Origin of the sequence: Xanthobacter cornucopiae (assembly GCF_043195065.2) — a bacterium.
In the GTDB taxonomy this organism is placed as follows: Bacteria; Pseudomonadota; Alphaproteobacteria; order Rhizobiales; family Xanthobacteraceae; genus Xanthobacter.
On record NZ_CM195531.1, the window covers coordinates 3,249,014 to 3,304,972 of the forward strand.

At 70.0% G+C, this 55,959-nt stretch carries 50 protein-coding genes and 1 tRNA gene (2 of these 51 only partly in view); 17 read left to right on the forward strand and 34 right to left on the reverse strand.

Annotated features, from left to right (window positions below):
* The 8 genes from V5F53_RS14375 to V5F53_RS14410 all read right to left on the reverse strand — a co-directional run.
* Positions 1 to 102, reverse strand: partial view of a molybdopterin dinucleotide binding domain-containing protein gene (locus V5F53_RS14375; RefSeq protein WP_509212394.1) — the beginning only. It extends 318 nt beyond the left edge of the window; the window shows 102 of its 420 coding nt (coding positions 1-102); the start codon lies at positions 100 to 102; its stop codon lies off the left edge, out of view.
* Positions 54 to 551: a hypothetical protein gene (locus V5F53_RS14380; protein ID WP_393995174.1), complete on the reverse strand. Its 498-nt coding sequence runs from the start codon at positions 549 to 551 to the stop codon at positions 54 to 56. The genes V5F53_RS14375 and V5F53_RS14380 overlap by 49 nt, the downstream gene beginning before the upstream one ends.
* 243 nt (positions 552 to 794) lie before the next feature.
* On the reverse strand, positions 795 to 2,126 hold the full coding sequence (locus V5F53_RS14385; RefSeq protein WP_393995173.1) for a protoglobin domain-containing protein: 1,332 nt from the start codon (positions 2,124 to 2,126) through the stop codon (positions 795 to 797).
* A gap of 789 nt (positions 2,127 to 2,915) precedes the next feature.
* A complete protein-coding gene (locus V5F53_RS14390; protein WP_393995172.1) occupies positions 2,916 to 3,116 on the reverse strand; it encodes a hypothetical protein in 201 nt (66 codons plus the stop codon).
* Between the two features lie 209 nt (positions 3,117 to 3,325).
* Positions 3,326 to 5,665, reverse strand: coding sequence for a carbamoyltransferase HypF (gene hypF / locus V5F53_RS14395; RefSeq protein ID WP_393995171.1), 2,340 nt, complete (start codon positions 5,663 to 5,665; stop codon positions 3,326 to 3,328).
* 4 nt (positions 5,666 to 5,669) lie between these two features.
* The gene (locus V5F53_RS14400) at positions 5,670 to 7,124 is read right to left on the reverse strand and encodes a nickel-dependent hydrogenase large subunit (protein ID WP_393995170.1); all 1,455 of its coding nucleotides are present in this window, start codon (positions 7,122 to 7,124) and stop codon (positions 5,670 to 5,672) included.
* A complete protein-coding gene (locus V5F53_RS14405; RefSeq protein ID WP_393995169.1) occupies positions 7,121 to 8,131 on the reverse strand; it encodes an NADH-quinone oxidoreductase subunit B family protein in 1,011 nt (336 codons plus the stop codon). The genes V5F53_RS14400 and V5F53_RS14405 overlap by 4 nt, the downstream gene beginning before the upstream one ends.
* Positions 8,128 to 9,498: a sensor histidine kinase gene (locus V5F53_RS14410; RefSeq protein WP_393995168.1), complete on the reverse strand. Its 1,371-nt coding sequence runs from the start codon at positions 9,496 to 9,498 to the stop codon at positions 8,128 to 8,130. Before V5F53_RS14410 ends, V5F53_RS14405 begins: the two co-directional genes overlap by 4 nt.
* 176 nt (positions 9,499 to 9,674) lie before the next feature.
* Here V5F53_RS14410 and rsmI point away from each other — a divergent pair, with 176 nt between their 5' ends.
* From rsmI to V5F53_RS14430, 4 genes are all read left to right on the forward strand, one after another.
* Positions 9,675 to 10,673 (forward strand): 16S rRNA (cytidine(1402)-2'-O)-methyltransferase, encoded by a 999-nt coding sequence (gene rsmI / locus V5F53_RS14415; protein ID WP_393995167.1) that lies wholly within the window; start codon positions 9,675 to 9,677, stop codon positions 10,671 to 10,673.
* A complete protein-coding gene (locus tag V5F53_RS14420; protein WP_393995166.1) occupies positions 10,651 to 11,067 on the forward strand; it encodes a YraN family protein in 417 nt (138 codons plus the stop codon). Before rsmI ends, V5F53_RS14420 begins: the two co-directional genes overlap by 23 nt.
* Positions 11,068 to 11,253: 186 nt before the next feature.
* Positions 11,254 to 12,198 (forward strand): glutathione synthase, encoded by a 945-nt coding sequence (gene gshB, locus V5F53_RS14425; RefSeq protein WP_393995165.1) that lies wholly within the window; start codon positions 11,254 to 11,256, stop codon positions 12,196 to 12,198.
* A 35-nt stretch (positions 12,199 to 12,233) separates the two neighbouring features.
* Positions 12,234 to 12,689, forward strand: a complete 456-nt coding sequence (locus V5F53_RS14430) for a PepSY domain-containing protein (RefSeq protein WP_393995164.1) — start codon at positions 12,234 to 12,236, stop codon at positions 12,687 to 12,689.
* 21 nt (positions 12,690 to 12,710) lie between these two features.
* Here V5F53_RS14430 and V5F53_RS14435 read toward each other — a convergent pair whose 3' ends face one another.
* A complete protein-coding gene (locus V5F53_RS14435) occupies positions 12,711 to 13,508 on the reverse strand; it encodes a class I SAM-dependent methyltransferase (RefSeq protein ID WP_393995163.1) in 798 nt (265 codons plus the stop codon).
* 99 nt (positions 13,509 to 13,607) lie between these two features.
* Between V5F53_RS14435 and V5F53_RS14440 the strand changes: the two genes are divergently transcribed.
* Positions 13,608 to 14,402, forward strand: a complete 795-nt coding sequence (locus tag V5F53_RS14440) for a helix-turn-helix transcriptional regulator (RefSeq protein ID WP_393995162.1) — start codon at positions 13,608 to 13,610, stop codon at positions 14,400 to 14,402.
* A gap of 91 nt (positions 14,403 to 14,493) precedes the next feature.
* Positions 14,494 to 16,026: a YifB family Mg chelatase-like AAA ATPase gene (locus V5F53_RS14445; protein WP_393995161.1), complete on the forward strand. Its 1,533-nt coding sequence runs from the start codon at positions 14,494 to 14,496 to the stop codon at positions 16,024 to 16,026.
* 58 nt (positions 16,027 to 16,084) lie between these two features.
* Here the strand turns inward: V5F53_RS14445 and V5F53_RS14450 are convergent, their stop codons facing one another.
* Complete coding sequence (locus V5F53_RS14450; RefSeq protein WP_393995160.1) at positions 16,085 to 16,678, reverse strand: hypothetical protein; 594 nt, start codon at positions 16,676 to 16,678, stop codon at positions 16,085 to 16,087.
* 365 nt (positions 16,679 to 17,043) lie between these two features.
* Between V5F53_RS14450 and olsB the strand changes: the two genes are divergently transcribed.
* Complete coding sequence (gene olsB, locus V5F53_RS14455; RefSeq protein ID WP_393995159.1) at positions 17,044 to 18,144, forward strand: l-ornithine N(alpha)-acyltransferase; 1,101 nt, start codon at positions 17,044 to 17,046, stop codon at positions 18,142 to 18,144.
* A gap of 291 nt (positions 18,145 to 18,435) precedes the next feature.
* On the forward strand, positions 18,436 to 18,858 hold the full coding sequence (gene arfB / locus V5F53_RS14460) for an alternative ribosome rescue aminoacyl-tRNA hydrolase ArfB (protein WP_393995158.1): 423 nt from the start codon (positions 18,436 to 18,438) through the stop codon (positions 18,856 to 18,858).
* A 167-nt stretch (positions 18,859 to 19,025) separates the two neighbouring features.
* Here arfB and recN read toward each other — a convergent pair whose 3' ends face one another.
* From recN to def, 5 genes are all read right to left on the reverse strand, one after another.
* Positions 19,026 to 20,723, reverse strand: coding sequence for a DNA repair protein RecN (recN, locus tag V5F53_RS14465; protein WP_393995157.1), 1,698 nt, complete (start codon positions 20,721 to 20,723; stop codon positions 19,026 to 19,028).
* Between the two features lie 6 nt (positions 20,724 to 20,729).
* A complete protein-coding gene (locus V5F53_RS14470) occupies positions 20,730 to 21,596 on the reverse strand; it encodes an outer membrane protein assembly factor BamD (protein WP_393995156.1) in 867 nt (288 codons plus the stop codon).
* 375 nt (positions 21,597 to 21,971) lie between these two features.
* The gene (gene truA, locus V5F53_RS14475) at positions 21,972 to 22,748 is read right to left on the reverse strand and encodes a tRNA pseudouridine(38-40) synthase TruA (protein WP_393995155.1); all 777 of its coding nucleotides are present in this window, start codon (positions 22,746 to 22,748) and stop codon (positions 21,972 to 21,974) included.
* Between the two features lie 17 nt (positions 22,749 to 22,765).
* Positions 22,766 to 23,689 carry a methionyl-tRNA formyltransferase gene (fmt, locus tag V5F53_RS14480; RefSeq protein WP_393995154.1) on the reverse strand — a complete coding sequence of 308 codons (924 nt, stop codon included), beginning with the start codon at positions 23,687 to 23,689 and terminating at the stop codon, positions 22,766 to 22,768.
* Between the two features lie 26 nt (positions 23,690 to 23,715).
* Positions 23,716 to 24,234: a peptide deformylase gene (gene def, locus V5F53_RS14485; protein ID WP_393995153.1), complete on the reverse strand. Its 519-nt coding sequence runs from the start codon at positions 24,232 to 24,234 to the stop codon at positions 23,716 to 23,718.
* Positions 24,235 to 24,314: 80 nt separating this feature from the next.
* On the opposite strand from def, the gene V5F53_RS14490 reads away from it, so the two are divergent.
* The 4 genes from V5F53_RS14490 to V5F53_RS14505 all read left to right on the forward strand — a co-directional run bounded on the left by V5F53_RS14490 (position 24,315) and on the right by V5F53_RS14505 (position 27,639).
* Positions 24,315 to 25,469, forward strand: a complete 1,155-nt coding sequence (locus tag V5F53_RS14490) for a DNA recombination protein RmuC (protein WP_393995152.1) — start codon at positions 24,315 to 24,317, stop codon at positions 25,467 to 25,469.
* A gap of 91 nt (positions 25,470 to 25,560) precedes the next feature.
* Complete coding sequence (gene mutM, locus V5F53_RS14495) at positions 25,561 to 26,442, forward strand: bifunctional DNA-formamidopyrimidine glycosylase/DNA-(apurinic or apyrimidinic site) lyase (protein WP_393995151.1); 882 nt, start codon at positions 25,561 to 25,563, stop codon at positions 26,440 to 26,442.
* Positions 26,443 to 26,608: 166 nt separating this feature from the next.
* Positions 26,609 to 27,379 carry an enoyl-CoA hydratase gene (locus V5F53_RS14500; protein WP_393995150.1) on the forward strand — a complete coding sequence of 257 codons (771 nt, stop codon included), beginning with the start codon at positions 26,609 to 26,611 and terminating at the stop codon, positions 27,377 to 27,379.
* A 175-nt stretch (positions 27,380 to 27,554) separates the two neighbouring features.
* A tRNA-Leu gene (locus tag V5F53_RS14505) sits at positions 27,555 to 27,639 on the forward strand.
* A 731-nt stretch (positions 27,640 to 28,370) separates the two neighbouring features.
* Here V5F53_RS14505 and V5F53_RS14510 read toward each other — a convergent pair.
* From V5F53_RS14510 to V5F53_RS14520, 3 genes are all read right to left on the reverse strand, one after another.
* On the reverse strand, positions 28,371 to 29,798 hold the full coding sequence (locus V5F53_RS14510; protein ID WP_393995149.1) for a multicopper oxidase family protein: 1,428 nt from the start codon (positions 29,796 to 29,798) through the stop codon (positions 28,371 to 28,373).
* Between the two features lie 179 nt (positions 29,799 to 29,977).
* A complete protein-coding gene (locus tag V5F53_RS14515; RefSeq protein WP_393995148.1) occupies positions 29,978 to 31,414 on the reverse strand; it encodes an ATP-binding protein in 1,437 nt (478 codons plus the stop codon).
* Complete coding sequence (locus tag V5F53_RS14520) at positions 31,411 to 32,133, reverse strand: response regulator (RefSeq protein ID WP_393995147.1); 723 nt, start codon at positions 32,131 to 32,133, stop codon at positions 31,411 to 31,413. The genes V5F53_RS14515 and V5F53_RS14520 overlap by 4 nt, the downstream gene beginning before the upstream one ends.
* Before the next feature lie 219 nt (positions 32,134 to 32,352).
* On the opposite strand from V5F53_RS14520, the gene V5F53_RS14525 reads away from it, so the two are divergent.
* Positions 32,353 to 34,608, forward strand: coding sequence for a PepSY domain-containing protein (locus V5F53_RS14525; RefSeq protein ID WP_393995146.1), 2,256 nt, complete (start codon positions 32,353 to 32,355; stop codon positions 34,606 to 34,608).
* Between the two features lie 78 nt (positions 34,609 to 34,686).
* Here V5F53_RS14525 and V5F53_RS14530 read toward each other — a convergent pair whose 3' ends face one another.
* The 6 genes from V5F53_RS14530 to V5F53_RS14555 form a co-directional block, all read right to left on the reverse strand.
* A complete protein-coding gene (locus tag V5F53_RS14530; RefSeq protein WP_393995145.1) occupies positions 34,687 to 35,796 on the reverse strand; it encodes an alpha-hydroxy acid oxidase in 1,110 nt (369 codons plus the stop codon).
* A 2-nt stretch (positions 35,797 to 35,798) separates the two neighbouring features.
* The gene (locus V5F53_RS14535) at positions 35,799 to 36,473 is read right to left on the reverse strand and encodes a tetratricopeptide repeat protein (RefSeq protein WP_393995144.1); all 675 of its coding nucleotides are present in this window, start codon (positions 36,471 to 36,473) and stop codon (positions 35,799 to 35,801) included.
* Positions 36,470 to 37,150: a Fe2+-dependent dioxygenase gene (locus tag V5F53_RS14540; protein WP_393995143.1), complete on the reverse strand. Its 681-nt coding sequence runs from the start codon at positions 37,148 to 37,150 to the stop codon at positions 36,470 to 36,472. The genes V5F53_RS14535 and V5F53_RS14540 overlap by 4 nt, the downstream gene beginning before the upstream one ends.
* Before the next feature lie 78 nt (positions 37,151 to 37,228).
* Positions 37,229 to 39,454, reverse strand: a complete 2,226-nt coding sequence (locus V5F53_RS14545; RefSeq protein WP_393995142.1) for a TonB-dependent receptor — start codon at positions 39,452 to 39,454, stop codon at positions 37,229 to 37,231.
* A gap of 420 nt (positions 39,455 to 39,874) precedes the next feature.
* On the reverse strand, positions 39,875 to 41,392 hold the full coding sequence (locus tag V5F53_RS14550; protein WP_393995141.1) for a glycosyl transferase family protein: 1,518 nt from the start codon (positions 41,390 to 41,392) through the stop codon (positions 39,875 to 39,877).
* Positions 41,393 to 41,496: 104 nt separating this feature from the next.
* Positions 41,497 to 42,300 (reverse strand): DeoR/GlpR family DNA-binding transcription regulator, encoded by an 804-nt coding sequence (locus V5F53_RS14555; protein ID WP_393995140.1) that lies wholly within the window; start codon positions 42,298 to 42,300, stop codon positions 41,497 to 41,499.
* A gap of 526 nt (positions 42,301 to 42,826) precedes the next feature.
* On the opposite strand from V5F53_RS14555, the gene V5F53_RS14560 reads away from it, so the two are divergent.
* Complete coding sequence (locus V5F53_RS14560) at positions 42,827 to 43,189, forward strand: cupin domain-containing protein (protein WP_393995139.1); 363 nt, start codon at positions 42,827 to 42,829, stop codon at positions 43,187 to 43,189.
* 52 nt (positions 43,190 to 43,241) lie between these two features.
* Here V5F53_RS14560 and V5F53_RS14565 read toward each other — a convergent pair whose 3' ends face one another.
* Together V5F53_RS14565 and V5F53_RS14570 are read right to left on the reverse strand one after the other, a co-directional pair.
* Positions 43,242 to 43,853, reverse strand: coding sequence for a copper chaperone PCu(A)C (locus V5F53_RS14565; RefSeq protein ID WP_393995138.1), 612 nt, complete (start codon positions 43,851 to 43,853; stop codon positions 43,242 to 43,244).
* A 122-nt stretch (positions 43,854 to 43,975) separates the two neighbouring features.
* Positions 43,976 to 44,371, reverse strand: coding sequence for a hypothetical protein (locus V5F53_RS14570; RefSeq protein WP_509212403.1), 396 nt, complete (start codon positions 44,369 to 44,371; stop codon positions 43,976 to 43,978).
* A 199-nt stretch (positions 44,372 to 44,570) separates the two neighbouring features.
* Between V5F53_RS14570 and V5F53_RS14575 the strand changes: the two genes are divergently transcribed.
* The 3 genes from V5F53_RS14575 (at position 44,571) to V5F53_RS14585 (ending at position 48,905) form a co-directional block, all read left to right on the forward strand.
* Positions 44,571 to 44,954, forward strand: a complete 384-nt coding sequence (locus V5F53_RS14575; protein ID WP_509212405.1) for a DUF2946 family protein — start codon at positions 44,571 to 44,573, stop codon at positions 44,952 to 44,954.
* Between the two features lie 183 nt (positions 44,955 to 45,137).
* The gene (locus V5F53_RS14580) at positions 45,138 to 47,369 is read left to right on the forward strand and encodes a TonB-dependent receptor (protein ID WP_393995136.1); all 2,232 of its coding nucleotides are present in this window, start codon (positions 45,138 to 45,140) and stop codon (positions 47,367 to 47,369) included.
* Between the two features lie 264 nt (positions 47,370 to 47,633).
* Complete coding sequence (locus V5F53_RS14585; protein WP_393995135.1) at positions 47,634 to 48,905, forward strand: dicarboxylate/amino acid:cation symporter; 1,272 nt, start codon at positions 47,634 to 47,636, stop codon at positions 48,903 to 48,905.
* Positions 48,906 to 49,114: 209 nt separating this feature from the next.
* Here V5F53_RS14585 and V5F53_RS14590 read toward each other — a convergent pair whose 3' ends face one another.
* From V5F53_RS14590 to nifE, 8 genes are all read right to left on the reverse strand, one after another.
* Positions 49,115 to 50,470 carry an MFS transporter gene (locus V5F53_RS14590; protein WP_393995134.1) on the reverse strand — a complete coding sequence of 452 codons (1,356 nt, stop codon included), beginning with the start codon at positions 50,468 to 50,470 and terminating at the stop codon, positions 49,115 to 49,117.
* Positions 50,471 to 51,327: 857 nt separating this feature from the next.
* A complete protein-coding gene (locus tag V5F53_RS14595; RefSeq protein ID WP_393995133.1) occupies positions 51,328 to 51,984 on the reverse strand; it encodes a nitrogen fixation protein NifQ in 657 nt (218 codons plus the stop codon).
* Between the two features lie 14 nt (positions 51,985 to 51,998).
* The gene (gene fdxB, locus V5F53_RS14600) at positions 51,999 to 52,295 is read right to left on the reverse strand and encodes a ferredoxin III, nif-specific (protein ID WP_393995132.1); all 297 of its coding nucleotides are present in this window, start codon (positions 52,293 to 52,295) and stop codon (positions 51,999 to 52,001) included.
* A gap of 16 nt (positions 52,296 to 52,311) precedes the next feature.
* Positions 52,312 to 52,512, reverse strand: a complete 201-nt coding sequence (locus V5F53_RS14605) for a CCE_0567 family metalloprotein (protein ID WP_393995131.1) — start codon at positions 52,510 to 52,512, stop codon at positions 52,312 to 52,314.
* Between the two features lie 9 nt (positions 52,513 to 52,521).
* Positions 52,522 to 52,995 carry a NifX-associated nitrogen fixation protein gene (locus V5F53_RS14610; RefSeq protein ID WP_393995130.1) on the reverse strand — a complete coding sequence of 158 codons (474 nt, stop codon included), beginning with the start codon at positions 52,993 to 52,995 and terminating at the stop codon, positions 52,522 to 52,524.
* Between the two features lie 9 nt (positions 52,996 to 53,004).
* Positions 53,005 to 53,400 carry a nitrogen fixation protein NifX gene (gene nifX / locus V5F53_RS14615; protein WP_393995129.1) on the reverse strand — a complete coding sequence of 132 codons (396 nt, stop codon included), beginning with the start codon at positions 53,398 to 53,400 and terminating at the stop codon, positions 53,005 to 53,007.
* A 24-nt stretch (positions 53,401 to 53,424) separates the two neighbouring features.
* Positions 53,425 to 54,840, reverse strand: a complete 1,416-nt coding sequence (gene nifN / locus V5F53_RS14620) for a nitrogenase iron-molybdenum cofactor biosynthesis protein NifN (RefSeq protein WP_393995128.1) — start codon at positions 54,838 to 54,840, stop codon at positions 53,425 to 53,427.
* A 10-nt stretch (positions 54,841 to 54,850) separates the two neighbouring features.
* A protein-coding gene (gene nifE, locus V5F53_RS14625; RefSeq protein WP_393995127.1) for a nitrogenase iron-molybdenum cofactor biosynthesis protein NifE crosses the window boundary here: on the reverse strand, positions 54,851 to 55,959 show its 3' portion. 793 nt of this gene lie beyond the right edge of the window; 1,109 of the gene's 1,902 nt are visible here — the last part of the coding sequence; its start codon lies beyond the right edge, outside the window; its stop codon occupies positions 54,851 to 54,853.

Sequence of the window (55,959 nt, forward strand, 5' to 3'; positions counted from 1 at the left end):
CTGCGGCATGGCATCGAGGTGCCCATGCTTGGTCCAGTGGCGGAACAGCTCGGTCACCGCATAGGTCGTGGCCACATAGGGAAAGTCGTGGCGGTTGCCCATGCGCTCGCGGTCGCTCTGGAAGATGCGCGCGGTGGGGTTGTGGGTGACCGCGCTGTGCCGTTGGCCTCGTTGGCGACCTCCTCCGCATGCAAATCGTAGGGATCGTGACAGGTATGCTCGTCCCAGGTCATGCGCAGCAGTTGCTCGGGGCAGGCGCCGCCTTCCGCCCCATAGAGGCGCCGCAGCTCCATCATGATGCTGCGGAGGATGCGGCCGTCGTGACGCGCCTCGAACGACGGCTCCTGGCCGGCATAGTGCCACTGCATCCGGCGGCCGGAATTGACGATGGCGCCGTTCTCCTCGGCGCAGCAGGACGACGGCAGGCGGAACACCTCCGCCTGGGCGGCAGTTGGCGCAAAGCCCAATGCCGTGCCCGAAATCCCCGCGGCGCCACCGGCCATGACCTTCAGAAACTGCCGGCGTCCCAATGTGGCGGCGGCACCGTCCATATGACCTGTCCGCGCCTTCAATAACTTGAAAACATTATGATATCTTCCGCATAAGGCGGTATGAAAATACACGTTTAAAGCCAGCCTCATACCGGCGACGCCTGCCGCTTGCAATTGCCCCGATGGTCGGAGGTCGACCGCGCGGGCCGCCGCGACGCCCGCAGCGACGACGGACACACACTGCGGCCAGGCGAGGCCCGCCGCCCTCACCCCCTCGCCTGGGCTGCGCTGGCTGATCCGGGATCACGCCGCCTTGATGTCCGTGAGGAATTTCCTCACCTCGTCGTTCAGCGCGTCCAGCTGCCGGGCGAGATCCGACGCCGCGGTGAAGACGCTGGTCGCCGCGGTGCTGGAATCCGTCATCGCCTTGGTCACGCGGTAGATGCTGGACGACACCTCGGTGGTGCCCTGCGAGGCGTCGTGGATGTTGCGGGCGATCTCGCGGGTCGCGTTCTCCTGCTCCTGCACCGCGGCAGCGATGGAATTGGCTACCGCGTTGATGGAGCCGATGGTGCCGGAGATGCCCTCGATGGTGACCAGCGTCTCCTCGGTATCCACTTGGATCGTCTCGATCTGCGATCGGATCTCGGCGGTGGCCTTGCCGGTCTGCTCGGCCAGCTGCTTCACCTCGTCGGCGACCACCGCGAACCCCTTGCCCGCCGCCCCGGCATGGGCCGCCTCGATGGTGGCGTTCAGCGCCAGGAGGTTGGTCTTGCCGGCGATCTGGCTGATGAGGCCGATGATGCTGCCGATCCGGTCGGTGGCCTCGGACAGGGTCTTCACCCGGTCGCTCGCCTGCCCCGCGTCCACCACCGCGCGCGCCGTGATGTCGGCCGATTGCGCCACCTGGCGGCTGATCTCCCGCACCGACGCCGACAGTTCCTCGGTGGCCGCCGCCACGGTCGCGACATTGCTGGAGGCCTGCTCCGACGCCGCCGCCACCGACCGGGACTGCACGGTGGTTTCCTCGGCGAAATTGGTCATGCCGCTGGCGGTGGCGTGCAGGTCGGCGACCGAGGACGACACCAGCGCGACCACCGAGCCCACGGAGGCCTCGAACGATTGCGCCAGCCGGTCGAGCGTGGCCCGCCGGTCCCGCCGTCCCGCCTGGAGGTAGACGTGGATGGCAAGGTCCATGTCGAGGATCGCCACGCGCACCACCGCCATCTGCAGCTTCACCGCCTGCTCGGCCTTGCGGCGGCCGAACAAGGCGCCGAAGGACTCCTCGCCGACGGCGGCCACCAGGTGGCTGATGAGGAAGCTGTAGCCGCCGATGTACCAGTGGGGGTCCAGGCCCAGCGTGTTGTGCATCTCGCCGATGCGCGTGACGGAGGCCTCGTACTCCTCGTCGAAACGCGCGTCGAGGATCACGCCCCAATGCTTGAGCTGCATGCGCTTGGCGCGCGCCATGTGCTCGCTGTCGCCGAAAAAGCGCAGCGTCTCGGGCACCCGGGCGACGTGCTCGTAGAAACGGTCCAGAACCTTGTCCAATATGTCCAGGACCTCCGCCTTGGACTCCCTCAGCAGGGCGGTCGTCTCACCATCGATCAGGTTAAAATTAAGCCTGTCACGCATATTGAGATCGGACGACATTTCAACTCCCCACCTGAATCCATTCCTCATGGACACAAACGACTGACTGCTTCCAGATTTTCCAGGTCAAAAATCCAACTGCATGGCCGGAACCCATCAACAATACGTCATGACGCACGATGCCATGGCGGCGCTCGCGCCAGACAGGCGCCTCGCTCCCCTGAAACCGGACACCCCGCGTGACGCACCTTTCAACCCGCGCCCGGAACGACACGACCGGCTCACTGAAACGAAGATCGCAAGCTTACGAAATGAAACCGAACCGAAGTCATCCAAGACGCGCGGCGCCGGCACACGAGGCGAACGCACGCCGCGGCCGGGCGACCGCAGACACGATAAGGATGGACTGCCCGGAAAATGCGAATAACGCACATCCCCCGAACCCTCAAGCCCACCTCCGGGGTAGACACATGAAGTTATCCCGGGCCTGAAGACCCCTCGCAGCTTCAATTCGCCACACCAAAACACATCGGCTCCAGACGATATTTAATTGCATACATTCGAAAGCTCCCAGGGCGCCCAGTCAATTGCATACAAAGTGCATGGAAATCTCTCGACCGACCTGTCACTCCCGCCCTCCTCCGTGCGGCGACGGCAACCTATGCCTGGCATGGCTTCATCCCGGCCCGGGTGGCGCCGCCTCGACACTTCGCAATTTTCAAGCCAGTTGATGGCGACCTCGCCGCCAGCGATCACGTCAAGGGCAGTGAAGGCGACAGCAGAGACACAATGTCGCCTCTCACCTAGGGGAATATCGCTATATATTATTCTTTATAAATCAATATATTTAGTCGGATCATTTAAAAAATGACTGGCATTCAGGACCGGAAATCCCACCACAACGAAAGTCGAAAACCATGGATGACCAAATGAACGGAAGCCAGCCGTAAGACACACCGGCGCGCCGCGGATCATCCCGCGCGTCCTGCCCAGCGCCACACCACGACCGAACGACGCGGGCAAGGCGCTCACTCCAGCCTCATGTCCGGAATGTGGGGTTCGCGTGTCCCTGGCGCTCAGGAGATCTATGTCCCGAATGCAACATCGCGCGTCCGGGAGCCCGCATGCCGCGCCGGCCGACCGCGGCCCTCCGCCGTCCACGGCGGGACACGGGCGTGCCTTCCGCGCCGCGGCGGCTGCCGTTAAAATCGGCACCACGACGACACGGCAACGGCCCGCCCTCACCCGCCGGCGCCCTCCAGATGCCGGGCGGCGGCGACCACGGCCTGCCCGAGCGCGAGGCCGCCGTCATTGGCCGGCACCGCGGCAGGAACGAGCGCCCCCAGCCCGTGACCGGCCAGCCGCCGCGTCATGTCATCGAGCAGCCGCGCGTTCTGGAACACGCCGCCGGACAGCGCCACCGCCCCGCAGCCATGGCTCAGCGCCACCCGGGCGGCGCCATCGGCGAAGGCCTGGGCCAGGCCGGCGTGGAAGGCTCCCGCCACCGCGCCGCGCGGTCGGCCGGCGGCGCGGTCGGCCACCATCTGGCGCCACATGGCCCCGGGGTCGATCTCCAGCAGCCCGCCGGTCTCAGTGAGGCCGAAGGGATAGGGCGCGGCCGGCATGGCGCAGGCCTCCAGCGCCATGGCCGCCTCGCCCTCGTGGCTAAGTCGCTCCGGCGCCAGCCCCAGCAGCGCCGCCGCCGCATCGAACAGGCGGCCGGCGGAACTGGCCGAGGGTGCGTTCAGGCCCCGGTCGATCATGGCCCGCAGCGTGGCCACCGGCCGGCCGGCGAACAGCTCCGCGAGCGCCGGATCGCCATCCACCGCCGCCCGGCCCAGCGCCCGGTCGAGATGGGCCAGCAACACCCGCCAGGGCTCGCGGCTCGCCGCGTCGCCGCCGGCCAGCGGAATGGGCGAGAGCCGCCCGACCCGCCGGGCGGCGGCATAATCGCCCACCAGGATCTCGCCACCCCACACCGTGCCGTCCGCACCAAGGCCGATGCCGTCCAGCACCACGCCCACCACCGGCCCGTCGCCGCGCCGCCAGCCGGCCTCGGCCATGGCCGCGGCCATGTGGGCATGGTGGTGCTGCACCCGCACCACCGGCAGGTCTCGCGCACCGGCGAGCGCAAGCCCGCGCGCCGTGGCGTGGTAGCCCGGGTGGAGGTCCACCGCGATCACCGCCGGCACATGGGCGAACAGGGCCGCGTAATCGGCGATGGCGGCATCGAACGCATCGATGCTGCCCGGCTCGTCCAGGTCGCCAAGGTGATGCGACACCAGCGCCTTGCCCCCTTGGGTGAGGCAAATGGCGCTCTTCAGCTCCCCGCCCAGCGCCAGCACCGGCGGCGCGGCGGCGAAATCCGGCGGCAGCGCCATGGGCATGGGGGCCTGCCCCCGGCCCCGCCGCAGCACCCGCGCCCGCCCGGCGGCCACGCGCACCACCCCGTCGTCGAGCCGGCGGGCGATGGGCCGGTCGTGCATCAGGAAGGCATCGACGATCCCCGCAAGCGCAACGCGCGCGGCGGCGTTGTCGATCACCTGCGGCGCGCCGGAGCGGTTGCCCGAGGTCATCACCAGCGGCCGCCCCACCGCCGCGATCACCAGCTGGTGCAAGGGCGTGTAGGGCAGCATGACCCCCACCTGAGCCTGGCCGGGCGCGATGCCAGGCGCCAGCGCCGCACGGTCCGGCAGGTCGAGCAGCACGATGGGCGCAGCCGGCGACTCCAGCGCCCGCGCCTGCTCCGGCCCGATCGCGAACAGGCGCCCGGCGCCAGCGAGGTCCATCATCACCGCCAGCGGCTTGGTGGGCCGCAGCTTGCGCCGGCGCAGTTCGGCGACGGCGGCGGCATCGGTGGCGTCGCAGGCGATGTGGAAGCCGCCGATGCCCTTCACCGCGACGATGCCGCCCGCGCGCAGCAGCGCGGCAGCGGCGCGGATCGGGTCTTCATCCTCCGCGCCGGCGGCGGGCCCCGGGCTGCCCGCCGGCTCCAGCCACAGGCGCGGCCCGCACGCCGGGCAGGCGATGGGCTGGGCATGGAAGCGGCGGTCGGCGGGGTCCCCATATTCCGCCGCGCACGCGGAACACATGGCGAAGCCGGCCATGGTCGTGGCCGGCCGGTCGTAGGGCAGGCCGGCGACGATGGAGAAGCGCGGCCCGCAATCGGTGCAGTTGGTGAAGGCGTAGCGGAACCGCCGGGCGGCAGGATCGGCCACCTCGGCGCGACAGGCGGGACAGGTGGCGACATCCGGCGCCACCCCCACCGACACGGCGCCGGGACCGCTTTCGACGATGCGGAAGCCCGCCCCCTCCGGCGCGGGGGCGGCGACGCACGTCACGTGGTCGATGCGCGCCAGGGGCGGCGCCTCGGCCACCAGATCGCGGGCGAAGGCGTCGAGCCCCGCCGCCAGGCCGGCGACGCGGATCACCACCCGGTCGCCCTGGTTGCACACCGTCCCGCGCAACGCCAGGCGCCGCGCCAGGCGATAGACGAACGGCCGGAACCCGACCCCCTGGACGATGCCGGAGACGGTGATCTCCTCCGCGTGTTCTTGCTCCCGATCCCCCGCCTCGCCCATGGCCTCAGTGCACCGTGCACACCATGCAGGGGTCGAACGCCCGCACGATGTGCTGAACGCTCACCGGCGTCGTCTCCCCTGGGCGCACTGGCGCGCCCACCAGCGCCGTCTCCAGCGGCCCCGGCTGGCCCGCGGCGTCGCGCGGCGAGAAGTTCCAGGTGGTGGGAGCGATGATCTGGTAGCGGGCAATGCGCCCCTTCTCCACCACCAGCCAATGGCCGAGCGCCCCGCGCGCCGCCTCGGTGAGGCCGAAGGCGCGGCCGGATGGCGGAAGCGCCCCCTGTGCGCACCAGGGCGCGGTCGGCGCCAGCTCGCGCACCCAGCCGGCCATGGCGATGAGGGTGCGCGCGATCTCCAGCAGCCGGCCCACGACCCGCGCCCGCACGCTGGCGCCCTCGCGCGCCACCAGGTCGCGCGCCAGCGGATGGCCTGCCACGACCTGGCGCGCCAGCGCCCCGGTCTCGAACGACAGGCCGGCGAGACGGGGCGCCTTGCACCACGTGTAGCCGGCCTCGTCCGCCGCGTCGGGAAAGGTGGAGCCCTCGAACGGCGGGTGCGGCGCCTCCCGCCCCTCCATGCGGGCGAAGCTGTGGTCCTCGGTGATGGCCTCGGGGTCCAGCGGCCCCGGGCGCCCGCCGGCGAAGATGCCGGCGGGGTAGAGCCGGCCCTCGGCCTGCGGATAGGCGCCATAGGACAGGAAGCGGTCATGGGCGCGGCCGAGGCGGTCGAGCTCCAGGTCAGCGGCGATGGCGAGGAACAACGACAGGTCGCCGTCGCGCCCGCGCGCCCAGGCCTCCAGCTCGGCGACGCCGGCGAGCCCCGCCACCTCGTCGAGCGGACCGGCGAACAGGTGGGTCTCCAGCGCCGTACGCACCGCCGACAAGGTGGCGAGCAACCGCATCTGGTCGCGGGGGTCGGCGCTGCGGCTCACTCCGCCGGGCTGGAGCGCCAGGGTGTGCGGCCAGCGACCGGCGAGCAGGCCCATCACGTGCAGCAAGGTGGCGCGGGTGGCCAGCGCCCGGCTCACGCTTTCGCCCCGCGCCGCCTTGAAGCGCCGCTCGGCGCGCGCGAACCACGGGCGTGCGCCATAGATGGGGCGGGCGAAGTCCGGCATGAAGAAGACGTGGAAATGGGTCAGGTGGTCGGCGACGTTCTCGGTGGCGACCATGAGATTGGCGGCGATGCGCCCGTTGGCGGTGGGCGAGAGGCCCGACAGCGCCGCCAGCGCCAGCGCCGCCGCGTGGGATTGCGACACCGAGCAGATGCCGCAGATGCGCGGGGCGATCACCAGGGCGTCGCCCGGGTCGCGGCCTTCGAGGATGCGCTCGAAGCCCCGGAACAGCGGCGACGACACCTGCGCCGCGCGCACCGCGCCGTCGGCCACATCCAGGCGCACTTCCAGGTCGCCTTCCACCCGGTTGAAGGGACCGACGATGAGGCGGGTCGCAGTGTCGCTCATCGCTTTTTGATGTCCCGCACCGCGGGGGGCGTCAGCACATGATCGGCGGTGGCGTTGCGGCGCAGGCGCTCGGGCGTCGCCGCCTTGGCCAGGGACGACAAAGCGATGAACCAGGCCTTGGGCATGTCGGTGGGCAGGCCCACCGGAATGCCGCCGATCTTGGGCGTGTCCAGGAAGGCATGGCCCGGCTCCTCGAATTCCGGCGCGGTGCAGTTGATGCAGGCATAGCCGCCGCGCGTGCAGGAGCCTTCGCCATTCCACAGGCGGGTGTTGCAATCCGCGTGGGCCTGGGTGCCCAGGCAGCCCAGGTGCTCCATCATGCAGCCGAGATCGCTCATCTTCTCGGCGCTCGCCTTGTATTCATAATATTCGTTGCGCGGACAGCCGTGGTGCACCAGATGATCGGCATAGAAACGCGGCCGGCCGTAGCTGTCGAGATCCTCGGCGGCGAGCAGGCCGGCCGACAGCAGCATCAAGGTCTCGGTGACCCAGTTGGGATGGGTCGGGCAGCCCGCCACGTTGATGACCGGCAGCCCGCCGCGGGCGCGGAACGCCGCCCCCAGCGCGCCGCCCTTCTGGCGGCCGTCATACTGCAGGCCGCAGGCGTCCGCCGGATTGACCCCGGCGGCGGTGACCCCACCATAGGCGGCGCAGGTGCCCACCGCCACCACATGCCGCGCCACGGCGGCGAGCCGGCGCGCCCAGTCGAGGGTCGGCAGGCCGGTGCCGGCGAGGATGTGGAAGCGCCCGGTGCCGTTGGGCCCGCGCAGCAGCGCCCCTTCCACGCACAGGGCGTCGAGCGCGATCTCGCCGGCCAGGATGCGCTCGAACAGGGCCACCGCCTCGGCCCCGGTCTCCTCGGACAGGGTCGGATGCCAGAGGATGCGGATGCCGGCGCTGTCCAGGGTGGCGGCGAGGTCCGGGGCCTCGGCGCACAGCAGCGACATGGTGCAGCCGCCGCAGCCGCCCGATTGCAGCCAGAGAAGGGTGAAGGGCGCGCCGGTCATCGTTCCCCCTCCATGCGCCGTCCCGGCGCCGTCGGCAAGGCGAGGGTGGCCACCGCGCCGCCGCCGGCCGCGTTCTCCACCGTGAGGCGGCCCTCGTGCTCCTCGACGATGCGATAGCAGATGGAGAGGCCGAGCCCGGTACCCTTGCCCACCGGCTTGGTGGTGAAGAAGGGATCGAACACCCGCCCCAAGGCCTCCGGCGAGAGCCCCGGGCCGCGGTCGCGCACCTCCAGCACCAGCGCGTCGCCAGTGCGGCTGCCGTGGATGTCGAGGCGCGGCACGGGCCGTCCCTCCATGGCGTCGATGGCGTTCTGGACCAGGTTCATCACCACCTGGTGGATATGGCCGGGATGGCCGATGGTGGAGAAGTCATCCGGCAGGTCCACCCGGGTCTCAAGGTCCGGCATCTGCGACTTGGCCACCCAGTCCAGGGCCGAGCGCACCACGGCGGCGAGATCGACCGGCGCGCGCGCCTCGCGCCGGTCGGAGGAGAAGCGGCGCAGGTCGGCGACGATGTCGCGCACCCGCTCGGCCCCCTCCAGCATGCCGGCGAAGGCGGAAGGAATGTCGGCCAGCGCCCGGTCCACGCGCAGCGCGGCGCGGGCCTTGGCGGCGGTCCCGGCGTCGCCGGCATGGACGGCGTCGAGATAGCCCATCAGCCGGTCAACATAGCGTTTCAGGGCATGGGCATTGCCATAGACGAACGAGATGGGGTTGTTCAGTTCGTGCGCCACCCCCGCCACCAGCCGGCCGAGGGAGGCCATCTTCTCGGCATGGACGAGCTGCTGCTGGGTGCGCTTCAAATGCTCGTGGGCGCTGGCGAGGTCGGAATAGGCCTGCTTCAGCTCGCCGATGGGCCGCCCCACCAGCACCACCCCCACCGCCCGCCCGCGCGGATCGAACCGCAGCGCCCCGTTCACCGCCACCGGCTGCGGCCCGTCCGGGGTGGCGAGGAAGAACTCGCGATCGGCCATGCGGGCGCGGCTGGCCATGGTGGCGAGCACATCGGCGGCGCTGGTGGGCGAGGCCGCGTCGAGCAGCTCGGCGAGCGGGCGCTCGAGCAGCGCCTCGGCACGCTGGCCGAAGGCGCGCTCGGCGGCGCGGTTCACCTGCTCCACCCGCCCGGACAGGTCGCAGGCGATCAGCACGTCGGTCATGGCCCCGAGCAGGCCGGCGATGAAGCCCTGGGCCTCCTCCAGCGCCGCGTTCTTGGCCTCCAGCTCCACCTGCTGGCTGATCAGCTCGGCATAGGCCTCGTCCATTTTCTGGATCACCGCGATCCAGGCCTGGTCGGCCTCGGCGCCACCGATCTCGCCCTCGCGCCCGAACATCGGGAGCGCCGGCGGACTGTCCTCCCCCGTCGGCATCTCGTTTCCCTGCAGCTTCGCCCCTGCCCGCGCCTTCCGGCGGCGGTGTTCCCGGCGCCCGCCGGGGCCGGACGCGCGGACCCGGTGGGCCATGCTAGCTCCACCCCTGCCCCCGGCGCAACGGCACGCCGCCGGCCCCGTTCCCATCTGGCCCCATCCGGGGCTATGGTCCGGCCATGAGCACGCCCGCCCCCACCACGGACCGCCCCGCCGACGGCGACCATCCGCGCACCTTCGCCCTCGCCGGCACCACCGTCACCCCGCGCGGGCTGGCACCGGGCCTGCACGTGGTGGCGACCCCCATCGGCAATCTCGGCGACATCACCATCCGCGCCCTGGAGACCCTGGCGGCGGCGGACCTCATCGCCTGCGAGGACACCCGCGTGTCGCGCCGGCTGCTGGATCGCTACGCCATCCATACCCCGCTCATGCCCTATCATGACCACAATGGCGCCAGCGCCCGGCCGAAGCTGCTGGCGCGGCTCGCCGCCGGCGCCCGGCTCGCCCTGATCTCCGACGCCGGCACGCCGCTGGTGTCCGATCCCGGCTTCAAGCTGGTGGTGGAGGCCGCCGCCGCCGGCCACGTCGTGCACCCGCTGCCCGGCGCCTCGGCCCTGCTCGCGGCCCTGGTGGCGGCCGGCCTGCCCACCGACTGCTTCCTGTTCGACGGCTTCCTGCCGCCCAAGGCCGGCCAGCGCCGCAACCGCATCGCCACCTTGTCCCAGGTGCCCGCCACGCTGGTGTTCTACGAGGGCGGCCCGCGCGTCGCCGAATGCCTCGCCGATCTGGCGCACGGGCTGGGCCCGCGCCGCGCCGCCGTGTGCCGGGAGCTGACCAAGACGTTCGAGGAGGTGCGGCGCGGCACCCTGCCCGAGCTCGCCGCCCACTATGCGGCGGCCGACACGCCCAAGGGCGAGATCGTGCTGGTGGTGGGGCCGCCGCTGGAAGACGCCGCGGACGACGAGGCCGTGGACCGGGCCCTCGCCCGGGCCCTGGAGGACGCCTCGCTGAAGGACGCGGTGGCCGCCGTCGCCGCCGTGACCGGCCGGCCCAAGCGCGAGGTCTATGCCCGCGCCCTGGCCCTGGCCGAGGCCCGCCACGCCGCCGACCACGCTCCCGATGCCGCCCTGCCCGACGACACGGCCCCGCCCGATGGCCCGGACGCCGACGCCTGATCCCGGCGCCCCGGTGGCGGCGCCCGCCCGCACCCCGGCCCAGCGCGCCGCCCACGCGCGCGGCGTGGCCGCCGAAGGGCAGGCCGCGCGGCTGCTGGAGGCACGGGGCTTCGCCATTCTGGAGCGACGAGCCCGCACCGGCGCCGGCGAGATCGACCTGATCGCCCGGCGCGGCGACCTGCTGGTGTTCTGCGAGGTGAAGCGGCGCGCCAGCCTCGCCGCCGCCGCGGAATCCCTGCAGGTCCGCCAGCAGCGACGCATTGCCGCCGCTGCCGCCGCCTGGCTCGCCGACCGGCCAGAGCTGGCTGCCCTTCAGATGCGTTTCGATGCCATCCTCATCGCCGGCACCGCCGCCGAGCACCTTCCGGCCGCGTTCGAGGCGGAACCGGGCTGACGCGCGTGAACTGGCGGGCGGCACCGTAGCGCTATAGATATGGTCGGGAAACGCCACGCGCGACTCGCCGCGCCGCCGGCCATCGGTCGCGCCCGCGCGCGGATCGCGAAAACCACTGAAGGCCCGGTCCGGGACCGGCACCGACGGTGAGACTGCCAAGGCCCGCCACGGGCGCCGGAGATTGCCATGACCCTTCAGGTCGCGGTCCAGATGGACCATATCGCCAGCATCAACATCGCTGGCGATTCCACCTTCGCCCTGCTGCTGGAAGCCCAGCGGCGCGGCCACGCGCTGTTCCACTACACCCCGGACCGCCTGGCGCTGAGCGGCGCCACCCTCTATGCCACGGTCGAGCCGCTGAGCGTGAAGGACGAGGCCGGCGCCCATTTCACCCTGGGCGAGAAGCGCCGGGTGCCGCTGGGCGAGATGGACGTGGTGCTGCTGCGCCAGGACCCGCCGTTCGACATGGCCTACGTGACCACCACCCACCTCCTCGAGCGCATCCACCCCAAGACCCTGGTGGTGAACGACCCGGCCCATGTGCGCAACGCGCCGGAGAAGATTTTCGTCACCCATTTCCCGGAGCTGATGCCGCCGACGCTCATCACCCGCGACCTGGACGAGATCAAGGCCTTCCGCGCCGAGCATGGCGACGTGGTGATGAAACCGCTCTACGGCAACGGCGGTGCCGCCGTGTTCCGCCTCACCGCCGACGACCTCAATTTCGGCTCGCTCTACGACCTGTTCGCCACCACCTTCCGCGAGCCCTGGGTGATCCAGCGTTTCCTGCCGGCGGTGAAGCACGGCGACAAGCGCATCATCCTGGTGGATGGCGCCGCCGCCGGCGCCGTCAACCGGGTGCCGAACGAGGGGGACCTCCGGTCCAACATGGTGCGCGGCGGCGCCGCCCGGCCCACCGACCTCACCGACCGGGAGCTGGAAATCTGCGCCCGCATCGGCCCGTCCCTGAAGGCCATGGGCCTGCTGTTCGTCGGCATCGACGTCATCGACGGCAACCTGACCGAGATCAACGTCACCTCTCCCACCGGCCTGCGCGCCATCAAGCGCCTCGGCGGCCCTGATATCGCCGTGGAGATCTGGGACAAGATCGAGGACAAGCGCCGCGCCTGAGCGCGCCAACAGGCCCTGCCGGGCAGGAGGAGCCCATGACCCGTTTCACCTGGTCCACCGCCGCCGCGCTCTGTCTGCTCGCCAGCCAGGCGCTGGCGCAGACGCCGCCGGCCGAGAAGTGGCGTTCCACCGCCGACATCGCCACCCACCTGGCGGAAAACGGATTCATCGTGCTGAAGCTGGACCGCGAGCACGACGGCTTCGAGGCCGAGCTGGTGGACCGCCAGGGCAACAAGGTGGAAGCACGCGTGCACCCGGTGACCGCCGAGATCCTCTCCTCCCGCGACGACGGCCGGGCCGCGGCCCGGCAGGACCAGTGGTTGACCCTGCCGCAGGTGGCCCGCCAGCTGGAGAACAAGGGCTTCGTGGTGCGCGCGATCGACACCGAGGCCACCGGCTACGAAGCCGATCTCACCGACCCCGCCGGCGCCCGCACCGAGGTGCGCATCGACCCCAGGACCGGCGCCGTGCTCTCCTCCAAGCCGGACTGAAGGCGCCGGCCGGTGCCGGCGTCAGGCCGCGCGCGCCACCAGGGTCAGCGTGTCCAGGGTGAAGGTGCCATCGGGCTCGATCTCGAAATGGCGGGCCACATCGGCGCTGGCGCTCTGCTCCAGGGCCCGGATGGCCGCCACGTTCAGCTCCGGCGTGCGGATGCGCGCCACCCAGGAGGAAAACTCCAGCCGCAGCCGCTGCGGCGTCGCCGCCTCCACCACGAAGCCGGCGGCGGACAAGTGCGCCTCCCATTCGGCGCGGGAGAAGTCGCGCCCGTGGGAGGGATCGCGCAGCAGCTCGATGGCCTGAAGAAAGGTGTCCGCCACCGGCCAGGCCGGCGCCACCACATCCATGAACACCGCCCGGCCTCCGGCCTTCAGCACCCGCCGCGCCTCGCCAAGGCCGGCCTTCAGGTCGCGCCAGTGATGGGCGCTGTAGCGCGAGGCGACCGCATCGAAGGCGGCATCGGGAAACGGCAGCGCCTCCGCCACGCCCTCGGCGGTGACGATGTTGGCGAGGCCGCGCCGGTCCGCCTCGGCGCCCACCGCCGCCAGCATCTGCCGCGACAGATCGTAGGCCACCACCTCGCCCGTGAACGGCGCGGCGGTGAAGCTCACATGGCCGCCGCCGCAGCCCAGGTCCAGCAACCGGCCCGGCCGCTCGTCCTGAAGCCGTGCCGCCAGGGCCTCCAGGTCCGGCCCGCGCGCGTGCACCGCGCTCGCCACATAGGCCGCCGCCTGCGGCCCGAACTGCGCCAGGACATGACCCTCGTGGCTACGGCCGGCATCGGTGCCGGGATGGGACTGCGCTGCATTCATGTCTGCCTCCTCGCGCGCCGGCGGCGCCTCGACACCAGGGATAGAACGGTTTTAAACCAGTGCCAGGACCAAGTTTATCCTGGTATGAATTGTGCCCGCATGACCGCCGCCCCGCCAGATGCCGCCCGCCGCGCCGCCCTCGGCGCCTTCCTGCGCGCCCATCGCGAGCGGCTCGACCCGCGTGCGCTCGGCATCGCCGACCTGCGCCGCCGCCGCACCCCGGGCCTGCGCCGAGAAGAAGTGGCCCAGCGCGCCGGACTGAGCGCCACCTGGTACAGCTGGATCGAGCAGGGCCGCGAGGTCTCGCTCTCCGCTCCGGCCGTGGCCCGCCTCGCCCGCGCCCTGGAGCTGACTCCGGCGGAACGGGCCTATGTGTTCGACCTCGCCGGCCGCCGCGACCCCGATCCCCCGCCCGACCCGGCCACGCCGCCGCCGGCCCTCGCCCGGCTCATCGCCGACCTGCCCCACCCGGCCTATCTGGTGGACCGCCATTGGGACGCGCTGGCCTGGAACCGCCCGGCGACCGCCCTGTTCCGGGGCTGGCTCGACCAGGACGGGCGCCCCAACCTGTTGCGCTTCATCTTCCTGTCCGCCGCCGCGCCACGGCTCATCCCGGCGTTTGACGAGCGCGCCGCCCGCGTCCTTGCCGAGGTGCGCGCCGATCTCTCCCGCCATCCGGCCGACCCGGTCAACACCGCCCTCATCGCCGAATTGACCACCGGGTCGCCCCTGTTCGCCCGGCTGTGGGACAGCCAGGACGTGCTCGGCCGCGAGGGCGGGCGCCGCGCCTTCCATGACCCGGATGGCGCGGCGCGCCACTATGACCAACTGACCCTGGTGCCGCTGCCCGATGCCGGCGCCCGCCTGGTGGTGCTGCTTCCGGACGCGGAATGACGACTGTTCCGCCTTCGTTCCTATTCATCCTTGCCGCTGGGGGAAGCCTTTGCTACCGTGGGTGGCAGCGGGGTGGAACGGGGGCGCGGCGGTGATCCAGCGGGTGGCGACGGTCGCATTCGAAGGGGTGGAGGCCCGCCCCGTTGACGTTCAGGTACATGTCGCCGCGGGCCTGCCCGCCTTCACCATCGTCGGCCTGCCGGACAAGGCCGTGACCGAGGCGAAGGAGCGGGTCCGCGCCGCCCTCATCGCGTCCGGCCTCGCGTTGCCGGCGCGCCGCATCACCATCAACCTTGCCCCCGCCGACCTGCCGAAGGAAGGCTCCCATTACGATCTGCCCATCGCCCTCGGTCTCATGGCCGCCATCGGCGCCATTCCGGCCGATGGCCTCGCCGGCTTCACGGTGGTGGGGGAACTGGCCCTCGACGGCACCATCGCCGCGGTGGCCGGGGTGCTGCCGGCGGCCATCGGTGCAAATGCCCGGGGCCATGGGCTCATCTGCCCGCAGCCCTGCGGCGCCGAGGCCGCCTGGGCCAGCCCCGACATGGACATCCTCGCCCCCGAGACCCTGACCCAGCTGGCCAACCATCTCACCGGACGCCAGCTCATGGCCCGCCCGGAACCACGGATGAAAGCGGCCGGCCCCGTCGAATTGGACCTGAAGGACGTCAAGGGACAGGAAACCGCCAAGCGCGCGCTGGAGGTGGCCGCCGCCGGTGGCCACAATCTGCTGTTCATCGGCCCGCCTGGCGCGGGCAAATCCATGCTGGCCCAGCGCCTGCCGTCCATCCTGCCGCTGCTGGCACCGGCCGAGATGCTGGACGTGTCCATGATCGCCTCGGTGGCCGGCTCCATCGACGACGGGGCGCTGGTCAGCCGGCGCCCGTTCCGGGCCCCGCACCATTCCGCCAGCATGGCGGCCATGGTCGGCGGCGGCACCAAGGCAAAACCCGGCGAGGTCTCCCTGGCCCATAACGGCGTGCTGTTCCTCGACGAACTGCCGGAATTCTCGCCCCAGGTGCTGGATTCCCTGCGCCAGCCGCTGGAAACCGGGGAAGTGCTGATTTCCCGCGCCAATCATCGCGTCACCTATCCGGCGCGTTTCCAGCTCATCGCCGCCATGAACCCCTGCCGCTGCGGCCGGGCCGGCGAGCCCGGCTACACCTGCAAGCGCGGGCCGCGCTGCGCCGACGAGTACCAGGGCCGCCTCTCCGGCCCGTTCCTGGACCGGATCGAGATGCATCTGGAGGTACCGGCGGTGAGCGCCGCCGACCTGGTGCTGCCCGCGCCAGCGGAGGGCTCTCGGGAAGTGGCGGCGCGGGTGGCGCTGGCGCGCAGCCTGCAAGTCGAGCGCTACGCCGCCCTCGGCCGGCCCGACGTCCGCACCAATGCGGAAGCCTCCGGCCCGCTGCTCGAAACCGTCGCCCAGCCCGATTCGGCGGGTGCCGCTCTGCTCAAGGACGCGGCCGACGCCATGCGCCTGACCGCCCGCGGCTACCACCGCGTGCTGAAGGTGGCGCGCACCCTGGCCGATCTCGATGGCTCCGACCACGTCGGCCGGCGCCATCTCGCCGAAGCCCTGGCCTATCGCGCCGCAGCCGAGAGACCCCGAGCCGCCGCCTGATGGCCCGGCCCCGGCGGAATGCGGCGCGGCGCGCCCCCGGCGCGCCGCGCGTGTCCGGTCACATCCCGGCGTTGATGGCGATGCCTTCCAGGTAGCTGATCTGGGCGAGATCGCCGGGCCGCACCTGCTGCAGGTCCGCCAGCACCTTGGGGTCGAGGGCGCGCAGCGTGCGCACGCCGCCGTCCGGCCCTTCGAAGCTCACCGTGCCGGCCTGCAGGTTGATGTCCACGAAGATCGTGGTGAGGGTCACGGCGCGCACGCCGAAGCCCTCCGGCCAGCCCGGCAGCCCGTCGTTGACGGCGACCTCGCTCAGCACTTCGCCGGGCTTGCCCTGCTGCGCCTTGCCGAGGGCGGTGACCACGCCCGGCACCACGCGGATGAGCAGCCGCTCGCTGTTGCGATAGGCGCTGAGGTCGCCGAGAATCAGCGGCGCCGTGACCGCCCAGCGCTTGCCGTTGGGCAGTTCCAGCACCACCCGTCGGGTCGCCGGGTCGGCCGACACGAACTGCGCCTTGTAGACGAGAACCGGCACGGTCCCCACGCCGTCGATGATCACCGTCTCGGACACGGTCGGCTGCGGCTGAGCGCCAGCGCCCACGGCCCCGAGCACAACGAACGCGGACACCGCCGCCGCCATCAAACTGGTCTTCATGCACACCCCCAATGCGCGATGCCGCCGGCCCCGCCGGCTGACGCGCGTCGCCGCCCGATAAAGCCTGATTCAGCGCCGCCGTCACAGCCATTCCTTGGCCGCGATCCCGGCGCCGGCCCGGGCCGCATCGCCGGCGCCCTCCATACGGACCGCGGCGCCATAGCCTCCCGCCATTGTCACATGGGCGTATGAAATCTATGGTGAATGTGACGGTCACATCCTGGCGCGCGCCACGGCGGGCGCGGGGGTGTCCGTCGCGCCGCCCCGGGCAAACCCGCCGGCGTGGCGCGCGGCGGCATCATAAGGGTGGGCGGCCCGGGGGATGACGGTTTCATCGCCGGCGGCGGCTCGGGGAGGGTCGACGCATGAAGCGCATCGGTGACACGGAAGCCGGCTTCAACCTGCCCGCCCTGGTGGGCCGGGGCCTGGGTGCGGCCAAGGAGAGCTTCTCCCGCTGGCCGGGCTTCAAGCCGGCCGCCGATGGCGGCGACAAGCGGGTGCCCCTGTTCGGTCGTGACACCGCGTTTCCGTTCTTCGACAAGGCCAGGGCCGAACCCTCCGGGCGCCCGCCGCTGCCGGCGTCGCAAAAGCTGGTGGCGGACCTGCGCGCCTACTCCGGCATCCGCCACCGCGAGGCGGTGTCCGAGGATGAAGGCCTGGTGCTCGGCCGCCTGGGTCCGCTTGAAGTGCGGCTCGCCCGCACCGCGCGCGACGTGCGGCGGGCCCAGCGCCTGCGCTACAAGGTGTTCTACGAGGAGATGTCGGCTCTGCCCGACGCCGCCACCCGCCTCGCCCGGCGGGACATGGACAGCTTCGACGCCATCTGCGACCACCTCCTGGTGCTTGATCACGAGGCCGGGCGCGTGGTGCTCGGCCGCAGCAAACCGAAGGTTGTCGGCACCTACCGCGTCCTGCGGCAGGACGTGGCAGCGCGCCACGGCGGCTTCTACACCCAGGGCGAATTCGACGTGACACCAGTGATCGCGGCCCATCCTGGCCTGCGTTTCCTGGAGCTCGGCCGCTCCTGCGTACTCAAGCCGTACCGCAACAAGCGCACGGTGGAACTCCTGTGGCACGGGGTCTGGAGCTATATCCTGCGCAACCGCATCGACGTGATGTTCGGCTGCGCGAGCCTTGAAGGCACCGATCCCGAAGCCATGGCCCTGCCGCTGTCCTTCCTCCATCACAACGCGCTGGCGCCCGAGGAATGGCGCGCCCGCGCCCTGCCCGGCCGCCACGTGGAGATGAACCGCATGGCCAAGGAGGCCATCGCGCCCAAGGCGGCGTTGCAGAGCCTGCCGCCGCTGGTGAAAGGGTACCTTCGGCTTGGCGGTTTCGTGGGGGATGGCGCGGTGGTGGACCATCAGTTTGGCACCACCGACGTGCTCATCATTTTGCCGGTGTCGGCGCTCAGCCCCCGCTATGTGGAGCATTTCGGCCCGACCGCGAACCGGCACGCCATCTGACCGGGCCTTGTGCTGCCGCAGTGCGCGGAGCAAGCGGGCAAGCCGGGGACAGGCCGTTCCGCCGCGAACCTGGGGCGGGACTTTATCCCGCCTCACAGGACGGCGCGGCGGCGACCTGCATCACCGGCGGCGACGCCCGCCACAACGGGCGCCTTCGACCTCTTGGCGTTTTCTCCGCACGGCGCCCGCGCGCCCGTCCGCATCGGCGCGCCACCGCATCTGGCCCGGCATGCGGGGGTCCGCTCCGCTTGAAAATGCTCTACGGTGCGCCGTCACCGGCCTGGACGCACCATGATCGAGATTACCGCCCGCCTCGCCATTTCCGAGGATGATATCGAATTCGTCTTCGTCCGCGCCTCAGGACCGGGCGGGCAGAACGTCAACAAGGTGTCGAGTGCGGTCCAATTGCGCTTTCACATGGCGCGCTCGGCGGACCTGTCCGATGCGGTGAAGGACCGTTTGGCCCGCCTCGCCGGACGGCGACTTTCCCTGGAAGGCGTCATCGTCATCCAGGCGCAACGATTCCGCACCCAGGAGCGCAATCGGGAGGACGCCATCGCGCGTTTGGTGGAGCTGATTCGCAGCGCCACCGTGGTGGCGCCGCCGCGTCGCCCCACCCGCCCCACCCTCGGCTCCAAGGAGCGCCGCCTCGCCTCCAAGGAGCGGCGCGGACAGGTGAAGAGCCTGCGCCAGAGCAAGCCGCATTTCGATTAATACCAAAGGCCCATGAGCGTGACTCATGGGCCTTTGGTCAAGCCCGCGCGGCGCTTGAGCGGACCCACTTGGCACCGGTCGAAGACCGGGGCCGATGGTATAAGCCCCCCTTCGGCGGGACTTCCAGCATCGACGACGCGCACGCGATGCGGCAGGTTCCCGTTCGATCAGCGCGCGGCCTTCAGCAGGCGATCCGCCGCCGCGCGGGCTTCGCTGGTGACCGTGGCGCCGGCGAGCATCCGCGCGATCTCCTCCCGGCGCAGCGTCGGCGTCAGGGCGGCGACCCGCGTGGTGACCGGCACCTCGTCGCCGGCCTGCCCCGGATCGGCCGGCGCGGGCGCCGCCGCCTTGGCGATGAGGAGGTGATTGTGCGCCCGCGCCGCCACCTGCGGCGCATGGGTGACGCACAGCACCTGCACCTTGCTCGACAGCCGGGCCAGCCGATGACCAATGGCATCAGCCACCGCGCCGCCAACCCCGGTGTCGATCTCGTCGAAGATCAGGGTGGGCGCGGAGCCGCGATCGGCCAGAACCACCTTGAGCGCAAGCAGGAAGCGGGCGAGCTCGCCGCCCGACGCCACCTTCATCATCGGCCCCGGCCGGCTTCCCGGGTTGGTGCGCACCCAGAACTCGACCACATCGTACCCCTCGGCGCCGCCGGCATCACGATCCCGGGTGACCTTGGTCAGGAACGCCGCGCGCTCCAGCTTCAACGGCGGCAGCTCGGCTCCCACCGCCGCGTCGAGAGCCGCCGCCGCCGCTTGACGCCGCTCCGACAAATGCTCAGCCGCAACCCGATAGGCGCCCTCGGCCTCCGCCGCCGCGGCGTCGAGCCGCGCCAGGCGCGCCTCCGATTGATCCAGGTGCTCAAGCTGCGCCTGGAACCGCGCCGTCACTTCCGGCAGCGCATCGGGCGCTACCGCGTATTTCCGGCCCGCCGCGCGCAGGGCGAACAGCCGCTCCTCCAGGCGTTCCAGCTCGCGCGGCTCGAAATCCGCATCGGCGAGCGCGCTTTCCAGGTGGCCGCGCGCCAGTTCCAGCGCATCCAGCGCCTGATCGATAGCCTCCACCGCCGGACGAATCAGGTCCTGCGATTCGCCGGCCCTCCGCTCCAGGCGGCGCACCGCGGCCGACAGCGACGCGATGGGCGATCCGCCGCCGGCGACCGCATCCAGGGCCTCGGAGAGATCGGCGGCGATCTTCTCCGCCCGCATCATGGCGCTGCGCCGTTCCGACAAGGCGGCCTCCTCGCCGGCCTCGGCTCCGAGCGCGGTGAGCTCCTCCACCGCGTGGCGGATATAATCGGCTTCCCTTTCCGCCGCCTCCAGCCGCTCCCGCTCCTCGCGCGCGGTGTCGCGGGCGTCGCGCCACTGCCGCCACAGCACGCCAAGGTCCGTCGCCTCCGACGCGAGGCCGCCATAGGCGTCCAGCAAGGCGCGATGGGTGGCCGGGTCCACCAGCGCCCGGTCGGCATGCTGGCCGTGCAGCTCCACCAGGCTGGCGCCGATGAGGCGGAGCGTCTGCACGCTCACTGGTTCCTCGTTCACCGAGGCACGGGTCCGCCCGTCGGCCATCTGGGTGCGGCGGATCACCAGCTGATCCTCGTCCGGCAAATCCGCGGCGGCGAGGATGGCGTGGGCAGGATGGTCGGGGCTGAGGTCGAAGGCCAGGGTCACCTGCCCCTTGGCCTGGCCATGGCGCACCAGCGACCCGTCGCCCCGCCCGCCGAGGGCGAGCGAGACCGAATCAAGCAGAATGGATTTTCCGGCTCCCGTCTCACCGGTGAGGACGGTCAGGCCGTCCGACAAGGTGAGATCGAGCTTCTCGATGAGGACGATGTCCCGGATCGAGAGCGATGCAAGCATGGGCGCTCAGCCAAGTCCCATTTTCTTGAACGCCTGGCTGATCCAGGACGCCTTGTTTTCCTGCGGCTCCAGCCCGGTGGCGTGCACGAGCTTGTAGGCGTCCTTGTACCACTGGCTGTCCGGGAAATTGTAGCCCAGAACGGCGGCCGCGGTCTGTGCCTCGTTCACCACGCCGAGCGCCATATAGGCCTCTGTGAGGCGGAACAGCGCCTCCTCAACTTGCCGGGTGGTCTGGTATTGTGTCACCACCACCTTGAAGCGATTGATGGCGCCAGTGTAATTGCGCTGCTCCAGATAATAACGGCCGATCATCATTTCCTTGCCGGCCAGCTGGTCCCGCGCCACCTCGATCTTGCGCTTGGCGGTGGCCGCATACTCGGTATTTGGATACTTCCGAATCACCTCTTCCAGGGCGTCGAGGGCCTGGCGGGTCTTGCGCTGGTCGCGCGTGATGTCGGGAATGTTCTCGTACAGGGACGAGGCCACCAGATACTGGGCGTAGGCGGCATCCTGCGAGCCGGGATACAGCGAGACGTAACGCTTTCCGGAGGCGATGGCCTCGTCGTACTTGCCCGCCTCGAAATAGGAATAAGTGGTCATCAGCAGCGACTTGCGCGCCCATTCCGAATAGGGGTGGGTGCGATCGACGTCCTCGAAACGCTTGGCGGCCTTTTCCGGCTCCTGCTTGCGCAGGAGTGTCAGCCCCTCGTTGTAGATCTTCTCGGCCGGCTCGTCGGGCGGGATCACGTCCTCCTTGTCGCTGGCGCAGGCGGACACCAGCGTGCCGCACGCCAGCACCAGGGCGAGGCCGAGCAGCCGTCCCTTGCCCTTGACCTTCACACGCAAGCGCCGCGCTTCGTCGATGAATGTCATCACGTTCAGGTTCCGTCCCGCGCCGGATGGCGCCGCTCTTCTAGAGCATTCCGTCGGCTCGATGAACCGGCAAAATGCGCCAGGCCGTTGCATTGACGCGTTTTCTTCATGCGAACGGGTGCCAACGTCGCCAGAAGACGCCTTTTAGCAGGATCCCGGCTAAGGAAAAGGACAGCCGCGCGGCCGTCCCTCCCGCCAGGGTCCGCCCCGTTATCGGCCGGCGCGACACGCCAAGCCGATGGGACCTCACCCCGGTTCGCGCCCCGCCCGCGCGCCCGTGAGACCCACCGCCCCGCCCAGCGGACGAAGGCGGCGTTCACGTTTGCGGTATCGGGTTTTTCCGTCCGCAATGTGGCGAAGCTCCGCCGCCCCCCATCATCGCTCCGGGCTGTGGCCCGTCGGCCACGCATCGCCGTCATAGCTCACCGCCGCCAGATAAAGGCCGCAGGCCGGCGCCATGGGGCCGCATCGCCGCCGGTCGGCCGCCGCCAGCGCCGCTGCGAGGTCGTCCGCGCTCCACCGCCCCTCCCCCACCCGCAGCAACGAGCCCACCATGGATCGGACCTGATGGTGCAGGAAGGAGCGCGCCGAGGTGACCACGCGAATCTCGTCCCCCGCGCGGGTCACATCGAGCTGGTCGAGGGTCTTCACCGGCGATGCCGCCTGGCACTCTGCGGCGCGAAAGGTGGAGAAATCGTGCTTGCCCAGAAGCCTCTGGGCGGCCGCGTGCATCGTCCCGGCATCGAGGCGCTGCGGAATGCGCCAGGCCCGGTCCCGGTCCAGCGCCAGGTCCGGCCGCCGATTGACCAGGCGATAGAGATAATGCCGCCGCGTGGCGGAGAATCGGGCATCGAAGCTGTCGGGCACCCGCTCCACCGCCAGCACCGCCACCGGATGCGGACGCAGGTGCGCCGTCAGGGCATCCCGCACGGTGTCCACGCGCCAGTCCCGCGCCAAATCCACATGCGCCACCTGCCCGGTGGCGTGGACGCCCGCATCCGTGCGCCCGGCGCCGGACACCCGCACCGCCTCGCCGCAGAAGCGCGCCAGCGCCTCCGCCAGGACCCCCTGCACGGTCGGCAGACCGGCTTGGAGCTGCCAGCCGGCGAAGGGGGTGCCATCATACTCGATGATGAGCTTGTATCGAGGCATGGCGCGGACAGCCCCGCTCAGACGAGCCGGCTGCCGACAGGCAGCGCGTTTCCGCGCAGGAACGCGTCCGCCGCCGCCGGCTGCTTGCCCGCCCTCTGCAATTCGAGCAACCGCACCGCGCCATCACCGCAAGCGATGGCGAGGCGATCATCCAGCACCTCGCCCGGGGCCCCAGCCCCGTCCACCAGGGTCGAACGCAGAACCTTCACGCGCGTCTCCGGCACGCCGAGGCCGAACCAGGCCCCGGGGAAAGGGGAGAGGCCGCGAATGCGATCGTGCACCTCCCGCGCCGGGCGCGACCAGTCGATGCGCGCCTCGCCCTTCTCGATCTTGGCGGCATAGGTCACCCCCTCCGCCGGCTGCGGCGTGAACACCAGGGTGCTTCGCTCCAGCGCCGAGAGCGCGCGCCCCATCAGGTCCGCACCAACCGCCATCATGCGGTCGTGCAGCTCCCCGGCGGTCATGTCCGGGCCGATGGGGATACGCTCCATCAGCCCCACCGGCCCGGTGTCGAGCCCCGCCTCCATCCGCATCACGGCGACGCCGGTCTCCCGGTCGCCGGCCATGATGGCGCGCTGGATCGGCGCGGCGCCGCGCCACCGGGGCAGCAGCGAGCCATGCAGATTGAGACAGCCATGGCGTGGCGCGGCGAGGATCGCCGGGGGCAGGATCATGCCATAGGCCACCACCACGGCGAGGTCCGCATCATGGGCGCGGAAGGCCGCCGCCGGCTCGTCGCCACGCAGCGACGCCGGCGTCAGAACCGGCAGGCCGAAGCGCTCGGCCGCCTGATGCACCGGGGAGGGCGTGAGATCAAGGCCGCGACGTCCGGCCGGAGCCGGCGCGCGGGTATAGACCGCCACCACCTCGTGGCCGCGCCCGACGATTTCGGAAAGCGTGGGGACGGCGAAATCCGGCGTACCCATGAAGACGATGCGCATGAAGGTTCAGGTCCGCGGCGGTGGCGTCAGCTCACGGCCTCGCGCCGCGCCGCCTTGGTGAACTTCTTGATCACCCGGTCGCGCTTCAGCTTCGAGATATGGTCGATGAAGAGCACGCCGTTCAGATGATCGATCTCATGCTGGACGCAGGTGGCGAACAGCCCCCCGGCCTCCACCTCCCGCACCGCGCCGTCCATGTCCTGGAACCGCACGGTGACGCGGGCCGGGCGCTCCACCTCCTCGTAATACTCGGGGATGGACAGGCACCCCTCGCTGTAGACGGAGGTCTCCTGCGACGCGGCGATGATCTCGGGATTGATCAGCGCCACCGGCCGCTTCTCCTCCCCCTCGCGGGCGACGTCGATGGTGACGACCCGCCGCTGCACCCCCACCTGGATGGCGGCAAGGCCGATGCCCGGGGCATCGTACATGGTCTCGAACATGTCCTCGACCAAGGCCTTGATCTCGGAATCGATCTTGCCCACCGGCTCGGAAATGGTCCGCAGCTTGGAGTCGGGAATGATGAGGATGGGGCGCGCTGTCATGGGGCTGAAATAAGCGATAGCCCCGGCCGGGTCAATATGTTCATACTTTGTTCCAGGCGCGAATCGCGATACTGGAACGCATGTCCGACGTCCTGTTCACCCTTGCCGGCCATCCGGTGGTCCTGGGCGAGGCTCTTGCCGCCATGCTCGCGGCCGGGTTGCTCCTGCTCGGCGCGGTGGCGGCGGGCTTGTGGCGCGCGGGCGGCGCGCGGGCCGCCCGCGCGGCTGAGGAGGCCTTGCGAAGCCAGGAGATCGACCGGCGGATGCGCGACCTCGCCCGCATCCAGCACGAGACCGCCGGGCGGGTGCAGAGCCTGGCGGAAGTGCTTTCCCAGCGCCAGGGCGAACTGGCGCGCGCGGTGGCGGAGCGGCTCGACGCCACCTCCTACCGGCTGGGGGAGAGCATGACCGCCTCCGCCCGCGCCACCCACGAGAGCCTGACCCGCATCGCCGAGCGGCTGGTGATGGTGGAGAAGGCCGAGCGCAGCCTGTCCGATCTCTCCGCCCAGGTGGTGTCCCTGCGCGACACCCTCGCCAACAAGCAGGCCCGCGGCGCCTTCGGCCAAGCCCGCATGGAAGCCCTCATCCGCGACGCGCTACCCCAGGACTCCTTCGCCTTTCAGTACACCTTGTCGAATGGCCGGCGGCCCGACTGCGCCCTGTTCCTGCCCGGCGACCGGCGGCCGCTGGTGATCGACGCCAAGTTTCCGCTGGAATCCGTGACGCTGTTTCGCGAGGCCACCTCGGCGGAAGCCCGCAAGGTGGCGGCGGCGCGGCTCAAGGCCGATCTCATGAAGCACGTGGGCGATGTGGCCGAACGCTACCTGCTGGCCGGCGAAACCCAGGACATCGCCCTCATCTTCGTGCCCTCCGAATCGGTCTACGCCGAGATACACGAGCATTTCGACGCCGTGGTGCAGGCGGCCTTCCGCGCCCGCGTCATCATCGTGTCGCCCTCGCTGCTGATGCTGGCGGTGCAGGTGGTGCAGGCCATCGCCAAGGATGCCCGCATGCGCGCCCAGGCCGATCACATCCGCGCCGAGGTGGGCGCCCTGGTGGGGGATGTGGCGCGCCTGCGCGAGCGGGTGGGCGAGCTGTCGCGTCATTTCGGCCAGATCGGCGACGACGTCGCCAAGGTGCTGGTCTCCGCCGACAAGATTGCCAAGCGCGGCATGCGCCTGGAGCAATTGGAATTCAACGCCCCCAGCCACCCGGAAAACGGGCAGGAGGCCTGATTGCATCTTGCGCAACGGCGGCGCCTGCCTAACTCTAGCTTGCTCGTGACCGAATCCCAGCCCTCCCGCTGCACTGGCGAGCCGAGCCGATATGCCTGAACTGCCCGAGGTGGAAACCGTCCGCCGCGGTCTCCTGCCCGTGCTGCAGGGCGCCGTGATCGAAAGTGCCGAGGCGCGCCGGCCGGACCTGCGCTGGCCCCTTCCCGAGAATTTCGCAGAGCGCCTGGCTGGCCGCCGAGTGGAAGCGCTGGGGCGGCGCGCCAAGTATCTGCTGGCGGATCTCTCCGGCGGCGAGGTGATGATCCTGCACCTCGGCATGTCCGGCTCCATCCGCATCGACGGGGCCCGGGTGAAGGGCCGTCCTGGCCTGTTCCATCATCCCCGCGCCGACGCCGGGCCCCATGACCATGTGGTGCTGCATCTCGCCGGCGGCGCCACCATCACCTTCAACGATCCCCGCCGCTTCGGCGCCATCCTGATCGTGCCCTACGACCGGCTCGACAGCCATCCGCTGCTCCAGAGCCTGGGACCGGAGCCACTCGGCAACGGCTTCAACGCCGAATACCTGGCGCGCGCCTGCGCCCGCCGCCACACCTGCCTGAAATCGGCGCTGCTGGACCAGAAGATGGTGGCCGGCCTCGGCAACATCTATGTGTGCGAGGCGCTGCATCGCGCCGGCCTGTCGCCGCGCCGCGCGGCCCACACCCTGGCCACCCGCGAGGGCGGCCCGACCCTGCGCGCCGAGCGCCTCGTCACCGCCATCCGCGACGTGCTGCGCGCCGCCATCCAGGCCGGCGGCTCGTCGCTGCGCGACCACCGGCAGGTGGACGGCCAGCTTGGCTATTTCCAGCACGCCTTCCGCGTCTATGGGCGCGAGGGCGAGCCGTGCCCGACGCTCCATTGCAAGGGCAGCATCCAGCGCATCGTCCAGGGCGGCCGCTCGACCTTCTTCTGTCCGGTCTGCCAGCGCTGAGCCCCCGCCCCGCGCCGTTGCGCCGGGGGGGCGCCGCATAGGGCAAGCAGATCACCCAACGCATTCCCCATTCCCCAAACGTCGAACTCGGGCTAGAGCACGAAGGTCAGACTTCGATACGAGACGAGACCGCCCGGACCTCGGGCGGCGACGGGGAGACAGTGGGATGGCATTCGAGACACTTCTGGTCGAAACGCACGGGCGCGTTGGGCTCATCCGGCTCAACCGGCCGAAGGCGCTGAACGCGCTGAGCCCCGAGCTCATCGGCGAGCTCAACATCGTCCTCGACCAGTTTGAGGCCGACCGCGAGATCGGCTGCATCGTCATCACCGGCTCGGAAAAGGCGTTCGCCGCCGGCGCCGACATCAAGGCGATGCACGACCTCACCTATCCGGCAAGCTACGACGACGACTTCATCACCTCCTGGGAGCGCCTGTCGCGCGCGCGCAAGCCCGTGATCGCGGCAGTGGCCGGCTTCGCCCTGGGCGGCGGCTGTGAGCTCGCGATGATGTGCGATTTCATCCTTGCCGCCGACACCGCCAAGTTCGGCCAGCCGGAAATCAAGCTGGGCGTGATGCCCGGCGCCGGCGGCACCCAGCGCCTGACCCGTTTCGTCGGCAAGTCCAAGGCCATGGAAATGTGCCTCACCGGCCGCTTCATGGATGCGGCCGAGGCCGAGCGCGCCGGCCTGGTGTCCCGCGTGGTGCCGGCGGCCGATCTCGTCGCGGAGGCGCTGGCGGTGGCCAAGACCATCGCCGACATGTCGCTGACGGTGGCCATGCAGACCAAGGAGAGCGTGAACCGCGCCTATGAGACCACGCTCGCGGAGGGCATCCGCTTCGAGCGCCGGGTGTTCCAGGCCATGTTCGCCCTGGAGGACCAGAAGGAGGGCATGCGCGCCTTCATCGAGAAGCGCCCGCCCAATTTCCATGGCTGACCGGTGATTGGTGCGGAGGCCGGCGCGCCAGCGCCCCCTCCGCGCCCCTGTTCCGGCCGGCTCTGCGCATGGACCTGGGGATAAATCCCATTCTTCGATCCTGCGCCGCTGGCGTTGTTGACAAGGCCGGCACCCCCCCGTAAACACGCTTCACCAACGGCCTCCGGGCCGCGGTGCCCAGGTGGCGGAATTGGTAGACGCGCTGGTTTCAGGTACCAGTGGTGAAAGCCGTGGAGGTTCGAGTCCTCTCCTGGGCACCATCTGCTCTTTCGGCAAGGTCCGAGAGCATCTGAAAGCTCAAAGAAAACAGCAGGCGAAGGTGGAAGCGGCATCCGGCAGATGTTGCAGGAGGTCGCTGCAATTCGGCGGGCCCGCCGGCATCCTACGTGTCGCGGTTGACGGCGTTCAGGGACGTGGCGTTGCGCAAGGCCGAGCCGCCGTCTCCTGGTCGCTCCCAGCGGAAATCGTATCTGGCGGCGGGCGCATGACTGTGCCGGCAGACGGAAGCTGGGGCCGTTCGAACCCCGTACCCCCGCCTTTCCTGTCCGATGCCCGCCAGAAGCGCCCGGATGTGAAATCCTCCCGCTGGATAGCCCCCCTTCCACCGCCCACCGCGCGCGAGCGGGGTAAGGCCGCCGCCACCGTAGCCGCAGCCCACGCAGTGAAGCGCGTGTGAGGGGATCGCGGCATCCCGATCACGCCGCGACCGCGCATCGGTGCGCACCGTGGTCCGCCGCCTCTGGGACATCCCGCCGCGTTCCGCCTCTCATACCATCGGCCCCGGCCTTCGACCGGTGCCAAGGGGTCAGCTCAGGTGGGTCCGCTCAAGCGCCGTGCGGGCTTGACCAAAGGCCTATGAGGGCCTTTTCGCGACGAGCCCCCTCTGCTCCACCGCTGCTTCGCCCTCCGGCCACCGGCCTGCGCCCCCCTGCGCGCGAAGGTCCGGCGCCCAGCCGGACCCACCAGCGCCCGGCCCCGGGCCTGCGGCCGGTCAGACCACCTTCACCACCGCCATCATGCCGGCGGCCATGTGGTAGAGATGGTGGCAGTGCAGGAACCATTCGCCTTTCTGTCCAGCGTCGAAGGCGACGGTGACGGACACGCGGGGCGGCACGATCACGGTGTCGCGGACCGCGCCGGCGAATCGCCGCCCGTCGATGCCCACGACCTGGAAATGGTGCCCGTGCAGGTGCATGGGGTGCGTCATCCCGGTCGGGTTCATGAAGGTCATCTCCACCCGCTCGCCCTGGCGCGCAACGAAGCCCTCCATGTTTTCGGGCACGCGGTCGTTGATGGTCCAGCGATAGTCCGGCTCCTCGCCCAGCACGATCGGAAAGACGCGCGCCGGCGCCCGCTCCTCCAGCGGGCGAACGGCGGCGAGGCTGGCCTCGAAGGCGAGGTCCACCACCCCCGCGTTCCGCTCGGCCTCCGGCGCCAGGCGGGACACGCTCGCTCCCGGTGTCGCCAGGATGAGCCCGGTGCGACGCGGCGAAGCCTCCACCTGGGCCAGCACCGGAAAGGCGCCGCCCTCGGCGGGAATGTCCACCAGCAGATCGAGCCGCTGGCCCTGCGCCAGGGGAAAGGTCTCCGCCACCGCCGGCACGCAGGGCGAGCCGTCCACGGCGACGGCGCTGGCCGTCAAGCCGGGAACGGTGATGAAGAAGGCGGTGGCGGTGGCGCCATTGATGATGCGCAGCCGCGCCCGGCCGCCGGGCTCCACCGGCACCACCTCGGGATCGTCAAGGGTCCGCCGGTTGGCCAGGAAGGCGTCATAGGTGACGTCATGGACCTGAACTCCGCCGCCGCCATCCGTCTCCCCGTCCTCCGTCCGATGCCGCCTGCCCAGCCTGGCATGGCCCCGGCGGCCGCCGCTGGAGCCGTCGAGCGCGGCCAGGATCTCCTCGGGGCTGCGGAACGAGAAGTCGTGCAGCATCATCACCACGTCCTGGGCGTCGCCGGCGTCGATCTCGCGGGCGATCAGGGGCGCGGCCAGAAGCTGCTGTTCGCTCAAGGTGTGGGCATGCATCCAGTGGGTGCCAGGCGTCAGCACGAAATCCACCAGATCCAGACCGCCGGGCTCCAGCGCGCCGCCATCGGGGCGGGCGCGGTCCTGGTGCGCGGGAACGAGAAGCTGGCCGTGCCAATGCATCACCAGCGGGGTCTCGCTGGCATTGCGCAGCCCGCCCACCAGCCGCTCGCCGGCCTTCGCGAAGACCCCGTCCGCGCCATCCGGCCCCTTCACGGTGAACACCGTGGCCGCGCGGCCGTTCACCTCCAGCGTGGCGCTGTCCACCGTCAGCCGCGCCGCCGGCTGCGCCCGGGTCTGGCGGCCGGCAAGCACCAGCGCGCCGGCCGCCAGACCCCCGGCGAGAACGGCGCGCCGCGACGGCGCGCGGAAAGTGGACCTCGGTCGGCTCATGCTCGGCGTGTCCTCGTATCAGCGGCCCCACGCGCGGCCCGAGGCCGAGGCAAGCCCCGTCCCGGCGCCATCGGCGGCCAGTCGCGTCAAGCGCATCGTTCCGTGTTAGCAGAGTTTCGCCCCGGCGGGAGCCATCCGCCGGGCGACATTTCCCAAACGTCATCGCACCGCGACCGGCCTCACGCCGGCAGCTGGACGTGGGCACGCAACCCGCCCTCCGCCCGGTTGGCCAAGGTCAGCTCGCCACCATGCGCCCGGACGATGCTGCGGGCGATGGCGAGGCCCAGGCCCAGGCCACCGGTTTCGGCGCTGCGCGAGGCCTCCAGCCGCACGAACGGCTGAAACGCGTCCTCGATCCGGTCGGCCGGCAGGCCCGGCCCGTCGTCGTCCACCTGGATCTCGACCCCGCTGGCGGCGGGCCCCACCGAAAGGCGGGCCCGGCCGCCATAGCGCACGGCGTTTTCCACCAGGTTGCGCAATGCCCGCCGCAGCGCCACCGGCCGGCAGGCCGCCGCCAGGGGCGCGCCCGCAGCCGCCTCCACATCGGCGCCGGCGAGGGTGAATTCGTCCGCGAGGTCCGCGCACAGGGCCCGCAGGTCCACGCGCCGGGTCGCCTCGTGCACGGCCTCGGCCCGGGTGAAGGCCAGGGTCGCCTCGCAGATCGCCGCCAGTTCGTCGATGGTGGCGACGATGTCGTCGCGCACCGCCTCATCCTCCACGAACTCGGCCTTGAGGCGCAGGGTGGTCAGCGGCGTGCGCAGGTCGTGGCTGATGCCGGCGAGCAGCCGCAGCCGGTGGCGCAGGAACTGGCTGAGGCGCTCCTGCATGGTGTTGAAGGCGCGGATCGCCGCCGCCACCTCGGACGGGCCGCCCACCTGCAGCGGCAGCACCCGCTCGCCCCGTCCGAAGCGGTCGGAGGCATCCGCCAGCCCCCTCAGGACCCGGGTCTGCGCCCGCACCACCAGCACCGTCACCGCCGCCACCGCCAGCGCCGAGAGCAGGAAGGACAGCAGCGTCGGCCCGCTCCAGGCCGGCGGCAGCGACACCGCCGTGCGCATCATCAGCCAACGCCCGTCGGCGAGGGGAACACGGAAGCCCACCCCCGCCACCCGGCCGCGCGCCTCGGGCGGACGGCGCGGGCGTGCGTCCCGGTCGCCGCCGCCGAGCCAGGCCGCGTCGCCCTCCGCCTCGTCAGCCTCGTCGGCGCAGGCGCCGGGCCGCCCCTCGAACGGGACGATGACCACGTCCGGCGGCCCGGCGCGCACGCCGTGGAGCATCCGCGCCAGCAGGTCGGCCAGCGCCTGCTCGGCGCCGGTCATGGGCGGCCCGGTACGGGCGGCCAGCGGCTGCGCGCTCACCCAGGCGCAGGCCTCCCTGGAGCGGAACGCCCGCGCCAGACGCGGTCCCTCGGCCACCGGCGAACTGTCGAGCAGGCGGGCCAGGGTGACGGTCTGGCTCAGCGCCTGGCCGCGCACGATGCCTTCGATCATGCCGTCCTGCTGGCTGCGCAGCAGCAGCACCAGCAGCACCTGCGCCACCGCCAGTGCCGCCACCAGCGGCAGCACCAGCCGCCCCGCCAGCCCGCGCGGCCACAGCCGGACGGCGGGGCGCCTCACGCCACCACCTCCACCGGCGCGGCGAACACGTAGCCGTCGCCCCAGATGGTCTTGATGAGCGCGGGATGCTGCGGATCGCGCTCGATGCGCCGGCGCAGCCGGCTCACCAGATTGTCGATGCTGCGGTCGAACGCCTGCGCCGCGCGCCCGGCGGTGATGTCGAGCAGCTGGTCGCGCGTGAGCACGGTGGCGGGACGGGTGACGAACGCCAGCAGCAGGCGAAACTCAGCGGTGCCCAGGGTCGTCTCCTCACCGTCGGCGGCGCGCAGGGTGCGGCGGCGGGCATCCAGCAGCCAGCGGTCAAAGCGGTAGCAGCAGGTATCCTGCTCCGCCGGAGGCTTCGGCGCCGCCTGCACCCGCCGCAGGATGGCGCGGATGCGGGCCAGGAGCTCGCGCGGGTTGAAGGGCTTGGTCACGTAATCGTCGGCGCCGAGCTCGAGGCCGACGATGCGCTCGGTCTCCTCGGTCACGGCGGTGAGCAGCAGCACCGGCAGGTCGCTCCCCTGCCGCAGCTGGCGGCAGAGGCTGAGACCGTCCTCGCCGGGCATCATGATGTCGAGTACCACGAGGTCGATGGCGCCGGTCCGCAGGTGCTGGCGCATCTCCGCGCCCCCCGCCGCCACGCTCACGCGCAGGCCGTTCCGCGCCAGGTATCTGGCGAGCAGCTCGCGGATCTCGCGGTGGTCGTCCACGACCAGGATGTGGGGCGTGCGGTCCATGGTGGTGTCCAGCCTCGACTCTCCGCGCCGCACCTGCCCCTTCTGGTCGCGCGTGGCGACAGCGGGCCACCGGGCAAGTGTATCGAGATGTGTCATCTCCCGGCATGCGAAACGCTCGCTTACCAAAACCCATCGCGGCGACAAACCTTGTCGCGCGCCACCGCTGCATAAGGGCGCGCCGATCCGCGCTTCCGCCGGGCGGCCGCATCGGAGTGCATCATGTCGCTGGCCCGCGTCCGGCCCCTGCTCATCGGCCTGCATCGATGGGTGGCCCTCGTCCTCACGCCCGTGTTCCTGGTCATCATCGTCACCGGCGCGGTGCTCTCGTTCCGGCCCATCCTGTCGGGCGCGGCGGAACGGGCGGAGGCCGAATCCCGCGTCGACGCGACCGCCCTCGGGAAGCTGGTGAAGACCCTGGAGGCCGGCGGGCCGGTGACCATGGTCAGCCTCGCCGAGGGCGGGCGCGCCGCGATCGTCGCCAGCCCCGCCGCCGACATCGCCGGGCAATGGGACATCGCCTCCGCCACCCGCACCCGCGCCGGCGGCGGCATCGACGTGTTCCGCACCGCCGAGCAGCTCCATAAGTCCCTGCTGCTGGGCCTCTCCCTGGTGGTGGAGGCGGCGAGCCTCGCCATGCTGGCGATCATGCTGTTCGGCCCGTTGCTGGCGTGGCTGCGGTTTCGCAACTCGCTGATGGGCTGGCACATGGCGGTCGGCTGGTGCCTGCTGCCGGTGACGCTCACCGCCCCGGTCACCGCCGCCATGCTGATCTTCAGCCTCGGCACCGGGCCGCGCGCGCCCCTGCCCCGCGTCGAGAAGCCGGTGGGCATCGCCGAGGCGCTCGCCGTCGCCACCCGCAACCTCGACACCACCCGCCTCGTGAGCGCGCGGCGCTTTCGCGGCGGCACGGTCATGGTCCGCTTGGCCGGCGAGAAGGCCGGCGCCTATGTCGTCACCGGGACGGGCGTAACGCCGCTGCCGGGCGGGCCGGGCCTCGTCAAGCAGATCCACGAGGGCACCTGGGCCGGGGCCTGGTCCGGCGGCCTCAACGTGGCGATGTCGCTGGCCCTGCTCGGCCTCACCGTCACCGGCTTCGCGTCCTGGTTCCAGCGCTGGCGGCGCGATCGCGCGGTCGCCGTCGCGGCCGGCGCCGACATCCTGGTGGCCTACGCCAGCCAGACCGGTACCGCCGCCCGCCTCGCGGACCTCACCTGCCAAGCCCTCATGGCCGGCGGCGCGAGGGCGACCCTCGCGCCCCTCGGCGCCGTCGCGCCCGAGGCGCTGCAGCGCTTCCCCCTGATCCTGGTCATCGCCGCCACCACCGGCGAGGGGGAGGTGCCCGATGGCGCGCGGCACCTGTTGAAGAGGCTCGCGCCCGGCGCCCTGGCCGGCGTGCGCTTCTGCGTGCTCGGCCTGGGCGAGCGCACCTACGCCCACTTCTGCCGCGGTGCGCACACCCTGCGCGACGCGCTGATCGCGGCCGGCGCCACCGAGGCGCTGGCGATGATCGAGGCCGATGGCGATCCGTCGGCGCCGTGGTCGCGCTGGATGGAACGCCTTGGCACCGATCTCGGCCTCGCCTGCGCACCCGTGGCCACCGCGCCCGCCACGCGCCTCACGCTGACCCTGGCCGAACGCCGGCGCCTGGACAACCCGGCCCATGGCGGCACGCAGGAGACCTGGGGCCTCGTGCTCGCCAGCGACCGCGACCTCGATTTCCGCCCCGGCGACCTCATCCGCCTGACGCCGCCGGAGGGGGGCCGCGAGCGGGCCTATTCGGTGGGCAGTTCCGCCCGCGTCGATCCCCGCCGCATCGAACTCACCGTACGCCTGCACCGCTGGCACGACGCCACGTCCGGACCCGGGGACGCCGGTCCGGGGCAGGCCGGCGAGGAACGTTTCGGGCAGGTGTCCGGCTTTCTGCTGCGCGCCGCGCCGCTCGGCGGCACGCTTCAGGCGCGGCTCGATCCGCATCCCCACTTCAACCTGCCGGCGGACCCCACCTGGCCGGTGCTGATGATCGGCGCCGGCTCGGGCATCGCCCCGTTCCCCGGCTTCCTTGATGAACGCAGGGCGAGCGGCCGCGCCGGACCGGCGTGGCTGATCTTCGGCAACCGCCACCGCGACGGCGACTTCCTCTGGCGCGACCGCTTCGAGGCGGCGCTCGCCGACGGCACCCTCACCCGCCTGGACACCGCCTTCTCCCGGGATGGCGCGGCCGGCGCCCCCGGCGTCCATGTTCCCAGCGTCCATGTCCAGGACTGCCTCGCCGCCGCCGATGACGAGGTGCTGCGCTGGATGCTGGACGAGGCCGCGGTGATCTATGTGTGCGGACAGCGGGCCATGGCGCGGGGCGTCGAGGACACCCTCGCCCGCGTGCTGGTGGAGAAGGGCGGATACGCCCCGGATGCCGCCCGCGCCGAGATCGGCCGCTGGATCGGCGAGGGCCGCATCCGCATCGATGCCTTCGACTGAGACCGTCGGCCCCGGTCCTCGGCCGGCGCCGGGCGGGTTTCGCCCCCTCGCCGCGCGGGCCTCGCCCAAGGCTCCTCGCTACGGCGGGGCCGGGGCCTGCGCCCCTGGCCGCCACAACACCCCCGCGTCGATGTCGGCGAGGCGGGGGCGGCCGGTGAGGGCCATGGCCGCCTCAAGCTCGCTCTGCAGCACGGTGAGCATGTGGGCGACGCCCTCGACCCCACCTACCGCGAGCGCGTGCAGCACCGGCCGCCCGATCATGACCGCCGACGCGCCGCTGGCGATGGCCTTGACGATGTCGGTGCCGCGGCGGATGCCGCCATCCACCAGCAGCGGCACGCGCCCGGCCACCCGCGCCGCCACCGCCGGCAGCATCTCGATGCCGGCCGGCACCGTATCGAGCACCCGCCCGCCATGGTTCGACACCACCATGCCGGCGCATCCCGCCGCCACCGCCAGATCCGCGTCGTCCGGCGAGAGGATGCCTTTCGCCAGCACCGGGAGGGCCGTGGCGCGGCAGAGATCGGCCAGGGTGTCCCAGGTTGCCGTTCCAGCGCCCCCCGCGCGCAGGCTTTGAAAGACCGGGCTGCCGGGTCGCAGCGGCGGTGCGGCCACCGGTGCGAAGCCGGCGAGATTGACCGCGCCGACACCCTCCGGCAGGCCAAAGCCGGCCCGCTGCTCCATGTTGCGCACCCCGCTCACCGGCGCATCGACGGTCAGCAGGATCGCCCCATACCCGGCCGCCTCGGCACGCCGCACCAGGGCCAGGGTGTCGGCCCAGCGCGGCTGGGCATAGAGCTGGAACCACACCGGCCCGCCCACGGCGGCGACCGCCTCCAGCGTCGCGCTGGCCTGGGTGCTCACGGTCATCGGCGTGCCGGTGAGGCGGGCGGCGAGCGCGGTGGCGAGTTCGCCATCGGGGTGCAGCAGGCGATGGTAGGCGGTGGGCGCGATCACCACCGGATAGGCCAGTTCCTGGCCGAACAAGGTGCTGGCGGCGGTGGCCCCGGCCATGTCCACCAGCACCCGGGGCAGCAGGCCGAGGGCGTCGAACGCCGCCCGGTTGCGCCGGGCGCTGAGGCCATCGGCCGCCGCGCCATCCACATAGGCGCGCACCGCCGGATGGCACAGGCGGGCGAAGTGGCGCTCGTAATCGCCCAGGCTCACCGCATCGGCCGGCACCGCCATGCTCACGCCTCCCCGCCGGGCGCGGCGCGGGCGGCGGCACGGGCGGCAAGCGCGGCGAAGCGCGGATCGGGCGCATCGGCGAGGGCCTGCGCCATGGTGGCGAAGAAATCGGGAAAGCCGGTCTCCAGCGCGTGCTCGAAGGCGTCCAGCGCGGCCCCCTCCTCGCCCCGCGCCAGATGCAGCCGGGCGGAATTGAAGCTGCCCCAGCAGTCACCCCCCGCCGCCGCGGCGCGGAACAGCTCCAGCGCTCCATCGGGATCGGCCGCCACCACCCGTCCGTCCTCGTGGAACAGGCCGAGCATGTTGAGCGCCTTCGCATGGCCGCGCCGGGCGGCGGCGAGATAGAGCGTGTAGGCGGCGCCGTCGTCCCGCGCCACGCCGCGCCCGCAGCAATAAAGATCCGCCAGGTTGAACAGCGCCCAGACGTCGCCGAGCTCCGCCGCCCGCAGGTAGTAGCGCGCTGCCGCCGCCGGGTCCGCCGGCACCCCCCAGCCGCAGTCGTGGCACCGGCCGATCATGTTGAAGCCGCAGGCGTCGCCGGCCCGCGCCGCGGTGCGGAACCAGTCGAGCGCGGCCGCGTGATCGCCGCGATCGAGGTGCATCTGTCCCAGCGCCAGCTGGACCTGCTGCATGCTGAGGCCGGAACCGGGCGCCTCTCCCGTCTCGTCCAGGCTCATAGCTCCGCCCACCGTCGCAACAGGTTGTGGTAATGGTTGACGAGGCGCTGCACCGCCGGATCGTCGTCGCCCACGCGCCGGCGCAGGTCGATGATGGCCACGTCCAAATCGTAGAGCTGCGCCCGCTCGCCCGGGTCCCGCACCATCGACTGGGCCCAGAGAAAGGATGCCCAGCGGCTGCCGTGCGTCACCGGCGCCACCCGGTGCAGGCTGGAGGCGGGGTAGATCACCATGTGCCCGGCCGGCAGCTTCACCGCCTGCGGGCCGAAGGCGTCCTCAATGATGAGCTCGCCGCCGTCATAGCTGTCGGGATCGGACAGGAACACGGTGGTGGACACATCGGCCCGCATCCGCGTGCCGTCCGGCAGCGCGCGAATGGTGTTGTCGGTGTGCAGGCCGAAGCCCATGCCGGGATCGTAGCGATTGAACAGCGGCGGCAGGATGCGCAGCGGCAGCACCGCCGACGCATAGGTGGGGCAGCGCCCGAGCGCCGCCAGCAGGTGCGCGCCGAGATCGCGCGCCGCGGCCCCCTCGGGCGGCAGCTGGACATTCAGCTTGGCCCGCGCGGCCAGGTCGCCGGCGGTGGCGCGCCCGTCCTCCCAGGCGGCGCCCGCCAGCACGCGTCGGAACGCGGCGACCTCATCGGCGGACAGGACATCGGGTATGGTCAGCAACATGCGCGTGGCCCTCGAAACGACGGCATCCGCGCCGTCGCGGAGACGGCGCGGATGCAGGCTCTTCAGCCTGGTGGGCAATCAGAAGGTGGTGCCGAGGTTCACCATGAAGGTGCGTCCGGCCGCCGGCACCACGCGCACCGCATTGAAGTTCGACACGTAGTTGAGGTGGTCGGTGAGGTTGTAGGCGTTGAGCGCCAGGCGATACTTCTTGTCCCGCGTCTCCAGGGAGATCATGGCATCCAGCGAGAAGGTCTCCGGCACCCGCGCCAGATTGTCCGCATCCGACCAGTATTCGGAGGAGTAGCGCACGCCGCCGCCCACCAGCAGCGTGGTGTCGGGGTGGGCCAGCTGCTCCAGGTCGTAGCTGGTCCAGGCGGTGAAGTTGTTCGGCGGCACGTTGGGCGCCGTCTTGCCGATCTGGAAGATGTTCGCGGAATAAGTGATGTCGCCGTCGAGATAGGAATAGCCGAGGTTGACCGTCCACTGCTGGGTGATGCGGCCGTTGAGGCCGAGCTCCACGCCGGAGATACGCAGGCTCTGGCCGGAGTCCGAGAAGCCCGCCGCCACTTCGCCGGTGATGGGATCCACGGTGTAGGAATTGGTCTTCTCGATGCGGAACAGCGCCGCGGTGGCACCCAGGCGCCCGTTGAGAAAGTTCAGCTTGGCGCCGAGTTCGTAGAGGTCGGAGCGCTCCGGCTGGTTGTCATACCCATCGCGCGGCACCTCGGTGGCGACGCCGCCCACCGCCGCGCCGATATCGGTGCCGATGGGCCGGTAGGTGCGCGAGAACGAGGCATAATAGAGCTGGTCCCGCGAGGGCTCGAACATGAGGCTGACCGAGGGGCTCCATTCCCGCGCCGTGGCGCTGCCCCCCAAATCGGCGGCCACGCCATTGTATTCGCTGTTGAAATAGTCCCAGCGCAAGCCGCCCTGGACCGACCAGTGATCGTTCAGCCACAGCCGGTCATTCACGAACACGCCAATGTCGGTGGCATTCGACAGGCGGGCATTGTAGCCATTGTAGTAAAAAGACGTAAACGGGTAGTCGAACTGCGGGTTCACGATGGTCTGGTCGTTCACCCGGTTGACCGCCGTGAGCTGATGCCTCTGGTCTTCCTGGTAGACCGTGTCGAGGCCGACGATGGCCTTGTTCTTGAACCCGCCGATCTCAAATTCGAACCGGCCGCTGGCGACGTTCTGGAATCCCCACCCGGTCTGCTGGTAGGCCATGCCGCCGCCGGCGCCATAGGCGAGCGGCGCGTTGCCGCCGGCGAGGATGGCATCGGCGCAGGCCAGCACGCACGCTGCCGGATTGGTGGCGTTGAAGTCGCGATTGTAGATCGACAGCCGGGTGTCATTGTTGAGGGTGAAACGGTCGTTGATCTCCTTCTGGAAGTTGGAGGTCGCGACGTTCACATTGGTGATGTCGTGGTTGAAGCTGCGCGCATAGGAGGTGGTGGGCGAGATCTGCGTCAGGCCAAAGGCCGTGATCGGCTTCAGCTTGGCGTCGCGGCCCATGAGGAAGGGCACGCCCATGTCGGGCATGGCATCGCCATGCAGGTACATGTAGTTGAGATACCAAGTGGTGTCGGTACCCAGGCCGAAGCCGAGATTGGCGGCAAGTCCGGTGCGGTCGGTGAAGATGTGGTCGCGGTCCGGCGTGTCCTGGTCGTTGTAGACCGCGTTGAGGCGAAGCGCGGTGGTGGCGTCGATCTGGTAGTTGCCATCGATGGTGGGCCGATAGAGCGGGCCCGAGCCGGTCTGGAAATCGATGCTGGTCTTGTTGCCCAGATGGGCGCGCTTGCTGGTCTGGTTGATGAGGCCGCCGGCATTGCCAACCCCGAACGCCTCGCCGTTCGGGCCCTTGATGACCTCCACGCTCTCGGTATCGAAGGTGTCGCGGGTGAACACGCCGAAGTCGCGCAGGCCGTCGGAATAGATGTCGCCGCGCGCCGGCAGGCCGCGGATGCGGAACATGTCGCCGGCGGCGCCGCCGTTGCCCTCGCCGGTGGACATGGTGATGCCGGGCACGTTCTGCAGCGCCTGGCCCAGGGTGGTGATCTGCTGCTGCTGGATCAGTTCCTGGGGCACCACGTCGATGGTCTGGGGCGTGTCCTGCACCGAGGCCGGCATGCGGGCGATGCCGAGGGAGGCCCAATTGGTATTGCCTTCGGCCGCCGCGCGGTCGCGCACCTCGACGGTGTCGAGGGCAATCTCGCCCTCCGGGCTGGTCGAGCCGTTCGCGCTGGCGGGCCGGGGCGTCTCCTGGGCAAGAGCGGCAATGGGGAGAAAAGAAGCACTCAACAACGCGCCGGCCGTCGTCGTCGCACCCGCAATAAGGGGCCGAAGGCACAGATTGGAGCTATCCCGCCGCATATCTCACTCCTGAGAATACTTATAAAGTGTCGCCACAGACGAGCAACATCTGGAAATGTGGCGAGCTTTACGGAGCGGCCCCAAGCGCGGCAACGCGCATCATTCAGACCCGTTCTAAATTTTTCTGAGCGCACGAATGAAGGGGACCAATGATGTTGCGTCGCACACTCCGCACGCGAGCCCACCCCTGGGCGCACCTGCGTGCGGCTGGGCGGCCACGCCCCTTCGCCGGTGGGAACCGCCTGTGTCGTCAATGCCTTGAGCAGATCGCTCCGGTCCCCGCCGCGGCTGGGGCGGCCAACCGGGGCCCAGGGTGTTGCCGCTGGGGCACACTGGGGTGAATTGCGCCTATTTGCGAACCATGTGCGATTGCGGCCGGCCTTCATGCCGCGCCTGCCACAAGGCCTCGGCCTGGGTGTGCGCCTGGGCGAAGGTTGCGCTCGGATCGCGCGAGAGGGCCAGCAGCGCCGCGGCGGCGGTGCCGATGATGATGCTCCGCGCCCGCGGATCGACGCTCGCCCCGGTCCACACCGCGTGCCAGTGCTCCAGGCTGGTGACGGGCAGGCGGCCTTGGGAGGGCGGCTCGGGCAGCGACGGCACGAAATCGTCCTGCGCCTCGCCATCCACCAGGCGATGAAGCGTGGTGGCGCGGAATGGATTGAGCTGAGCCACGTCCTTGGTGTTGCCGACGATGACGAGCTGGGTCAGGCCAAGGAGCCGCGCGGTGTCGCGGTGGAGCTCCTTATAGGACGGCTTGGTGACGCCGAGCAGGCTGGCCCGCGCCGGAACCGGCTGCAGCAGGTGCGCCACGTCATGGGCCGGCGAGCGGTTCTGGGTCAGCGCATAGAGGCCGAACAGGCGGAACAGCTGCGGCGAGAGTTCCGCCAGCGGGACATAGGCGATGCCCCGGCGGTCCAACGCCCGCGCCACCTGCGCCCCGCTGGTGCAGGTGGGAATTTCCAGCGCCGCCGCCACCACGCCATGGCGACCGGACACCGCGCCCGCCCCGCTGGTGCCGTGCAGCACCACCCGGTAGCCGGCCCGGACCACCAGCTGGGCCGCATGCAGGAACCACGGCGGACGCTGATCGCGCGGCGAGATGCAGCACGGCCAGTCCAGGTCGGCCGACAGCCCCCTCGGCACCTTGAAGCGGGACTTCAGCTCGAGCCGGGCCGCGCGCACGAATCCCGCGAGCTCCACCGCCGTGGTGCCGCGCGCCTGCACCAGGCTGAGGAAGGCGCCGATCTGCACCGGATCGGCCGCCCCGGCCAGGATGATCGCCAGGGCGTCCTCCGCCTCGTCCATGTCGAGGCTCTGGGAGGGCGCCTTGCGCGCGCCTCCGACCTGGCCGATCAGCCGGGCGAGGCGCTGCGGTGGCGCCAGATCGGCCGCCGCCCCGGCCCGCCTGCCGGGCGCGGCGCCCCCGCCGCCGTCCTCCGCCACCGGCTGCACCGCGAGCGGCGGCACCGCGTCCTGGTAAGGCACGTTCCAGCGGGCGTCGAAGCGCTCCTTCGGCGCATGCGGCGCATCGGGCTCGAACAAAGCGTGGATGGCGGCCGCGATCTGCTGCACCTGCGGGTGCAGCGCCTCCGCCTTCGGCGAGGGCACGAGGCCGCGCCCGGAACGGATCAGCAGCGGGTCGTCGAACAGCACGCGTAGATCCGCCAGGATGCGGCTGACGCCGGACGGCTGAATGCCCAGCTGCCGGGCGGCGGCGGTGACGCTGCGCGTCGCCAGCAGCGCGTCGAGGGTCAGGAACAGGCGGCCGCGCGCAAGCTTGTCGACACCACCGGGACGCGGAGACCGTTCCTCGGTGCTCTCGCCCTGCCCCCCGCCGCCCGGCTCGGGAGTCGCGATCTCATGCATGGGTGCACAGTGTCACACTCGCGGCACCGAGGGAACCGCGGTTGCCGCGACGTCAGTGCGCGCCGCGCGCAAGGCGGGCGCCGGCGGGAGACGGCCGGAGCCGATCAGCCGCCCCGGCGCTCCGCGACAGCCGCTTCCGCCGGCGGCGCCACCGCCGGAGTGAGGATCCTCACCCCGGACGCCCGGCAGCGGGAGGCGAATTCCGCCGGCGGCGGCCCGTCGGAGACGATGGAATCGATGGCGGAGAGCTGGCACACCTTTACCGGCGCCTCGCGGCCGAACTTGGTGCGGTCAGCAATGACCCACGCCTCCTGGGCCTGCTGGATCGCGGCGCGGGCGAACTCGGCCTCGAACAGATGGAAATCGCCCAGCTCGCCGGCGAGGGTGATGCCGCCCACCGAGATGAACGCATAGCGCACCTGGAACTGGCGGATGAAATCGATGGTGGAGGGCCCCATGGCCGAGCCGTCCTCGCCGGCCAGCTCGCCGCCGGCCATGAACACCCGATTGCCGTTCTTGGAGGCGAGGCGGTGGGCGATCTGCACCGAGTGCGTCACCACCGTGAGGCGCGAATGACTGGACAGGGCGTCGGCCACGTAGGCCGAGGTGGTGCCGTTGTCGAGGATCAGGCTGTCGCCGTCCTGCACATGGTCGCGCACGATGGCGGCCAGCGCCCATTTGGCATCGTTGTTCACATGCATGCGGCGCTGGAACGGGGGTTCCTCCGCCACTTCCGGAATCATGATGCCGCCATGGAAACGCAGCAGCGTGCCGTCGTCGATGAGCGGCTGGATATTGCGGCGGATGGTCTCCGTCGACACCGACAGGCGCGAGGCCAGCTCGGCGATGGAATAGCTGCCCTTGGCGCGCACCACCTGCAGGATTTCGTTCTGACGCTTGAGAGACATGACCAACCGCGCTGCCCGGACCCACGGCGGGAACCGCGCCCGACCGGATGTTGACATCATTGCCACAAAACACCGCTTCTGTCAGGTGCGCGCACACAAGGCCTGCACATTTGCGTGGAATTTGCGGACGCATCCCGCGACGGCGCACAAATCCCCGCAAAACATGGGCTGCTCCTTCTTCTGCTCCCGGGCGTATCCGCGCGGATCAGCGCGCGCAGACCATCTCGAACATCATTGTGGCATTATCGATGTAAATTTGACTTTATGCGGCATATATGTTTGCCTTGCGTGGCAATTTCCCACGCCATTCGCCGCTGTCGCGCGGATGTCCGCCGCCGATTTGCCCCAGGGCCAGAAGGCATGTCCGGATCATTGGATCGCCACCGCCGCGCCGCCATGGGCTGCGACCCGACCGGCTCCTGCGGCGGGAAGCGCCATGGGCTGCCGGCCGCGCATCACGACGGATGGCGCGAGCCTGCGCCGGGGTCATCGCCGCCCCCCATACGACACCTATACGGGACCCCCCATGGCACCGACCAGATGGCCGCGCGCTCCGCTCACCGGCACAGACACCCCGAAGACACGCTGGTTCACGCCCCCACCCGCGACCGGCTGGACCGAACCCGTGCTCATGGAGTGGGAGCTGAGGGGCGAGGCCTGGACCGACTCCCACGTGCACGACGAATATGCCTATGTGCTGGAAGGCCGACTGCTCGTCTCCTGCGACGGGGAGACGGTGGAAGCGACCGTCGGCGATCTGGTGCGCGTGCCGGCCGGCAGCGTCGGACGTTATTTCGCGCCCACCTATGCCCGCATGCTCGGCATCTACGCCCCCAACCCCACCGGCGCGCCCATCACCCATACGGCCTATGAGGCGCTCGGCGGCTGAGGCCCGGCCGCCGGGTTGCCCCGCGCGCCCGGACCCCGGCCGCCGGGCCGGGTCAGTGGCCCGAATGAGCCGGAGCGGTCGCGGCGGCACCCGCCCCGGCGGCGATCGACTCGACCTTGAACTTCACCGGCACCACGCCGGCCGCCTCGAAGGTCAGGGTCCCGTCCAGCAGCTCACCTTCCTTCAGCGGCTGCTTCAGCTCCAGGAACATGATGTGGTAGGCACCGGGCTTCAGGGCCACGGTGGCGCCGGCGGGCAGGGCGATGCCTTCCGGCAGCGGGCGCATGGTCATCACGCCGTCCTTCACCGCCATCTCGTGGAGCTCCACCCGGCCAGCGAAGGGCGCGGCCGCCGACACCAGCCGGTCGGCCGTAGTCCCGTTGTTCTTCAACACCGCATAGCCGCCGCCGACGGTGGCGCCGCCGGGCGTGGCGCGCGCCCAGGGATGGTCGATCTCGATGGCGCCGGCCTTGAACTCGTGCGCGCGCGGCGTCGAGGCGGACGCCGCGAGCAGCCCGGAGGCGACCATGAGCGCGGCGAGAACGCCCTGGATGCGGAGCGGCCGAAGGAGGGAGAACCTGCCGATGGGAGATTCGCGGGTAGCGGACTCGCGGATGACAGACTCGCGGGTGGCGGAACGGCAGGCTTGCGACACGCTGGGCATGAGGGCTCTCCTTGCGCGCGCCTGAGAGGCGGCGCGGATGAAACGGACGCGGGTCCATGGCCTTGGGCGACGCAGCGCCGCGCCTGGACCTCGCCGGGATCGTGAATTCAGGGAACTGGCAGTCAGCCCGGACGGGCCGCCAGGCTTGGCGGAGCCCGGGCCAGGTGTGCGCTCCGCCGCCCGGCCTCGACCCGCAAGGCATCCCCCGCCCGGCGCGGCGCCGGAGACGCGAAAGCGGCAATCGGCATGGACACGGCCGCGCCGGGCGGCGCCGGCGTCCATGGATCGGCAACGCCGCAGCCCAAGAGACAGCAGGCGGGAACCCGCTCGCCTGCCGGCGCGGGACCACCGCCGGCCGCGACGCTGGGACGGCACAACACCGTGCCGAAATGCCCTGGCCCCGCCGCCAGCGCCGTGAACGCGCCCGCCAGCACCAGCTGGCCCACCAGGGCATAAGCCATCGCCACCGCGAGCCAGGCTCGCCATGCGATGCTCCCCGATGCCGGGCCGTTGGCCATGCCCCACATTCCCCCGTGCACCGCGCCGCATTCGGCGCGGCGATCCCCCTGGAGCACACCGAAGCGCGGACGCCGCGTCAAGCGGCACCGGCGACGCACTCGAACAACGCGGCCCGCGCGACCGGCCGCCCCTTTCAGCTTTGAGGCCCCGTTTTCATTCGTCAACCCCTGTGTTAAGCGAATGAATAGAGGAAATGACATGACTGGGCGGCATATTCGATTCGGACAGCTTCGGCGCATGGTGGCCTGGACGGCCGCCTATGCGCTCGTGCTGCAGATCGTGCTGGTCAGCGCACTCAGCGCCGGCATGGCGCGCGGGCCCTCAAACCTGCCCTCCCCCCTCTGCCTCAACAGCGCCACGACGTCCGCCGATGATGCCGGGCCCCCGGCCGACGATGCGTCGCCCCATTGCCCGCTGTGTCTCTCGCGGGCCGACCCGGCGGTGCTGCCGCCGCCGGTGCCGACGCCCGAGATCGACCGCATCGCCATTGAGCTGCGCCACCGCGCCATCGTGCGGGACGGCCTGCGTATCGCGACGCAGCGCCGCCCGAGCCAGCCGCGCGCCCCACCCGCCCTGGGCTGAACCGCGCCCGCCGCTTCCGCCGCGGGCTTCTCCTTCCTTTCCGTCCGAACCTGACGGGCGCGCCTCCGGTCGCCGCGCAGGCTGGTGACGCCCGCGCGGAGCCCGGCTCCGGCACGGGCCGGCACCGGCGCGCGGGCAGGTGCCGGCCGCCCGCGGGCACGACACAGTCCTGCGGAACACCCCATGCGAACCCCCTTCTTGACGCCAGAGCGCGCGCGCCATCTGTCCACCGCCCTCGCCTGCCCCGCGCTGGCCGTTCTCGGCCCGCTGCTGGCCGGCCCGGCGCACGCCGAGACCGCCCCACCCGAAGAACTGCCCGCGCTGGTGGTGCGGCCTGCCACGCCGGCACACCAGGGCGGCGAGGGTCCCGGCAGCGCCGGCTTCACGCCGGCCAACACCGCCACCCTCTCCGGCGCCCAGGCGGCCGCGGCCACCCTCTTCACCAGCGACACCGGCTCATTGATCAGTTCCATCCCCGGCGGCGCCGCCTGGGGCGCGGGCGGGGTCTCCAGCCTGCCGGCGGTGAACGGCATGGGCGCCGACCGCGTGCAGGTGGCGATCAACGGCATGATCTTCAGCCCGGCCTGCCCGAACGAGATGAACCCACCTCTGTCGTTCGTGAATCCGGCGATGATCTCCACCACCAAGGTGTATTATGGCACCGCGCCGGTCAGCGTCGGCGGCGACTACACCGGCGCCAAGGTGGACGTGACCCTGGCCCCGCCGCGCTTCACCCCCGGCGACCAGTTGGCCGTCTCCGGCAGCGTCTCGGGCTTCTATCGCAGCAACGGCAATTCCTACGGCGTCGATGCCAAGGCCACCGTCTCCAACGCCGACACCAGCGTGACCTATACCGGCGGCTGGGCCCGCGCCAGCGACTACCAGTCGGGCAACGGCACCACCATCAAGTCCACCATGTATGAGACGCAGAACCACGCCCTGTCCATTTCGAAGAAGCTGCAGGACAATATTTTCACGGTGCAGGTGGGCGGCCAGTTCATGCCCTCCCAGGGCTTCGTCAACCAGTACATGGACCTTGTGGAGAACAAGAGCCTGTTCGTGAACGGCGCCTATGAGGGGCAGTTCGACTGGGGCAAGCTGGAGGCCACGGCCTTCGTCAACCGCATTCGCCACACCATGGGCTTCATAGAGCCCGACAAGAGCGGCGACATGCCCATGGACACGCGCTCCACGGATCTCGGCTCCACCGTGAAGGCCACCGTGGGCCTCAGCCCGGATACCCTGATGCGCATCGGCAGCGAGGTGTTCTACAACACCCTCGACGACTGGTGGCCGCCGGTGGCCGGCTCCATGATGATGGGGCCCGACACCTTCGAGAACATCAACAACGGCCAGCGCCTGCGGGTCGGCGCCTATGCCGAGTGGGAAAGGCAGTTCGCCGACAAGTGGACCCTCGTCCTCGGCCTGCGCAACGATATCGTGTGGATGAACACCGGCGACGTGCAGGGTTACAACGCGATGATGTACGGGGCCGATGCCGCCCTGTTCAATGCCCAGAGCCACGCCCGCGCCGACATCAATTTCGATGCCACCGGCATCCTGCGCTACGAGGCCGATGCCTCCAGCCACTATGAGCTGGGCCTCGCCCGCAAGACCCGCTCGCCCAACCTCTATGAGCGCTACGCCTGGTCCAGCAACGCCATGGCCATGAGCATGATCGGCTGGTTCGGCGACGGCAACGGCTATGTGGGCAACCTGGACCTGGAGCCGGAAGCCGCCCACACGCTCTCCTTCACCGCCAACTGGCACGACGCCGCCCAGAAAGTCTGGCAACTGCGCGTCTCGCCGTATTACAGCTATGTCACCGACTATATCGACGTTGATCGCTGCACCCTTGCCGGCTGCCTCGCCAGCCTGCCGAGCAATCCCTACATCACCAATAGCTTCGTTTATCTGCAGTTCGCCAACCACGATGCGTGGCTCTACGGCGTCAACATCGACGGCAAGCTCGCCCTGTGGGACAGCGATGCGTTCGGGCAGGGCGCCTTCCGCGGCAACCTGAACTTCGTCCAGGGCCAGCGCACGGATGGCGTGAACCTCTATCACATGATGCCGCTCAACGGCACGCTGGCGGTGGACAACACCCTCGGCAACTGGACCACCAGCCTGGAGCTGCAATTGGTGAGCTCCAAGATCCTGGTGAGTCAGGTCCGCAACGAACTGGAAACCGAGGCCTACGCGCTGCTCAACTTCCGCACCGCCTACGAATGGCAGCTGCTGAAGGTGGAATTCGGCATCCAGAATATCCTCGACACCGAATATGACCTGCCGCTGGGGGGCGCCAACCTCGTGAACTATCAGGTGCCGTCCATGATGGGCTCCTCTGCCGCCTGGGGCTACCCGGTGGCGGGCATGGGCCGCTCCATCAACACCCGGGTGACGCTGCGGTTCTGACCTTGCCGGCGGCGGCGGCTGGCTCCGCGCCCTGGGGCCATCCATGCCGGGGCCAGCGCGCTATGCACGGACAAGTGTTCCCGAAGCGCTGCGCCCGACGCCGAAAGGAGGTGTAAGACCAAAGCCCCGTGAGCCTTGCTCATGGGGCTTTGGTCAAGCCCGCGCGGCGCTTGAGTGGACCCGCTCGGCACCGGTCGAAGACCGGGCCGATGGTATTAAGATGAAAATCGCGCTGCACGCGGCGCGACCGGATTGGAGGGCGCCATGCGGCGGCCGTTCTATAAAATCCTCTACGTGCAGGTTCTGATGGCGGTGGTGGTGGGCGTGACGCTCGGCGTCGCCTTCCCCCACTTGGGCGAGGCCATGAAGCCGCTCGGCGACGGCTTCATCAAGCTGGTGAAGATGATCATCGCTCCGGTGGTGTTCTGCACCGTGGTGGTCGGCATCGCCTCCATGGGCGATGTGAAGCGGGTTGGCGTCGTGGGCGGCAAGGCCCTGCTCTATTTCGAGCTGGTCTCCACCCTCGCGCTGATGGTCGGGCTGATCGTCGGGCGCACCCTGCGCCCCGGCGACGGCTTCAACATCGACCCCGCCACGCTGGACTCCAAGGCGGCCAGCGCGTTCGCGACCCAGGCGTCCCACAGCTCGGTGACCGAATTCGTGCTGCGCATCATCCCGGACACGCTGGTGAGCGCCCTCACCAGCGGCGAGATCCTCCAGGTGCTGCTGGTCTCGGTGCTGGCGGGCTTCGCCCTCAACGCCCTCGGGCCGCAGGGCGAGCCGATCCTGAAGGCGGTTCAGCAGGCGGAGCGGCTGGTGTTCGGCATCGTCGCCCTCGTCATGCGCGCAGCGCCCATCGGGGCGTTCGGCGCCATGGCCTACACCGTGGGTGCCTACGGGTTGAAATCCATCGGCAATCTGGTCGAACTGATCCTCACCTTCTACCTCACGGCCATCTTGTTCGTGGGCCTTGTGCTGGGCCTGATCGCCCGGATTGTCGGCTTCAACATCTTCAAATTGCTGCGCTACATCCGCGAGGAACTGCTGATCGTGCTCGGCACCTCCTCTTCGGAGAGCGCCCTGCCGGCGCTGATGCGCAAGCTGGAGGCGGCCGGGGCACCGAAATCCATCGTCGGCCTGGTGGTGCCCACCGGCTATTCGTTCAACCTCGACGGCACCAACATCTACATGACGCTGGCGACGCTGTTCATCGCGCAGGCCACCAACACGCCGCTGAGCCTGGAGCACGAACTGCTGATCCTGGGAGTGGCCATGCTCACGTCCAAGGGCGCCGGGGCGGTGGCCGGCGGCGGCTTCATCACCCTGGCGGCAACGCTGCAGGTGGTGCCGGGCATTCCGCTCGCCGGCATCGCCCTGCTGCTGGGCATCGACCGCTTCATGGCGGAGTGCCGCTCCCTCACCAATTTCATCGGCAACGCGGTGGCCACCCTGGTCATCGCCCGCTGGGAAGGCCAACTCGACCTGCCGCGGCTACGCGCGGTGCTCGACGGCAAGGCCGGCGAGGAAACCGCCTGAACCGCCTTCCGAACGCGAACGGGCGGCCCTGCGGCCGCCCGTCATTCCCGATGCGTCTCAAACCCGATGCGTGTCATATCATCGGCCCCGGTCTTCGAGCGGGGCCAAGCCTCGACCCGTGCCACCTGGGTCCGCTCAAGCGCCGCGCGGGCTTGACCAAAAGCCCCATGCGTCAAGCTCACGGGCCCCTGGCATCAGACCGCCGCGCCTCAGGCGTGGATGTCCACGTCCCGCGTTTCCTTGCCCAGCAGCAGTGCCACCAGGGTGAGCAGCGCCATCGCCGTGAGATAGATGCCCACCCAGAACGGGCTGCCGCCGCCGTAGCTCCACAGGGCCACCGCGATGAAGGGGGCAACCGCCGCGCCGAGGATGGACGACACATTGTAGGAAATGCCCGAGCCGGTGTAGCGCACATTGGCCGGGAACAGTTCCGGCAGCAGCGCGCCCATGGGCCCGAACGTGAGGCCCATGAGAGAGAAGCCCAGGATGAGCCACGCCATCACCCCCGCGAACCCGCCGGCAAGCATGGGCACCCACACCAAGCCGAACAGGGCGATGGCCAGCGTGATCCAGATCAGCGTGCGCCGCCGCCCCCAGCGGTCGGCCCAGGGGCCGGACACCATGGTGAAGATGCCGAAGAACACCACGCCCGCGATCATCATCAGCACGAAGGTGCGATAGTCATAGCCGAGGCCCGGCAGCGCGGCGCCGGTGGCGGCGCGGCCGTAGCTCAGCGAGAAGGTGGTCATCAGGTAGAACAGCACATAGGTGGCAAGCATGTAGAAGGTGCCGAGGATCAGCTCGCGCCAGTAGCTCTTGAAGGCGGCCACCAGCGGCACCTTCTCGATCCGGCCATCCTTCACCGTGTTGGCGAAAGCCGGGCTCTCCACCAGGTTCAGGCGCACCCATAGGCCGACGATCACCATCACCGCCGAGAACAGGAACGGAATGCGCCACCCCCAGCTCAGGAAGGCATCGGACGGCCGCGAGGGATCGGATGACGGCATCACCGCGGCGATGACAAGGAACAGGCCGTTGGCGATGATGAAGCCGATCGGCGCGCCAAGCTGCGGAAAAGTGCCATAGAGGGCGCGCTTGCCATGGGGCGCGTTCTCCGTGGCCACCAGCGCCGCCCCGCTCCACTCGCCGCCCAGCGCGAAACCCTGGGCAAGACGCAGGATCACCAGAAGCGCCGGCGCCAGCCACCCCACCATGGGGAAGGTGGGCAGGGCGCCGATGAGGAAGGTGGCGATGCCCATGGTGAGCAGCGCCCCCACCAGCGTGATCTTGCGGCCGCGCTTGTCACCGAGATGGCCGAAGAAGATGGCCCCGAGGGGCCGCGCCACCATGGCCGCGCCGAACACCGCAAACGAGGCCAAAAGCGCCGTGGTATCATTGCCGGCCGGAAAGAACAGGTGCGGAAACACCAGCACCGCCGCGGTGGCATAAACGTAGAAATCATAGAACTCGATGGTGGTGCCCACGAGACTCGCGAGGATCACCCGGGAGCGCGGGTTCAGGGCAATGGTGTCGGCCTCGGCCGTCAAGCTTGCGGGTGATGACATGTCTTTATCTTCCAAAACGCGTACGGCCGCCCCCCGGAGCTCACGCACCGCCGGGTGTCGTCGGAGGCAGAGGGGTTTGGCAAGATTTGGTCGCGCGGAGGTCGCTTATGGCCCGCTCTCGCGCAAGGGAGCCGGCTGGGCTGATAGATTATTGCGCCGGCTTTGGCCAGCAGCCGCAACGTGTCGCACAGCCGCCCCGCGCACAGCGCATGGCACGTCCGCGCCCCCGGCGGGCGATTGCACGCGTCCGGGCGCCCCGGCCTCAAGCCGAAGGCCCTTAAGCTTGATTCATGGGGTTTCTGGTCAAACCCGCGCAGCGCCTGAGCGGACCCACTTGGTACGGGTCGAGGCTTGGTACGGGTCGAGGCTTGGTACGGGTCCAGGCTTGGCACCGGTCGAGGCTTGGCACCGGTCGTAGACCGGGCACGATGGTATCATCCGTCTCGCCAGGCCGGAGCCCGAAGCCGAGCTTCGCCCCGCAGAAGCCCGACCGCCGTGCATCCGGTGGCCGGAGATCCCGGTTCAGCGGCCCGCCCACGCGGACGCCAGCCTCGCATCCCCTGCTCCAAGCACGCGCGCCGCGCATCTCCGCCCTCGCGCCCCTGCCCAGGCGGGCCTCACCGGGCCCTGGCAGCGGCAAGACGGCGCTGCAGTGAAAAGTGTGTCACCAATCCGATCCGGGCCGCCGCGCCGGACCGCCAATCGCTCTCCGCTCCGGCCGGCGTTCGTCGACGCTCGCCAGAGGGGCCCTGCGCGCCGGCGCCCCCGCGGACGACAGCGCCACCGCGGCGCCGCGTCGCGCCAACGCACTCAAGATCGCCGGCTCCCGCGCACCGGATCCGCTGCACGATGGCTGGCTATTCGGCGGCCTCCGGCAATGCCGTCTCATCCACGGCGGCGCTCACACGGCGACCATTGCGCATCCAGGCCAGCCGGGATTCCCCGTCCTCCGCCCCGAAACAGACGTGGAAATCGTCGCATTCGGCGCAGACCGGGGCTGTACACAAGGTGAAGCCCTCCGACCCGCACACCATGCGGTAGAGAAACTTCTTCCACTTCATGTCATTGCGATTTTTCTGCGCCAGTGGTTCGAAGTGCCTCTTCATGAGAGTGGACAGTTCGCCACGATTGCGCAGCCCCAAATCCTGCCACAGATGATGCGGGAACTTGCAGCGCCGGGCGATCATCGCGCCCAGGGCACGTTCAAGGCCATCCCCTTGCGAGCAATACAGGCCGAGAATGTCTCGAACCGACTGCTCCTCCTTGTCCACGTCCGGTCCAGGAGCGTCGAACCAGAGCGAAAAGCGCGCCTCGATACCCGGGAACGTCGCGCGGAGGAGACGGCCCAAATCCGGCCCGGCAAGACCCAGCCCCGGCAGCGGCCCCTGTCCGCTGGCCAGTCCCTCGGACACGGCCAGCGACAGGATGGCGGCGACGACATGCCGGTCGAAGGCGTCGCAATCGACGGGACCGGGTGTTGCGAACAACTGGTCATAGACCTCTTCAGCCGTCATCGCCGCACTCCTGATCAGGCTGCTGCCTTGTCCACTCCGTGAACCTGGCAATTGGCGGGGCAGACGCGGGCGCACGCACCGCAACCGATGCAGGCGCCCGTGTCGTTCATCACCATCACCTTCTTCTCGACCTCATCGTCCTCGTCGTCATCGAGGCTGACCACCTCGCCATCCTCGTTGATGCCCTTGAGGGTCATCACGTCCCGGCCGCAGACCTTGTAGCAGCGCCCGCAACCGATACACTTTCCGGCATCGATATCGAGCAGGTAGTCTGGCTGCCAAGCTCGACCATCTCGGGTTTCGTTAGACATAGAACGCCCTTCCAGTTCAGGCGGCCTCAAGGGCCTTCAATTCCGCGCGCTTCTGCTCAAGGGTCGAGAAGGCATCGTGCGCCTTCTTGGCGACATCCAGAATCTGCTCCCAATTCACCGGGAGCTCCTCGGAAAGGTCGTGAAGATCCATCTTGGCCTGGGTCGCCTTGGCCGACAGCTTCTTGAGCTCAGCCTTCAGCGCGTCGATATCGCTCATCTTGTCGCCTCAGTAGTTGGCCACGTCGGGAAATTTCTTGATCATCTCGACGCCGGACGCGACATACTTGGCGCCTTCTTCCGCCAGCTTGCCGAGATTGTCGAAGCCGAAGCGGTGCACGTCACGCAGTTGCTTGTTCACCACGATCAGGCGGCCGCCGATGAGCACCATGCGGCCGAAGCCCTCGTGGCTCATCTTGAGCATCGGCGAGATCATCACCCGCGTCTCGCGCTCGATCAGCAGGCACACGGCATTGAAGAACAATTCCAGACGCCAGATGGTCTCCGGATCAGGATCGCCGATGATCGGCAGGGCGCGGCGCGCCTCCTTGTCGACAATATAGGGCTCGATCAGGTCGAGATCCTTCTTCCCTTCCCAGGCGCCGTGGGTGTCCTGGGCCCGCCAGACCTTCACCAGCTCCTTGACGAAGGGCGACTGATCGGCGGGAACCGCCTCGGCGGTGGCTGCTTCTGCTTCGGCCATGGTGCGTCCTCAGTCCTCGAAATCGAGAGTGCGTTCTTTGCCCTTGTTCAGCACCTTGCGGAGCCAGGGCGGCGGGTTGCCCTTCAGGACTTCCGACAGCTTGTCGATCAGGTCGGAGATCTCTTCCGGCTGGCTCACCTTCATGGGGTGAATGTTGTTGGCAACCACACGCGCGGCGCCCGAGCCGCCGATGGCGGCCACGTAGAGAATCGCACAATCCTTGATCGCGTCGATCTTGGGCGACAGCTTGTCTTCGTTGCCGTCCTCCTTCAGATCGCCGTCGAACTCGATGGCCTCGATGAAGTGATGGCCTTCCGGACTCACCTCATAGATGGCGATGTTCTTCGCCCACCCGAAATGTGCGTCGACGCGCTTCAGATCCTGCGTAGCAAATGCGACTTTCATGGTGCTTTCGCCTCGACGTTCTTCTTAGTGGTGGGTCGTAGCAGAAGTCGTGCCAGTTCCGTGGCCGCCCCCCTGCCCCGCGCCATGCGGCTCGGCGCCGGGACGCCAGGTGTCCGGGGTGGGCTCGTGATTGTCCTCGTGGTCCTTCATCACGAGGTTGGCGATGTTGAAGATGAGATCGCGCGTGCCGCGATAGCCCACCGACAGCTGATGTCCCGCGCCCAGCCGGTCGAACATGGGCATGCCGATGCGATGGAACGGGATGCCCAGCCGCGAGGCCGCCTGACGGCCATGCGAATGCGTCATCAACAGGTCGCAGCCGCGCTCCTTGGCCAGGGTTTCGAGATCCTCGAGATCGCCGATCAGCACCTCGTCCGTCGGCAGGTGCTCGAACACCGGCGACTGGGTGGTGGTGACCGCGGCAACGATCTGGGTGCCCATTTCGTGCAGCATGGAGCCGACATCGAACAAAAGGTCCGGCTCAGCGCCGATGGCCAGCCGCCGTCCGCCCAGGTGGAAGTGGGCGTCCAGCATGGCATCCACCAGCTGTCCGCGCTGCCGGCGGTACTTGCGCGGCACCGGCTGGCCCGAAATCTCGCTCAAAAACATGATGAACGCATCGTTCGGCCCCAGCCCGGACAAGCGCTCGAACACCCGCGCCTTCGACCCGGTCTTCGCTTCCATGGCCTCGGCCGCGCGGCGCATCTGCGCGCCGATGCCCACGGTCCACGCCGCCTCGCCCATGGTCGCGACTTCGTCGACGCCGATGCCGCCAATGGTGGTTGGGGTGAAGTCGTCGGGAATGTGACCATCCAGAGAGCCTGCCAGGTCCGGCAGGAACGAGGGCACGAGGCCGAAGTCCTCGATGATGGTGCGCAGCTCGTCGAGATCGCCGGGGGTGAGGTGGCAGCCCGGCAGCACGTTCAGGCGCTTGGGGTCCTTGGCCGCCCCGGACTCCGGCACCTTCACCAGCACCTCGACCATCTTGGCCACGGTCTTTTCCCAGCCGTCCTGGAAGGCGTCCTTGAAGTCCGGGGTGGAGACATAGACCAGGGGAAAGTCGGCGAGTTGCGGATACTTGGCGCGGATCAGCTTGATATAGCCATCCACGTCGTCACCCTTGGTCTCCGTCACGCCGGTGGAACAGATGCCGATGATCTCCGGCTTGGTGCGATTGAAGATATTGAGCACCGCCTGTTCGACATTTTCCAGCCCGCCGAGCACGGTCGCCACCTCGCTCATGGCCGTGGTCTGCAGCGGAATGGCTTCCTTGAAGTGGCGCACGAACAGCACCAGGCCAAACGAGGTGCAGCCCTGCGAGCCGTGCAGCAGCGGCATGCAGCCCCGCAGCCCCATGAAGGCGAGCGCGCCGCCGATCGGCTGGCTCATCTTCAGCGGATTGACCGTGCAGGCCTTTTTAGAGGAAACGAGCTTCGCCATGTCGTGATCCTCACTCGGCCGCCGCCAGGGTCCCGGGCACACTGTCCCCATTCACGCTGGACAGAATGTCACCCACCCGCTCCGCGCAGCTGCCGCACCCGCCGCTCGCCTTGGTGTGCGCCTTCACCTCGGCCACCGTGGAGAGCCCCTTGGCGCGGATGGCATCCTCGACAGTGCCCACGTCCACGCTCATGCAGTTGCAGACCTTCTTCGCGCGGCGCACCGCCTCCGCAGCCAGCGGATCGGTGATGACCTCCACCACCTGCGACACGCCCAGGCTCTCGAAAATATCCTCGATGCGCACCGCACAGGCGCCGCAGCCGCCCGCAGCCGTGGTGTGCTCGCGCACCCCGTCCACCGTGGTGAGCCCGTGGGCCGCGATGGCGTCCTCGATGGTTCCGAGATCGACGCCCTTGCAATTGCAGATTTTCTTGGCCCGGCGCGCCTTTTCGGCCGCGACCGGATCGGCGGCGAGCGCTGCGGCCTCCGCCTCCATGTCGGCGATGGCCTTGGCCTGCCAGGACTTCGCGGGATCATCCCATGGGGCCGGCTTGCGCACCTGTTCCCAGATCGGGTTGTACAGCGCCTTGTCGATCTCCTCGACCAGCTTCACCATGCCCACATAGCCCATGTAGGCGTGGTGGCGCTCCTGGTTGATGTCGAGCCAGGGCATGTTGGCCTTGAGCGCGATGAACTGGGAGCGCCCGCCGGACAGCATGATGTCGGCCTTCGCATCCTTCAGCATCTTGTACATTTCACGCGGTGTCATGTCTTCGATCAGGTGCGCATCCTGGCCCATCAGCTCCTTGATGCGCTCCTTGTCTTCCTTGGTGGACTTCTTGACCGAGGTGCCCACCAGCTCCAGGCCGGCCTCCTGCAACGCCGCCACCACCGACCAGGACTTCACGCCGCCGGTGATGAGCAGCACTTTCTTGCCCTTGAACCGGGGCTTGAAGCGGGCAATCGCCTCCCAGGCCTTCTTTTCCTCGCGCGCGATCAGCGCTTCCGTGCGCTCCATCAGCTCCGGATCGGCGCCCTTCTCGATCAGCATGCGCGCGATCTCGCGCAGCGAGTCGGAGGAATCCTCGATGCCGTAGAAGGACCCCTCGAAGAAGGGGA

What these genes read in the sequence shown, in the direction of transcription:
- V5F53_RS14450 (WP_393995160.1), bottom strand. Translation starts at nt 16,678, where the DNA reads ATGAAGACCAGTTTGATGGCGGCGGCGGTGTCCGCGTTCGTTGTGCTC.
- V5F53_RS14405 (WP_393995169.1), bottom strand. Translation starts at nt 8,131, where the DNA reads ATGACCGGCGCGCCCTTCACCCTTCTCTGGCTGCAATCGGGCGGCTGC.
- V5F53_RS14585 (WP_393995135.1), top strand. Translation starts at nt 47,634, where the DNA reads ATGCGGCGGCCGTTCTATAAAATCCTCTACGTGCAGGTTCTGATGGCG.
- V5F53_RS14385 (WP_393995173.1), bottom strand. Translation starts at nt 2,126, where the DNA reads ATGCGTGACAGGCTTAATTTTAACCTGATCGATGGTGAGACGACCGCC.
- V5F53_RS14470 (WP_393995156.1), bottom strand. Translation starts at nt 21,596, where the DNA reads ATGACATTCATCGACGAAGCGCGGCGCTTGCGTGTGAAGGTCAAGGGC.
- V5F53_RS14570 (WP_509212403.1), bottom strand. Translation starts at nt 44,371, where the DNA reads ATGGCCAACGGCCCGGCATCGGGGAGCATCGCATGGCGAGCCTGGCTC.
- V5F53_RS14420 (WP_393995166.1), top strand. Translation starts at nt 10,651, where the DNA reads ATGGCCCGGACGCCGACGCCTGATCCCGGCGCCCCGGTGGCGGCGCCC.
- rsmI (WP_393995167.1), top strand. Translation starts at nt 9,675, where the DNA reads ATGAGCACGCCCGCCCCCACCACGGACCGCCCCGCCGACGGCGACCAT.
- V5F53_RS14575 (WP_509212405.1), top strand. Translation starts at nt 44,571, where the DNA reads ATGACTGGGCGGCATATTCGATTCGGACAGCTTCGGCGCATGGTGGCC.
- V5F53_RS14435 (WP_393995163.1), bottom strand. Translation starts at nt 13,508, where the DNA reads ATGAATGCAGCGCAGTCCCATCCCGGCACCGATGCCGGCCGTAGCCAC.
- truA (WP_393995155.1), bottom strand. Translation starts at nt 22,748, where the DNA reads ATGCCTCGATACAAGCTCATCATCGAGTATGATGGCACCCCCTTCGCC.
- V5F53_RS14490 (WP_393995152.1), top strand. Translation starts at nt 24,315, where the DNA reads ATGTCCGACGTCCTGTTCACCCTTGCCGGCCATCCGGTGGTCCTGGGC.
- V5F53_RS14605 (WP_393995131.1), bottom strand. Translation starts at nt 52,512, where the DNA reads ATGAGCGATATCGACGCGCTGAAGGCTGAGCTCAAGAAGCTGTCGGCC.
- V5F53_RS14510 (WP_393995149.1), bottom strand. Translation starts at nt 29,798, where the DNA reads ATGAGCCGACCGAGGTCCACTTTCCGCGCGCCGTCGCGGCGCGCCGTT.
- V5F53_RS14595 (WP_393995133.1), bottom strand. Translation starts at nt 51,984, where the DNA reads ATGACGGCTGAAGAGGTCTATGACCAGTTGTTCGCAACACCCGGTCCC.
- V5F53_RS14380 (WP_393995174.1), bottom strand. Translation starts at nt 551, where the DNA reads ATGGACGGTGCCGCCGCCACATTGGGACGCCGGCAGTTTCTGAAGGTC.
- arfB (WP_393995158.1), top strand. Translation starts at nt 18,436, where the DNA reads ATGATCGAGATTACCGCCCGCCTCGCCATTTCCGAGGATGATATCGAA.
- V5F53_RS14400 (WP_393995170.1), bottom strand. Translation starts at nt 7,124, where the DNA reads ATGAGCGACACTGCGACCCGCCTCATCGTCGGTCCCTTCAACCGGGTG.
- gshB (WP_393995165.1), top strand. Translation starts at nt 11,254, where the DNA reads ATGACCCTTCAGGTCGCGGTCCAGATGGACCATATCGCCAGCATCAAC.
- nifN (WP_393995128.1), bottom strand. Translation starts at nt 54,840, where the DNA reads ATGGCGAAGCTCGTTTCCTCTAAAAAGGCCTGCACGGTCAATCCGCTG.
- V5F53_RS14410 (WP_393995168.1), bottom strand. Translation starts at nt 9,498, where the DNA reads ATGCCGACGGGGGAGGACAGTCCGCCGGCGCTCCCGATGTTCGGGCGC.
- V5F53_RS14550 (WP_393995141.1), bottom strand. Translation starts at nt 41,392, where the DNA reads ATGCATGAGATCGCGACTCCCGAGCCGGGCGGCGGGGGGCAGGGCGAG.
- V5F53_RS14520 (WP_393995147.1), bottom strand. Translation starts at nt 32,133, where the DNA reads ATGGACCGCACGCCCCACATCCTGGTCGTGGACGACCACCGCGAGATC.
- olsB (WP_393995159.1), top strand. Translation starts at nt 17,044, where the DNA reads ATGAAGCGCATCGGTGACACGGAAGCCGGCTTCAACCTGCCCGCCCTG.
- V5F53_RS14590 (WP_393995134.1), bottom strand. Translation starts at nt 50,470, where the DNA reads ATGTCATCACCCGCAAGCTTGACGGCCGAGGCCGACACCATTGCCCTG.
- V5F53_RS14530 (WP_393995145.1), bottom strand. Translation starts at nt 35,796, where the DNA reads ATGGCGGTGCCGGCCGATGCGGTGAGCCTGGGCGATTACGAGCGCCAC.
- V5F53_RS14580 (WP_393995136.1), top strand. Translation starts at nt 45,138, where the DNA reads ATGCGAACCCCCTTCTTGACGCCAGAGCGCGCGCGCCATCTGTCCACC.
- V5F53_RS14555 (WP_393995140.1), bottom strand. Translation starts at nt 42,300, where the DNA reads ATGTCTCTCAAGCGTCAGAACGAAATCCTGCAGGTGGTGCGCGCCAAG.
- recN (WP_393995157.1), bottom strand. Translation starts at nt 20,723, where the DNA reads ATGCTTGCATCGCTCTCGATCCGGGACATCGTCCTCATCGAGAAGCTC.
- V5F53_RS14535 (WP_393995144.1), bottom strand. Translation starts at nt 36,473, where the DNA reads ATGAGCCTGGACGAGACGGGAGAGGCGCCCGGTTCCGGCCTCAGCATG.
- V5F53_RS14560 (WP_393995139.1), top strand. Translation starts at nt 42,827, where the DNA reads ATGGCACCGACCAGATGGCCGCGCGCTCCGCTCACCGGCACAGACACC.
- nifX (WP_393995129.1), bottom strand. Translation starts at nt 53,400, where the DNA reads ATGAAAGTCGCATTTGCTACGCAGGATCTGAAGCGCGTCGACGCACAT.
- fmt (WP_393995154.1), bottom strand. Translation starts at nt 23,689, where the DNA reads ATGCGCATCGTCTTCATGGGTACGCCGGATTTCGCCGTCCCCACGCTT.
- V5F53_RS14540 (WP_393995143.1), bottom strand. Translation starts at nt 37,150, where the DNA reads ATGTTGCTGACCATACCCGATGTCCTGTCCGCCGATGAGGTCGCCGCG.
- def (WP_393995153.1), bottom strand. Translation starts at nt 24,234, where the DNA reads ATGACAGCGCGCCCCATCCTCATCATTCCCGACTCCAAGCTGCGGACC.
- V5F53_RS14430 (WP_393995164.1), top strand. Translation starts at nt 12,234, where the DNA reads ATGACCCGTTTCACCTGGTCCACCGCCGCCGCGCTCTGTCTGCTCGCC.
- V5F53_RS14610 (WP_393995130.1), bottom strand. Translation starts at nt 52,995, where the DNA reads ATGGCCGAAGCAGAAGCAGCCACCGCCGAGGCGGTTCCCGCCGATCAG.
- hypF (WP_393995171.1), bottom strand. Translation starts at nt 5,665, where the DNA reads ATGGGCGAGGCGGGGGATCGGGAGCAAGAACACGCGGAGGAGATCACC.
- V5F53_RS14500 (WP_393995150.1), top strand. Translation starts at nt 26,609, where the DNA reads ATGGCATTCGAGACACTTCTGGTCGAAACGCACGGGCGCGTTGGGCTC.
- V5F53_RS14440 (WP_393995162.1), top strand. Translation starts at nt 13,608, where the DNA reads ATGACCGCCGCCCCGCCAGATGCCGCCCGCCGCGCCGCCCTCGGCGCC.
- V5F53_RS14565 (WP_393995138.1), bottom strand. Translation starts at nt 43,853, where the DNA reads ATGCCCAGCGTGTCGCAAGCCTGCCGTTCCGCCACCCGCGAGTCTGTC.
- fdxB (WP_393995132.1), bottom strand. Translation starts at nt 52,295, where the DNA reads ATGTCTAACGAAACCCGAGATGGTCGAGCTTGGCAGCCAGACTACCTG.
- mutM (WP_393995151.1), top strand. Translation starts at nt 25,561, where the DNA reads ATGCCTGAACTGCCCGAGGTGGAAACCGTCCGCCGCGGTCTCCTGCCC.
- V5F53_RS14525 (WP_393995146.1), top strand. Translation starts at nt 32,353, where the DNA reads ATGTCGCTGGCCCGCGTCCGGCCCCTGCTCATCGGCCTGCATCGATGG.